Source organism: Bradyrhizobium sp. MI1.7 (assembly GCF_055811795.1).
Window position 1 is genome coordinate 1 of the sequence record NZ_JBVVPO010000048.1, and the last position, 55,897, is coordinate 55,897.

At 64.8% G+C, this 55,897-nt stretch carries 51 protein-coding genes and 1 pseudogene (1 of these 52 cut by a window edge); 19 read left to right on the top strand and 33 right to left on the bottom strand.

Annotated features, from left to right (window positions below; genetic code table 11):
* Positions 1 to 144: 144 nt before the first annotated feature.
* Both AC0L3X_RS32670 and fliP read left to right on the top strand, forming a co-directional pair.
* Positions 145 to 534: pseudogene (locus tag AC0L3X_RS32670) on the top strand (flagellar biosynthetic protein FliO); the annotation flags it as partial.
* Positions 531 to 1,286, top strand: coding sequence for a flagellar type III secretion system pore protein FliP (gene fliP, locus AC0L3X_RS32675; protein WP_063982286.1), 756 nt, complete (start codon positions 531 to 533; stop codon positions 1,284 to 1,286). The pseudogene AC0L3X_RS32670 and the gene fliP, both read left to right, overlap by 4 nt.
* A gap of 162 nt (positions 1,287 to 1,448) precedes the next feature.
* Here the strand turns inward: fliP and AC0L3X_RS32680 are convergent, their stop codons facing one another.
* The 5 genes from AC0L3X_RS32680 to AC0L3X_RS32700 form a co-directional block, all read right to left on the bottom strand.
* Complete coding sequence (locus AC0L3X_RS32680; protein ID WP_063982285.1) at positions 1,449 to 1,685, bottom strand: hypothetical protein; 237 nt, start codon at positions 1,683 to 1,685, stop codon at positions 1,449 to 1,451.
* 81 nt (positions 1,686 to 1,766) lie between these two features.
* The gene (locus tag AC0L3X_RS32685) at positions 1,767 to 5,528 is read right to left on the bottom strand and encodes a tetratricopeptide repeat protein (RefSeq protein WP_354131394.1); all 3,762 of its coding nucleotides are present in this window, start codon (positions 5,526 to 5,528) and stop codon (positions 1,767 to 1,769) included.
* Between the two features lie 232 nt (positions 5,529 to 5,760).
* Positions 5,761 to 5,955, bottom strand: coding sequence for a hypothetical protein (locus AC0L3X_RS32690; protein WP_135214595.1), 195 nt, complete (start codon positions 5,953 to 5,955; stop codon positions 5,761 to 5,763).
* Between the two features lie 36 nt (positions 5,956 to 5,991).
* The gene (locus AC0L3X_RS32695; RefSeq protein WP_245328614.1) at positions 5,992 to 6,765 is read right to left on the bottom strand and encodes a tetratricopeptide repeat protein; all 774 of its coding nucleotides are present in this window, start codon (positions 6,763 to 6,765) and stop codon (positions 5,992 to 5,994) included.
* A gap of 144 nt (positions 6,766 to 6,909) precedes the next feature.
* Complete coding sequence (locus AC0L3X_RS32700) at positions 6,910 to 7,602, bottom strand: FecR family protein (RefSeq protein ID WP_084795356.1); 693 nt, start codon at positions 7,600 to 7,602, stop codon at positions 6,910 to 6,912.
* Positions 7,603 to 7,973: 371 nt separating this feature from the next.
* Between AC0L3X_RS32700 and AC0L3X_RS32705 the strand changes: the two genes are divergently transcribed.
* Positions 7,974 to 11,378 carry a VCBS domain-containing protein gene (locus AC0L3X_RS32705; RefSeq protein WP_473317125.1) on the top strand — a complete coding sequence of 1,135 codons (3,405 nt, stop codon included), beginning with the start codon at positions 7,974 to 7,976 and terminating at the stop codon, positions 11,376 to 11,378.
* A gap of 22 nt (positions 11,379 to 11,400) precedes the next feature.
* On the opposite strand, the gene AC0L3X_RS32710 is transcribed toward AC0L3X_RS32705, so the two are convergent.
* The 5 genes from AC0L3X_RS32710 to fliL form a co-directional block, all read right to left on the bottom strand.
* Positions 11,401 to 11,598 carry a hypothetical protein gene (locus AC0L3X_RS32710; RefSeq protein WP_187388008.1) on the bottom strand — a complete coding sequence of 66 codons (198 nt, stop codon included), beginning with the start codon at positions 11,596 to 11,598 and terminating at the stop codon, positions 11,401 to 11,403.
* A gap of 660 nt (positions 11,599 to 12,258) precedes the next feature.
* Complete coding sequence (locus tag AC0L3X_RS32715; protein ID WP_014494009.1) at positions 12,259 to 13,020, bottom strand: MotE family protein; 762 nt, start codon at positions 13,018 to 13,020, stop codon at positions 12,259 to 12,261.
* A 9-nt stretch (positions 13,021 to 13,029) separates the two neighbouring features.
* The gene (locus AC0L3X_RS32720) at positions 13,030 to 13,476 is read right to left on the bottom strand and encodes a DUF6468 domain-containing protein (protein ID WP_063982280.1); all 447 of its coding nucleotides are present in this window, start codon (positions 13,474 to 13,476) and stop codon (positions 13,030 to 13,032) included.
* Complete coding sequence (fliM, locus tag AC0L3X_RS32725) at positions 13,473 to 14,675, bottom strand: flagellar motor switch protein FliM (protein ID WP_063982279.1); 1,203 nt, start codon at positions 14,673 to 14,675, stop codon at positions 13,473 to 13,475. Before fliM ends, AC0L3X_RS32720 begins: the two co-directional genes overlap by 4 nt.
* A gap of 19 nt (positions 14,676 to 14,694) precedes the next feature.
* A complete protein-coding gene (fliL, locus tag AC0L3X_RS32730) occupies positions 14,695 to 15,195 on the bottom strand; it encodes a flagellar basal body-associated protein FliL (protein ID WP_063982278.1) in 501 nt (166 codons plus the stop codon).
* A gap of 381 nt (positions 15,196 to 15,576) precedes the next feature.
* Between fliL and flgF the strand changes: the two genes are divergently transcribed.
* From flgF to flgH, 4 genes are read left to right on the top strand one after another with little or no spacing between them, the layout of a single operon-like run.
* On the top strand, positions 15,577 to 16,338 hold the full coding sequence (gene flgF / locus AC0L3X_RS32735; protein WP_063982277.1) for a flagellar basal-body rod protein FlgF: 762 nt from the start codon (positions 15,577 to 15,579) through the stop codon (positions 16,336 to 16,338).
* A gap of 16 nt (positions 16,339 to 16,354) precedes the next feature.
* A complete protein-coding gene (flgG, locus tag AC0L3X_RS32740) occupies positions 16,355 to 17,143 on the top strand; it encodes a flagellar basal-body rod protein FlgG (RefSeq protein WP_014494004.1) in 789 nt (262 codons plus the stop codon).
* A gap of 10 nt (positions 17,144 to 17,153) precedes the next feature.
* The gene (gene flgA / locus AC0L3X_RS32745) at positions 17,154 to 18,296 is read left to right on the top strand and encodes a flagellar basal body P-ring formation chaperone FlgA (RefSeq protein ID WP_354130458.1); all 1,143 of its coding nucleotides are present in this window, start codon (positions 17,154 to 17,156) and stop codon (positions 18,294 to 18,296) included.
* A gap of 3 nt (positions 18,297 to 18,299) precedes the next feature.
* Entirely contained in the window at positions 18,300 to 19,064 is a 765-nt protein-coding gene (gene flgH / locus AC0L3X_RS32750) for a flagellar basal body L-ring protein FlgH (RefSeq protein WP_063982276.1), read from the top strand.
* A gap of 146 nt (positions 19,065 to 19,210) precedes the next feature.
* On the opposite strand, the gene AC0L3X_RS32755 is transcribed toward flgH, so the two are convergent.
* Together AC0L3X_RS32755 and AC0L3X_RS32760 are read right to left on the bottom strand one after the other, a co-directional pair.
* Positions 19,211 to 19,990, bottom strand: coding sequence for a 2-keto-4-pentenoate hydratase (locus tag AC0L3X_RS32755; RefSeq protein ID WP_063982275.1), 780 nt, complete (start codon positions 19,988 to 19,990; stop codon positions 19,211 to 19,213).
* Between the two features lie 102 nt (positions 19,991 to 20,092).
* Complete coding sequence (locus AC0L3X_RS32760; protein WP_473317126.1) at positions 20,093 to 21,118, bottom strand: SDR family oxidoreductase; 1,026 nt, start codon at positions 21,116 to 21,118, stop codon at positions 20,093 to 20,095.
* A 94-nt stretch (positions 21,119 to 21,212) separates the two neighbouring features.
* Between AC0L3X_RS32760 and AC0L3X_RS32765 the strand changes: the two genes are divergently transcribed.
* Positions 21,213 to 21,611: a winged helix-turn-helix transcriptional regulator gene (locus AC0L3X_RS32765; protein ID WP_473317128.1), complete on the top strand. Its 399-nt coding sequence runs from the start codon at positions 21,213 to 21,215 to the stop codon at positions 21,609 to 21,611.
* A 299-nt stretch (positions 21,612 to 21,910) separates the two neighbouring features.
* Here the strand turns inward: AC0L3X_RS32765 and dksA are convergent, their stop codons facing one another.
* Together dksA and AC0L3X_RS32775 are read right to left on the bottom strand one after the other, a co-directional pair.
* Complete coding sequence (gene dksA / locus AC0L3X_RS32770; RefSeq protein WP_008554760.1) at positions 21,911 to 22,276, bottom strand: RNA polymerase-binding protein DksA; 366 nt, start codon at positions 22,274 to 22,276, stop codon at positions 21,911 to 21,913.
* 213 nt (positions 22,277 to 22,489) lie between these two features.
* Positions 22,490 to 23,101, bottom strand: coding sequence for an NAD(P)-dependent oxidoreductase (locus tag AC0L3X_RS32775; protein WP_063982273.1), 612 nt, complete (start codon positions 23,099 to 23,101; stop codon positions 22,490 to 22,492).
* Positions 23,102 to 23,265: 164 nt separating this feature from the next.
* On the opposite strand from AC0L3X_RS32775, the gene AC0L3X_RS32780 reads away from it, so the two are divergent.
* Positions 23,266 to 23,637 carry a winged helix-turn-helix transcriptional regulator gene (locus AC0L3X_RS32780; protein WP_063982272.1) on the top strand — a complete coding sequence of 124 codons (372 nt, stop codon included), beginning with the start codon at positions 23,266 to 23,268 and terminating at the stop codon, positions 23,635 to 23,637.
* Here the strand turns inward: AC0L3X_RS32780 and AC0L3X_RS32785 are convergent.
* Complete coding sequence (locus AC0L3X_RS32785; protein ID WP_354131391.1) at positions 23,634 to 24,047, bottom strand: flagellar assembly protein FliX; 414 nt, start codon at positions 24,045 to 24,047, stop codon at positions 23,634 to 23,636. The two genes, AC0L3X_RS32780 and AC0L3X_RS32785, sit on opposite strands and share 4 nt — an antisense overlap.
* Positions 24,048 to 24,317: 270 nt before the next feature.
* Here AC0L3X_RS32785 and AC0L3X_RS32790 point away from each other — a divergent pair, with 270 nt between their 5' ends.
* From AC0L3X_RS32790 to AC0L3X_RS32805, 4 genes are all read left to right on the top strand, one after another.
* On the top strand, positions 24,318 to 25,442 hold the full coding sequence (locus tag AC0L3X_RS32790; protein WP_028148517.1) for a flagellar basal body P-ring protein FlgI: 1,125 nt from the start codon (positions 24,318 to 24,320) through the stop codon (positions 25,440 to 25,442).
* Complete coding sequence (gene flgJ, locus AC0L3X_RS32795) at positions 25,442 to 25,810, top strand: flagellar assembly peptidoglycan hydrolase FlgJ (protein ID WP_028148518.1); 369 nt, start codon at positions 25,442 to 25,444, stop codon at positions 25,808 to 25,810. Before AC0L3X_RS32790 ends, flgJ begins: the two co-directional genes overlap by 1 nt.
* Before the next feature lie 11 nt (positions 25,811 to 25,821).
* On the top strand, positions 25,822 to 26,319 hold the full coding sequence (locus AC0L3X_RS32800; RefSeq protein ID WP_063982269.1) for a hypothetical protein: 498 nt from the start codon (positions 25,822 to 25,824) through the stop codon (positions 26,317 to 26,319).
* Positions 26,320 to 26,478: 159 nt separating this feature from the next.
* A complete protein-coding gene (locus AC0L3X_RS32805) occupies positions 26,479 to 26,841 on the top strand; it encodes a hypothetical protein (protein ID WP_063982268.1) in 363 nt (120 codons plus the stop codon).
* Between the two features lie 52 nt (positions 26,842 to 26,893).
* Here the strand turns inward: AC0L3X_RS32805 and flaF are convergent, their stop codons facing one another.
* The 3 genes from flaF to AC0L3X_RS32820 form a co-directional block, all read right to left on the bottom strand.
* Complete coding sequence (flaF, locus tag AC0L3X_RS32810) at positions 26,894 to 27,262, bottom strand: flagellar biosynthesis regulator FlaF (RefSeq protein ID WP_014493991.1); 369 nt, start codon at positions 27,260 to 27,262, stop codon at positions 26,894 to 26,896.
* Between the two features lie 290 nt (positions 27,263 to 27,552).
* A complete protein-coding gene (locus AC0L3X_RS32815; protein WP_028148522.1) occupies positions 27,553 to 29,160 on the bottom strand; it encodes a flagellin N-terminal helical domain-containing protein in 1,608 nt (535 codons plus the stop codon).
* Between the two features lie 245 nt (positions 29,161 to 29,405).
* Positions 29,406 to 31,010 (bottom strand): flagellin N-terminal helical domain-containing protein, encoded by a 1,605-nt coding sequence (locus AC0L3X_RS32820; RefSeq protein ID WP_063982267.1) that lies wholly within the window; start codon positions 31,008 to 31,010, stop codon positions 29,406 to 29,408.
* Positions 31,011 to 31,332: 322 nt separating this feature from the next.
* On the opposite strand from AC0L3X_RS32820, the gene flbT reads away from it, so the two are divergent.
* Entirely contained in the window at positions 31,333 to 31,758 is a 426-nt protein-coding gene (gene flbT / locus AC0L3X_RS32825; protein ID WP_063982266.1) for a flagellar biosynthesis repressor FlbT, read from the top strand.
* Between the two features lie 79 nt (positions 31,759 to 31,837).
* On the opposite strand, the gene AC0L3X_RS32830 is transcribed toward flbT, so the two are convergent.
* The 9 genes from AC0L3X_RS32830 to AC0L3X_RS32870 all read right to left on the bottom strand — a co-directional run bounded on the left by AC0L3X_RS32830 (position 31,838) and on the right by AC0L3X_RS32870 (position 45,523).
* Entirely contained in the window at positions 31,838 to 33,337 is a 1,500-nt protein-coding gene (locus tag AC0L3X_RS32830; RefSeq protein WP_473317129.1) for a pyridoxal phosphate-dependent decarboxylase family protein, read from the bottom strand.
* On the bottom strand, positions 33,334 to 34,587 hold the full coding sequence (locus AC0L3X_RS32835; RefSeq protein WP_354131390.1) for an ATP-grasp domain-containing protein: 1,254 nt from the start codon (positions 34,585 to 34,587) through the stop codon (positions 33,334 to 33,336). The genes AC0L3X_RS32830 and AC0L3X_RS32835 overlap by 4 nt, the downstream gene beginning before the upstream one ends.
* A 1-nt stretch (position 34,588) precedes the next feature.
* Positions 34,589 to 36,238 carry a hypothetical protein gene (locus AC0L3X_RS32840; protein ID WP_354131389.1) on the bottom strand — a complete coding sequence of 550 codons (1,650 nt, stop codon included), beginning with the start codon at positions 36,236 to 36,238 and terminating at the stop codon, positions 34,589 to 34,591.
* On the bottom strand, positions 36,228 to 37,010 hold the full coding sequence (locus AC0L3X_RS32845; RefSeq protein WP_354076076.1) for a methylenetetrahydrofolate reductase: 783 nt from the start codon (positions 37,008 to 37,010) through the stop codon (positions 36,228 to 36,230). Before AC0L3X_RS32845 ends, AC0L3X_RS32840 begins: the two co-directional genes overlap by 11 nt.
* Before the next feature lie 72 nt (positions 37,011 to 37,082).
* A complete protein-coding gene (locus AC0L3X_RS32850; protein ID WP_354131388.1) occupies positions 37,083 to 38,957 on the bottom strand; it encodes a flagellar protein in 1,875 nt (624 codons plus the stop codon).
* 20 nt (positions 38,958 to 38,977) lie between these two features.
* Positions 38,978 to 40,861 (bottom strand): flagellar hook-associated protein FlgK, encoded by a 1,884-nt coding sequence (gene flgK / locus AC0L3X_RS32855; RefSeq protein ID WP_354131387.1) that lies wholly within the window; start codon positions 40,859 to 40,861, stop codon positions 38,978 to 38,980.
* Between the two features lie 34 nt (positions 40,862 to 40,895).
* Positions 40,896 to 43,175 carry a flagellar hook-basal body complex protein gene (locus tag AC0L3X_RS32860; RefSeq protein ID WP_354076071.1) on the bottom strand — a complete coding sequence of 760 codons (2,280 nt, stop codon included), beginning with the start codon at positions 43,173 to 43,175 and terminating at the stop codon, positions 40,896 to 40,898.
* 291 nt (positions 43,176 to 43,466) lie between these two features.
* Positions 43,467 to 43,979 (bottom strand): peptide-methionine (R)-S-oxide reductase MsrB, encoded by a 513-nt coding sequence (gene msrB / locus AC0L3X_RS32865; RefSeq protein WP_283017050.1) that lies wholly within the window; start codon positions 43,977 to 43,979, stop codon positions 43,467 to 43,469.
* An 86-nt stretch (positions 43,980 to 44,065) separates the two neighbouring features.
* Positions 44,066 to 45,523 (bottom strand): NAD(P)/FAD-dependent oxidoreductase, encoded by a 1,458-nt coding sequence (locus AC0L3X_RS32870; RefSeq protein WP_354099785.1) that lies wholly within the window; start codon positions 45,521 to 45,523, stop codon positions 44,066 to 44,068.
* A gap of 93 nt (positions 45,524 to 45,616) precedes the next feature.
* Here AC0L3X_RS32870 and AC0L3X_RS32875 point away from each other — a divergent pair, with 93 nt between their 5' ends.
* Complete coding sequence (locus AC0L3X_RS32875; protein ID WP_038956013.1) at positions 45,617 to 46,153, top strand: SixA phosphatase family protein; 537 nt, start codon at positions 45,617 to 45,619, stop codon at positions 46,151 to 46,153.
* Between the two features lie 60 nt (positions 46,154 to 46,213).
* Positions 46,214 to 46,639, top strand: a complete 426-nt coding sequence (locus AC0L3X_RS32880) for a universal stress protein (RefSeq protein ID WP_071917342.1) — start codon at positions 46,214 to 46,216, stop codon at positions 46,637 to 46,639.
* A 150-nt stretch (positions 46,640 to 46,789) separates the two neighbouring features.
* Here AC0L3X_RS32880 and AC0L3X_RS32885 read toward each other — a convergent pair whose 3' ends face one another.
* Complete coding sequence (locus AC0L3X_RS32885) at positions 46,790 to 47,026, bottom strand: DUF1127 domain-containing protein (protein ID WP_071912174.1); 237 nt, start codon at positions 47,024 to 47,026, stop codon at positions 46,790 to 46,792.
* A 185-nt stretch (positions 47,027 to 47,211) separates the two neighbouring features.
* Between AC0L3X_RS32885 and AC0L3X_RS32890 the strand changes: the two genes are divergently transcribed.
* Complete coding sequence (locus AC0L3X_RS32890; RefSeq protein ID WP_014493975.1) at positions 47,212 to 48,555, top strand: aminotransferase-like domain-containing protein; 1,344 nt, start codon at positions 47,212 to 47,214, stop codon at positions 48,553 to 48,555.
* Positions 48,556 to 48,625: 70 nt separating this feature from the next.
* On the opposite strand, the gene AC0L3X_RS32895 is transcribed toward AC0L3X_RS32890, so the two are convergent.
* Complete coding sequence (locus tag AC0L3X_RS32895) at positions 48,626 to 49,225, bottom strand: YdcF family protein (RefSeq protein ID WP_354076062.1); 600 nt, start codon at positions 49,223 to 49,225, stop codon at positions 48,626 to 48,628.
* Positions 49,226 to 49,287: 62 nt separating this feature from the next.
* Positions 49,288 to 49,875, bottom strand: coding sequence for a hypothetical protein (locus AC0L3X_RS32900; RefSeq protein WP_063982254.1), 588 nt, complete (start codon positions 49,873 to 49,875; stop codon positions 49,288 to 49,290).
* 79 nt (positions 49,876 to 49,954) lie between these two features.
* Here AC0L3X_RS32900 and AC0L3X_RS32905 point away from each other — a divergent pair, with 79 nt between their 5' ends.
* A complete protein-coding gene (locus AC0L3X_RS32905) occupies positions 49,955 to 50,389 on the top strand; it encodes a hypothetical protein (RefSeq protein WP_063982253.1) in 435 nt (144 codons plus the stop codon).
* 3 nt (positions 50,390 to 50,392) lie between these two features.
* Here AC0L3X_RS32905 and AC0L3X_RS32910 read toward each other — a convergent pair whose 3' ends face one another.
* The 3 genes from AC0L3X_RS32910 to AC0L3X_RS32920 all read right to left on the bottom strand — a co-directional run bounded on the left by AC0L3X_RS32910 (position 50,393) and on the right by AC0L3X_RS32920 (position 54,980).
* Positions 50,393 to 52,792 carry a bifunctional diguanylate cyclase/phosphodiesterase gene (locus AC0L3X_RS32910; protein WP_063982252.1) on the bottom strand — a complete coding sequence of 800 codons (2,400 nt, stop codon included), beginning with the start codon at positions 52,790 to 52,792 and terminating at the stop codon, positions 50,393 to 50,395.
* Between the two features lie 104 nt (positions 52,793 to 52,896).
* The gene (locus tag AC0L3X_RS32915; RefSeq protein ID WP_354131386.1) at positions 52,897 to 54,330 is read right to left on the bottom strand and encodes an MFS transporter; all 1,434 of its coding nucleotides are present in this window, start codon (positions 54,328 to 54,330) and stop codon (positions 52,897 to 52,899) included.
* Between the two features lie 143 nt (positions 54,331 to 54,473).
* Positions 54,474 to 54,980: a YciE/YciF ferroxidase family protein gene (locus AC0L3X_RS32920; RefSeq protein WP_028148543.1), complete on the bottom strand. Its 507-nt coding sequence runs from the start codon at positions 54,978 to 54,980 to the stop codon at positions 54,474 to 54,476.
* A gap of 444 nt (positions 54,981 to 55,424) precedes the next feature.
* On the opposite strand from AC0L3X_RS32920, the gene AC0L3X_RS32925 reads away from it, so the two are divergent.
* A protein-coding gene (locus AC0L3X_RS32925; RefSeq protein WP_063982249.1) for a lysylphosphatidylglycerol synthase transmembrane domain-containing protein crosses the window boundary here: on the top strand, positions 55,425 to 55,897 show its 5' end (the start). Its footprint extends 610 nt past the window's final position; only the first 473 of its 1,083 coding nucleotides appear in the window; it begins with the start codon at positions 55,425 to 55,427; its stop codon lies beyond the right edge, outside the window.

A 55,897-nucleotide genomic window follows, 5' to 3' on the forward strand; every position in this document is an offset into this window, starting at 1 on the left:
GCAATCCAGAGTCTTTCCACGGAGGCAGTCTGGATTTGTTAGTAGCGAAAAATCAAAAAATGTTTTGAAATTTTTGACCACCACCAACCAAAAAACGGGGGTTGCGCGCACGCCCCCCCAAAAAACCCCCGCACCGCCCCCCGCCGGAGCCCCCGGCCCCCGGGGCACACCGAGCGGGTCAACGGGCCCCCGGTGCGCGCCGCGCGCGCGGCCGCGCCACCGCCTCCCCCGCCCGTGCCGCAGGCTCCGCCCGTTCCGCCGCCGGCCCCCGCTCCTGCCGCGCCCTCGAACGCCGAGCAGAATCTCGCCGAGATGGCGCAGCGTCTCGAAGCCGCACTGCGCCGCCCCGCCGGCGAGACGGTCGCGCCTCCGGTTGCGCCCGAGCCGCCCGCGCCGCCGCCGCCCCGCGCCGCGCGCAGCGAGCCGCCGGCACCCCCGGCTCCGCCCGCAAAGCCGGCCGCGGAGAAGACCAGCTTTGAAAATCTCGAAGACGAGATGGCCTCGCTGCTCGGCCGTCCGAAGCCGTCTTCGTGAGGCTGCCGGCCCTCCCGCGTAGAGTTGTTTTTCTTTCTGTCCTGATCGCCGCGGCTTCGCTCGCGATGCCTGCGCATGCGCAGGACATCAGCATCAATCTCGGCGGTCAGGGGGGCGGCGTCACCGAGCGCGCGATCCAGCTCATCGCGCTGCTCACGGTGCTGTCGATCGCGCCGTCGATCCTGATCATGATGACGTCATTCACGCGCATCGTGGTCGTCTTGTCGCTGCTGCGCACCGCGATGGGCACGGCGACCGCGCCGCCGAACTCGGTGATCATCGCGCTCGCGATGTTCCTCACCTTCTTCGTGATGGGACCTGTCCTGCAGAAGTCCTACGACGAGGGCATCCGCCCGCTCGTCGCCAACCAGCTTGGCGTCGAGGACGCACTCCAGCGCGCTTCCGTCCCCTTGCGCGGCTTCATGCAGAAGAACGTGCGCGAGAAGGACCTCAAGCTGTTCCTGGATCTCTCCGGCGAGCCGCCGCCGGCCACGCCGGACGACCTCGCCCTGCGCATCCTCGTCCCCGCCTTCATGATCTCCGAGTTGAAGCGCGCCTTCGAGATCGGCTTCCTGCTGTTTCTCCCCTTCCTGATCATCGACCTCGTCGTCGCCTCCGTGCTGATGTCGATGGGCATGATGATGCTGCCGCCCGCAACGATCTCGCTGCCGTTCAAGCTGATCTTCTTCGTGCTGGTCGATGGCTGGTCGCTGGTGGCGGGAAGCCTGGTGCAGAGTTACGGGGGCGGATAGCTGCGGCTCCATCCGCCGTCATGCCCCGGCTTGACCGGGGCATCCAGTACGCCGCGGCCTTTCGATTTCATCACTGCGGTCTCTGGAATACTAGATCGCCCGATCAAGTCGGGCGATGACACCGAGAACGTGGCGTACAGTGAGACGGCGTCGACAGCGCCCCTACCCCTTCACGTCATACTGCTTGCTGAGGTGATCGCCGATCTGCACCAGCATGGCGACGCTTTCGGGGAAGCCCGGCTTATCCGTCGCGGCCTGGTCGGCATCGGCGCGGAATTCCCAGCTATCGCCGTCGCGGACGATCAAGATGACGAGGTCATCCGGACCATCGGCATGGACCTTCAATTCGGCCCGCGCCATGGCGATGAGTTCGGCTTCGGTCTTGGCAGGCTTGCTCATATCGACGCTCTCCCGGCATGAAGACGCGCAGGTTGCCGCTTCAACGGGCACCTGTCGAGAGGCCTCGTAGTAGCAGGGTTCCTACCGCGTCATCTTGATCTGCCGCACGACGGGGATCGTGGGCAGCGAGCCGGTGTGGTCGGCCTCGTCCTTGGCTTGCGGCGAGGCCGGCGCGCGGGCGGTTGCGTCGGGGAAGCGCTGCTTCATCTCGCGCAGGAAGCCGTCGAGCGTGTCGACGCTGGCAGCGAGCTTGGCGATCTCGGCGAATTCGGCGCTGGAGGACGCTGCCGGCTTGCTCGCGATGTCGAAGGCGACCCGGTCCGCACTCTCGCTCATCAGCGGCGCATATTTCTCGCGGAAGCGCGACAGGCCGATCGAATCGTCGGCGAGCGCATAGCCGACGGCGGCGCGGATGATGTCGCTCTTCTCCACCGCGTTGAGTGGCTTGAAGTCGCGGAAGCGGTCGCCGTAATAGAGCTCGATCTGCTCGGCGGATTCGCGCCAGCGCCGCGCCGCCCAGAAGATGTCGGAGCGCAGGCGGAGCACCTCGCGTCCGGAAACGTTGGAGACGATGTCGAGCGCGAGATCGTGGCGGCCGACGTCGCTCTGCGCGCGCGCCTCCAGCAGCAGCCGCTGCTGCCGCAGCTCACCGGAGAGATCGCTGATGCGGCTCGCGCGCAGCGCCGAGATCGCCATGTCGGGCTTGCGGTTGGCGAGGTAGATCATGGACAGGCGCGCGGCGACCTGGGCGCGGGCTGCGCCTTCGAGGCGATGGTCGACCTGGTACTGCAACAGTTCGGCGGCCTGGTCGAGCAGGTCAATCGAGGCGAGACGGTCGGCGAGGCGGCGGATCAGTTCGTCGCCGCGGCGGCCGATCGGCGTCAGTTCGCGGAACTCGTAGAACATCCCGAGCGCCTCGACCGGCGGCAGCTCGTCGCCCTTGGGCCCCAGGAAGATCTGCGTGAACAGGTCGGAGGCGAGGTCCTGCGCCTGACGCGAGGCCTCGGCGTTCGGCTGGAGCCTTGTCGCGGTGCGCGCCGCCCTGAGCGCGTCCCGGTAGCGCCCGTTCTCGGCATATATCTGCGACAGCATCTGGAGCGTCTTGACCTCGATCGAGTCGCCCCGCCAGGTCATCGACAGCGTCTCGAGCTCACGCAGCGCGTCTTCCTTGCTGATCTCGTCGCGCTTCTGCCGCAGCGCCACTTCGAGCTGCTTGGCCTCGGCCGCCGCCTGACGATCGTTCGAGGCGACCGCGAATTTGTAGTCGTCGAGCGCATCCCTGTCGTGCCCGAGCGCCTCGGCGAGCCGGCCGCGCAGCACGGCGAAGCCGGGCGCCGCCTCTGGCGATATGCCGACCACCTCGATCTCGCTGCGGCGCTTGGAGGCGCCGGCATAATCCTTCACCTCGAGCGAGGCGCGCATCGCCTCCATCGTCACGATGCGCTGGATGTCGATCGGCAGCGAGGCGATGGCGAATTCGACGTTCTTGAACTTCTCGCGCGCATCCGCCCACTTGCCCTGGCGCGCATAGGCGAGCGCCTTCCAGAGTTGGGAATCGTGGCTGTTGCCGATCACGGGATTGGCGAGGTCCTTCAAGCCCTGCGCCGGCCGGCCGATCAAGATGTTCGCGATCGCATGCATGATCAGCGCGCCGCTCTCCTCCTTGTTGAGGGGATCGGCCAGCATCAGGTCGGTCACCGACTTGGCTTCGTGGTACATGGCGCGCGACATGTAGAACTGCGCGAGATCGAGCCGCGGCAGCGAGCGCTGCGCCGGTTCGACGGCCGCGATCGCCGTGATCAGACTGCCCTGGCGCGTCCAGAAATCCTCCGACTGGCCCTTGCGCCAGCCTTCCGGACTGAAGACCGGCCGCACCGCGGTCGGCGCGCGCTCGGCGGAGATATCGACCGGCGACAGCGTCAGTCCGCCCTTCTTGCCGAGAATGACCTTGTCGGATCCGACCTCGACGCCGACCTCGTCGGAGTTCGGCCGGATCGCGATGCCGTGCGCGGATTCCAGCAGCGAGAGATCGACGAGATCCTGCCGCTTGATGAAGCCGCGCACCGGCCGCTGCCCGGTGACGACATAGAGCGTGTCGCCGGCGTCGGGATCGGTCAGCTTGTGCAACAGGCCCGGATTGGCGAAGGGGATCGCGATATTGGCGAGTGCGGGGTCGGTGATGTTGCGCGACATCATCAGCGGCAGCGGCGTCGCCTGGATCTTGTCGGCGAGCGTCAGGAGCCAATTGGTCTCCTTGCCGACCTCCTCGCTCGTCAGCGAGTAGACCAGCGGCCGGGTGAGACGGATGCGGACCGCCTGCCCCTTGTCGAGCGGCATGCGGCTGACCTCGCCGATCATCGCACCGCCCCGACTGCGGATCGCCTCGACGTCGATCGGCTTCGGCGTATCGAACACCAGCCACACCGTATCACCGCGGCGGAACGCCGCCGCAGGCGTTGCCACCTGAAGCGGGAAGATCACGCGCAAGCCATCGCTGTCGCGGCGCACATCGACGCTGGCCACGGTGGGCTGCGGCGCAGCCGGCGCCTCGGCAGGTGCGACCTTGACGCTGTCCTTGACCGGCTCTTTCGCAGCCTCCTTCACGACCTCCTTGGGCGCTTCGGACACCGCGGGCTTGACGGGCGCGACCACAGCTTCCGTTGCCGACGCCGCAGGCTTCGACACGTCCTTGTGCGGTTCCGCGGCATGCGGTGCTTCGGCCGCTGGAGCCGGCGCAGGCTTCGGTGCTTCGGCCGGCGGCATCGCCGCCGGAGCTTCCGGCTTCACCTCGGGCTTGGCTTCGATCTTGGCTTCGATCCTGGCTTCGCGCGCGATCGTCTCGGACGTCGGCGGCGCGATCTCGCGATGGACCTCCTTCGGCTTCTCCGCCGCCGGCTTTTCCGCCGCCGGCTTTTCCGGAGCCGGTCCATGGCCTTGGGCCATAGGCTTCGCCTGCGCGATCACCGCCTCAGCCGTCGCGGCGGTCTTGCCCTTGTCGGGTTGGAAGGAGATGTCGACGACGTAATTCTTCTCGTCGCGGAAGGAGTGCACGTCCGAATCGCCGATCAGCGCGATCTCGACACTGGTCTGGTCGATGTCGGACTTCTGCTTGATCGAGGCGACGTTCGGGGGCGCGGCGACGACCGCGTCCGCCAGATCGAAATTGAGGCCGGCATTGAACGCGAGCGTCAGCTTCTGCTCGTTGAGCACGGAGGACACGCCGACGCCGTCGGGCATCTCGAACACGAAGCGCACGAAAGTCGGCTGCACCGAGGCGCGCACGCGGATCTGCGGACGCTTCTTGGTCTCGGCTGCGGCGCGCTGGGCGCGCAAGGCACGTTCGGCGACACGCGCACGCTCGGCCAGTTCCCTGACCACGTCCATGGGCAGGCTTGGCGGCGGCCCCTTCCAGCCCTCCGGCAAGAGATCGATGAAGGTGCGCTCGCCGGCATTCATGGTGTTGACGGTGACGCGCCGCGCCAGCGACAGGCGGATGGCGCTGCCGTCGGGATCGCGGCGGGCAGAATTGACGTAGTCGGGCGCACCTTCCGGAACGCGATCGACGGGAACGTCGACCGCCCGGTCGAAGCGAATGATGAGAATGGAGCCGGCCGTCGTCACCTCGGAGGGAACGTCCTCGCCGAGCTTGATCACCAGACGGGCAAAGCCGCCACCGGCCGAGAAAGTCGCCTCGCCCCGGACCAAATCGGCGGCGCGGGCGGGCGCACCAAGGCCGATAAGCAGGCAGGCCGCCAGCACGGGCGCCTTGCGGACATGGCGCGACAACCCCCGCGCCAAAGCGCGGGCTCGCGACATAAATCCAGCGGCAGCCTTCTGCGCCATTGGCGGCGTTTCTTCCAATTCGGCGGTCCATGCCGGCACTGGCGCCGGCCCGTGCCGTCGACTGTAGGTTTTGCCAATTAAGGACTTGTTAATGCTGTAATGACGAATTCACCCGGCACAGTGCGTCGCGACGCCTGCTTGCGGGCTCGGGCGTTCGTGCTTCGAAATCTGGGGAGCAAGTGGTTAAGGAGGTGTTAACACCCCCTTCGTCCGCACCCGTCAGGAATGCCAATCAAACCCCGCGATTGGCCGGCAAGGCATTCAACTTGCCTCGCGCTTCGCGAATTGACTGCAAGGTCAATCGCTTTTCCGAGATTCGGCTCTCGATGTACTCACGCTCGAGATCGGTCAACTGTGTGTTCAACAACCGCTGATAGCGGCGAATGCTATCGTCGTGAGCTTGAATGAGCGCGAACCTTGCATCCATATTCACCTCCGATTCGTTCCGCCTCACCGAGCCAACTCAGTCGTAATCGACGCCATAACGCGCGAACTCGTCGCCGATGTTCTTCTGAATTGTCCTTGCAGTCGAAATGTCAGATTTTCCGCCGATCGCATCGCCTTGCTTCAGCTTGGCAAGCCCGCGACCAAAAAGCGCGCTCGCCAATTCGGGGGCGACTCGCAAGGCAGCATTGTAGTCATCGATCGCCGCACCGAACTCACCCATCTTCAGGTGGATCAGCCCACGCGAGTCGTACACGGCAGCGCTGGTCGATCCCGATTGAAGCGCTCTGTCGCAATCCTCCAGCGCTTCTCGCGAGGCGCTGAGAACCGCGCGGGTCCAACATCGTCCGCTCCATGCCGCCCGCGAGGCGGGCTGGAGACGGATTGCCTCGTCGTAATCATGCGCCGCGCGCTGGTGGTCGTTTTTCTTCAGATAGGCTCCGGCGCGGTTGACGAAGGCAGCGCCATAGCCGGGATCGAGCTTGATCGCATCATCAAAGGCTTCGATCGCGAGCTCATATTCACGTCTCCTCAAGTGAGCCACGCCGCGGTTGTTGAAGGCCTTTGCGTATGTCGGATTGAGTGCGATCGACTGATCGAAGTCGCTGATGGCGCTGTCGTAGTCGCCCTTTGCCGTGTAGGCGTTGCCGCGATTGTTATACGCGATTGCCAGAGCTGCCGACGAATCTGGACGCGCCTGTATGAAAGTCGTGCAGGCGCCGATCCGGGCATCGAGCGAGGTGGTACCCGTCCCGTTGCACAGTTCGATATTGCTGAGATAGCTGTCCTTCACCCCGGAGTTCTGGGCCGCGACCGGCAAGCCGACCCACATCAGGACGACAAGCGCCAGTCCGCCTTCGGCAACGGAGGATCCTGGTTTCATGTCAGGCTCCCGATCTTCTGAGATCTGGCGATTGCACCGGCTCGGACCAATTCTCTAGCAGCCGCGACAGATGTTCAGATTGAGCCTTTGCTCGGCCCTTTGCTCGGGTTGGCGTGGCCCCGCTGCGCCGGGCTTCTTCGTATATTTGGTCTTGCCCTCTTCGATCAGAGTGGAAAACCTGGTGGTTCCGTCGTCCGAGATTTCGACGTGAGGTGTAGTGCCTCGAATGCCCATCGTCGCGACCGGCGTTTCGATCTTCATGTCACCGGTCTTCGCAACCTGGCCGGCAACAAAAACGAACGTACCCTTGGTCAGGTTGAAGGCTGTCGAATTGGACTTTCCACCCGGCTCGTAGACGTATTCGTCCAATGTCATGCGGGCGTTGCTCGACAAGTTGAACGAAGTTCCATCGACGAAATTGATGCCGACCCGACTGTCGGCACCGGTTCGAACCACATCGCCCAAATAGACGGGATCACCGACTTTCGTCTGGATGGATTCGGCCCCGACGTTTGCCTGGACAATGGCGGCGCCCGCATGCTCGATGATGACCGAGCCATCGGCTGTCACAACTTTCCCGATTGGCTTTGACGACGAGTCCAGCACGGCGCGCCGCGGAGAATCGTCCTGCGCCTGAACCGGGCGGGGTGACGAAGCGGCCAGCGCAAGCACGAGACCTGCCACGAGAACAATCGCTGCACGAGCGCCCATGGCTTCCTCCTTTTCGAAGATATGATCCTCGAGCATCCGAACGGCTCCGACAGCGCTGGCGAAAGCCATCGGGGATAATGGCAGACCAGCAACAGCAAACCACGACAGCCAAAATGGTTATTCCGGGGTAATCCGAATGGCTGATCGCCGTGTCCAAAAGAGTCACTATCCGCGCCAGGCAATTTCAAACAGCTTTTAGCGCTGAAAGCGGTACCGTCGGGCGAAACGTCAGCAATTCTGCCGTGATCAGCCTGGGCGGAATTCTCAGAAACGACAACTTTTTAGCGGGCATAGCTGAGGTTGCCGGCACAAAATTGTTCCCGATCGCGTGACGCGGCAAGCCGGCCAAGACGCGGCGGCATAGGGCGACGCCTGAGGCCGACCGCTAGGGCAATCGAGGTTGAAAAATGGCCGTCACGTCCACTGCAGAGCACGGGGGCGAGCGCGAAGCCGCTGCGGGCCTGCATCGCCGCGTGAAGACGGCGAAGAGCAATCCTCCTGATGTACCCGCTATTCAATCTCATGAGCGAGCCTCTGCCGGCCGTTTCGGGATGCTGTCGCTCACGGCATTGCTCTTCTCGATGATCAAAGAGGTCAGGGCCGCAGACCCGAACGCAACGTTCCTGGACGACGATACGATTACATACAAGGACTTTGCACACGGCACGTTCGAGCTCACGACCAAGGAATCAATCCCGCGGCACATCATCGTCGAGGACCCCGGACAAACGGTCGTGCTGAGCAAGGTCGGCTCCGGGCTTACCGTGAATCAGCTCGACAACAGCGCGACCCGCATGGAGGAGCTGCGGGTGGCCCAGCAGGAGGCGCTCGAAAATTTCTCGAAGGGATTTGGCAAGAACGGGTCCGGCACGCCTCCGTTCGTCGAATCTCTGCCGCTGGAGCCGATCAATTTCATAGCGCCCGCGGCGCCAAGCGCACTGCTGCCGTTGCAGCCGATCATCGTCACGGTGCCCGACATCATCACGCCCGTGCGGACGCCGCCGATCTTGAATGTGCAGGCGGGCCCGCTTGAACTCGACACGGTCGCGTTCGACGTCTTCGCCGCAACGAGGGGAACCTTCAGCGCCAGCAGCTCCAGCGCCGCGCTGACTTTCGGCATCAGCGGAGGCGCTACGGGCGCTACCGCGCTGCAGGGAGCGATCTACGACGTATCGAAGACCAGCTCTTATGGCACGCTTTATCTGAACAGCTCGACTGGCGCCTATGCCTTCGTTCCCAACAGTGGCGCGATCAACGCGCTGAAGACGCCGACCACCGATAGCTTTGTGATCACCGTGTCCGACGGGTCGCTTTCGGCTCAACAGGCCTTCACGATCAACATCAACGGGGCCGACGACGCGGCGATCATCTCCGGCACGACGACCGGCTCGTCAGTCGAATCCGGCGGCGTCGCCAATGCCGCATCCGGCCCACCTGGCCCACCTGTCACAACCGGCAAGCTTTCGGATATCGACGTCGACGACCCCGCCAACACTTTCACGGCCGTCAATTCCCCGACGAAGAGTGCACACGGCTACGGCACTTTCACCATGACCGCCGACGGCGTCTGGAGCTACACGCTCGATCAATCCAACAGCGCAGTGCAGGCTCTGAACGTCGGCAAGACGCTGACAGACACCTTCACGGTGACCAGCATCGGCGGCACCCCGCAGTTGATTACCATCACGATCAACGGCGCCAACGATGCTGCCATCATTTCCGGGACGACGACCGGCACCGTGACGGAAGCCGCATGTTGGAAGCCCGGGACTCCGATCGCGACCGGCAAGCTTGCAGATACGGATGTCGACAATACTCCCGAAAGCTTCACGCCGGTGACCTCGCCAAGGGCGAGCGACCATGGCTACGGCTGCTTCCGGATGACGGCTGACGGCGTCTGGACCTACACGCTCGATGACACCAATTGCGCCGTCCAGGCGCTGAACGCCTACGACACCCTGACCGACACCTTCACCGTGACCACCGTCGACGGCACCGCGCAGGTGGTGACGATCACCATCCACGGCACGAACGATCCGGCCATCATCCACGGCTGCATCACTGGCTCGGTGACCGAGCCCGATTGCAGGGAACACGGCAAGCCGACGGCGAGCGGCAGACTGACTGACACCGACGTCGACAACACGCCGAACACATTCACGCCGGTCACTTGTGCGACCCGGAGCGCGGGCGGCTACGGCGCTTTCACGATGACCGCCGCCGGTGTGTGGACCTACACGCTCGACACCACCAACTGTGCCGTGCAGGCGCTTCCTTCCTGCGAGACTTTGACCGACACCTTCACGGTCACGACCATCGATGGGACGGAACAGACCATAGCCATCACAATCCACGGCGCCGACGATCGCGACCATTTCGGCCACGCGGCAGCTCTCAATGCCGCCGATCCGCCCCACGCCACCGCGCCCCCCGAAAACAATGCGGCTGCGAGAGCCTTTGCCGCCGGTCCGACGGTGGCTGCGAGCACCCATGACGCGAACACGGATGGCATCGGCGCCTCCGGCGAAAGTCCCGATCATGGCAAGATCGGCACAAACGGCGGTCGCGACACCTCTCACGACGGGCACGAACAGACCCTTCTTGCCGGCGGCTCCAGAGACGATCATTTCGTCTTTGCCTCGACGTCGAATTCCAGTGCAGCGCGCCCTGATATCATCTCTGGTTTCAAGGCAGACTCTGAGCGGGGCGACCTGATAGCTCTCGGCGCGCTCACCCTCTCCGTTCTGGCACTCGACCCCTCCAGCACGACGGTGCCCGCACATACGATCGCCTGGCTCTACGACAGCTCGGCGAACCAGACCATCGTGTACGTCAATCCGACGGATCAAAGCCTGAGCATCGGCGATTCCAGTGTGGTGGAAATCCATCTCGATGGCTTCTCCACCGTCCAGACGTCGGATTTCATGCTCGCTCTGGAAACGTCGGGTCATGCGATGGCAGCCGCGCCGGCCAATCTGGAACCGGGCGCGGACAACGACGCGACCGGTAGCCCGACGACGGCGGCCAGCCTCTCATCGGGCGAAATCGTCCATGAGCGAGCCGCCCTGATCGACGGAGACGGGCCCGGGCAAGCTGCGAAGGCGAGCGGGTGCACATTCGATGCCGATTGCGAACGGGTTGTCCGGGTCGGGCACACCCAGTTCGTTCAGCCCGACGATACGAACACGCGATCGGACGCCCCCACCGGCGGGAACGCGGCCTCCGCGGTGAGCCACGTGCAGCCCGTCCACCAGCTGCATTCCACGGCAGTCGCGGAGAATAGGTTCGTATTCGACAAGCTGACACCGTTCGGCAACGGCAAGGAGATCGCGCCCGCTCCAGAGAGCGTGGCCACCAAGGACAGCGGCCCGGTCACACCGTCCACGGTCGACCCGAGCATCGAGTCCGGCCCAGACTCCATCGAGACGTCACACCACGAAAATCACTTGCGCGAGCATCATCATGGGGACCCGATAGCCGAGAACGGCCTTCCTCGAGTTGCTTCGGTTCACCTCGGGGACTCATTTCATTTCAAGCAGCACGGCTCTGACGGTTCGGGTGACATTGCGCCCGCGCCCTGGCACGCGGCGGTCGAACCCTACGCCATCAAGGATGGCGCTTTGCATGGCCACCATTCAGAGCTCAGCGCAGGATGGGACGATCCTTCGGACCCGTCCGGTCATCACGAACATGCTGGCGTCGTCCACGGATTCAGGGCGGCGTCGATGCCTGAGCCGTCCCCGCCGCATATTGATCCGGCTCACGGCGCAGGCTCAGCTCACGCCCACGTGCCCCACGATCTGATCGTGTGATGTCCGCAGGGCAACTGGATCTTCAGTGTTGTATTCCGGTGCCATCCGATGCGGCGGAGCTGTCCCGCTCGGGACAAACATCGTCAGTGTCGCCATCTTCTTCTTGCGGCGGCAATGCATGCTGATGGTCAAGCGCGGATGTCCAGGCCAACGTCATCGCCGCGATGAGCAGCCGATTGACGGCTTCGATTGCGCGTTCTGCTACGGACGAGTAATTCATGGCTTCCGCCCGCGCGGCTGATTGCCGATGGCGGGAGCCTAGGACGAACTCTCCAGCACCACTGTACTCCAGTTCACAGTTGCACGCGTCAACTCATCGCAGCCTCAGAAGATGCCGCTTGCTTCAGCTGCATCTGCAACGCGAGCCGACGAGCTTCGTGCGGCAAAGACATCTAGCTCGCAATCACCCCACTCCCCGGCGCGTTTGATCTGCGTACTTGGTTGCCGAGTAGGCTCGCACAACCTCAGAGGTGTTGCGGTCCATCAACGACTCTGAATCAAATGTGATCATTGCGATGCGAATGCGATTGGTCAACTTTTTTGGGGGAGCAATCAATGAGCGGAGAAGCCAACTGCATTGTATGTAGCCAGGCAAGAGCGGTCGTAGCCGTCTTTCCAATCGCGCGGGGCTATGCACTAAAGGTATACGAGTGTTCCTGCTGCCACAGCACCCTTCATCTCGTGACTCGCACGACGAAGGCTGCGCTGATCAGGCAGCACTGCGAGACCCTCCTTCCCGTCGAGAAGCCGCTGAGCGCGACGGGTCCCAGGGTTCAACAGCGGTTCGCGAACTAGACACGCAAGGCGTCTAGCCGCGTACAGGCCGAACGACCGCGCGATTGCGCGCAGGCTGCCGCAGCGCGCCGCGCCTTCGGAGCCTTCAATTCGGCTTTTGCGTCGGCTTGCCGTCGATCTTGGGGAGGTCGCCGGCCGCGGCCGATTGATCGCCGCCGCCATTGGCCCGGCGGGCCATCTCGACCGTCAGCCGCTCGGCGGCCTCCGGCGACATCACTCCCATGATGTCCGACATCTTTCGCGGCGCGATCTGCGAGGCGATCTCGATCAGCACGCCCATCTCGAGCCGGTCGAACACCCGCGCGGCATCCTTGGGCTTCATGCCCTCATACATGGTCACGAGGCCCTTCATGCGCTGGGCTTCAGCGGCCTTCTGCTCGGCCTGGGTCGCGGAGATGCGGGATTCCACCGCCTTCATCTCCTCGACCTTGTTTTCGATGCGCTTCTCGGCCGACTTCAGCAGGCTCTCGCGGATGTCGATCTCGCGCTGGCGGGACTCGATCTCCTGGCGGCGTGCCTGCAAGCGCTCCAGGATCGCGCGCTCGGAGGCCGAGACCTGCGGCTGGGCCTCGTCCATCTTGACCACGGTGCCCTCGGGTTTGGTCTCGGGCGCGGCGGGCTTTGGCGCCTCCTTCGGCGCGCCGTGGGTAGATCCCGTGATATCGGGGTCTTCCCGCCCCGTCGGAAAGTTCAGATTCTCCTGCGCCCAGGATTTCTTGATCTGGCTCGGCTGGTAGTCGAAGACATAGCCGCCATTGATCACGAGGCCCACGACCTTGAGCGTGGCGAGCCCTGCGACGGCGACCAGGACGACTGGAATGACGCGGATGTTACGAAAGGATTTCATACCCTGACTTTATGCCGCAAGGCCGTTGGATCGTCGGCGCTCGGAGAAGGCTTCGGCCGCAGCCGCCACCGCCTTCGCCGATGAGGGCTTGGCCGCGGGCACCGCGGCCGCTTCCGGGCTCGCCGCAGGGCGCGCGGCGATCGCGATCTTGGACAGGCGCCGCACCACGTTGTCGGCTTCGCCGAGCTGCTTGTAGAGCTGGTCCGACATCTGCGTCGCCGCCGCCAGCTGGCTGCCGAGGTTCTCGTTGACGTCGCGTACCGCGAGCTTCAGCCCGCCGATCGCGCGCTCGGCGATCTCGGTGGCAGTGATCAGCTCGCCGATGACCGCCTTCAGCGAATGCTCGTCCGCCTTCAGCCGCGTCAGCCGCTTGTTGAGCATGACACAGTAGACGATGGTCAGCATCAGCAGGATAGCCACCAGCGTCTCGATCGCCATTCCCAGGGAGTGGTTCATGGGGCCTCCATCATCTTGTTCTGCTCGTCCACCTTCTCGAACATCGCAAGTGTCGTACTTGGCTTGCGCAGGGGTTTCGTCACCCGTATCGCGACGCGGTCGCCGACCCGGCCCATCCGCCCCTCGGTCAGAGTGACGTCGCCGCAACGCACGGTCACGTTGGCATCCGCGCGCATGTCGAGCGGCAGGGTGTCGCCGACCTTGAGCCGCATCAGCTGCTTGAGCGGGATTTCGGCCTCGTAGAGCACGGCATCGACCGCGATCTCGGCCTGGTTGATCTCGGTGGCGAAATGGCCCTCCCAGATCGTGTCGCGGCCGAATTTTTCGCCCATGAACATCTGGAGCAGGACGCCCCGGATCGGCTCGATGGTCGCGTAAGGCAGCAGCAGCTCGATGTTGCCGCCGCGATCTTCCATGTCGATGCGCAGGCGCACCAGGATCGCGGCGTTGGCGGGACGGCTGATCGCGGCGAAACGCGGATTGGTCTCGAGCCGGTCGATCGTGAAGGTGACCGGCGACAGCGGCCGGAACGCCTGCTCGGCGTCGACCAGTACCACCTCGACCAGCCGCTTGACCAGCTCGGTCTCGATCGTGGTGTAGGGCCGGCCCTCGATGCGGAGCTGGCTGGCGCCGCGGCGACCGCCGAGCAGCACGTCGATCATCGAATAGATCAGGCTGGAATCGACCACCGCCATGCCGAAGTTTTCCCACTCCTCGGCCTTGAACACCGAGAGAACGGCCGGCAGCGGGATCGAGTTCATGTAGTCGCCGAAGCGCACCGAGGTGATGCGGTCGAGCGAGACCTCGACGTTGTCGGAGGTGAAATTGCGCAAGGAGGTCGTCAGCAACCGCACCAGGCGGTCGAAGACGATTTCGAGCATCGGCAGACGCTCGTAGGAGACCATCGCTGAATCGATGATCGCGCGAATGCCGGAATGGTCGTCGAGCGTGACGTCGCCGACCGCGAAGCCGAGAAGATTGTCGATCTCCTCCTGCGACAGCACCCGCTCGCCGGAATTCTTGCCGGCGCCGAGATCGCGGCTGCCGTCCTCGACCATGGCCGCCCATTGCAGGGCCATGGTCTCGGATAGTTCGTTTGCGGCAGCAGCCTTCGCGGCCTCCGCGGGATCCTCGGAATCAAGCGAGGCCTCCCATTGGGCGGCAATTGCATCCTGGTCTGGTTGGTCGGTGCCTGCCATGATCCCTAGCCCGTCATGCTCACTGGATCACGACTTCCTTGAACAGCACCGCGCTGACCTGGATCGGGGAAACCGCCGCATTGACGCGCTTGGTCAGCTCTTCCTTGAGGCGGAAGACGCCGGCGGAGCCGTTGAGGTCGGAGGAGCGCAGCTCGCGCACATAGGTCTGGAAGATGTCGGTGATGCGCGGCATCGTCGGCTTGATCGCCTCGATCTGCTTCTCTTCCTTGAGCTCCAGCACGATCTTGAGCTTGAGATATTGCACGCGCTCACCGGGCGCGCCGGCGAGGTTGACCATGATGTCGGGCACGTCGACGAAGGCCGGCGGCTTCGGCGGCGGCGCCGCCTCGGCGTGATGCTCGTCGTCGCCATGACGGAAGAAGAAGAACCAGGTCGCGGCACCGCCACCGAGGACGGCGAGCAGACCGACGGCCATGATGATGAGCTTGAGCTTGTTCTTCGGCGGAGCGGCTTCCGCGCCTTCGACGGCTGCGCCGCCTTCCGCTTCATTGTCTGCCATGGTCGATAGGCTCGCTCATCTCATAAGGGATCGAAAGAGCGAAGCCTCCTGGCAGACAGTGACGCGATACAAATGCCCCAGCGCAGTGCGCTCCTCTTACACGCAAACGCTACGGTAATAATGGTTAACGGAATCTTTCGATTGGGCCTCCACTAGGAAAAATCTGCCGGGCAAACATGGCTAACAGAACCTTTCTGCCGCCTCCCCGCGCCCCTCAAAAATCGACAAGACATTGAAATTACGACATTTTTCGAGTTGGCACGGCTTTCGCTGAGAGAGGACCGAGGCCGGAGGGTTTGGGAGAACCTGGCGGTCTCGTTCACGGGTCGGCCAAGGCGCTTGGGAGAGCGAGGTGGCAGGCTCACTCAGGGGAGATTTCCGATGCAGAACGCGCTTCTGATCGGCTTGTCACGGCAGATGACGTTGGAACGGCAGATGGATGTCATCGCCAACAACGTCGCCAATGCCAACACCAACGGCTTCAAGGCCGACCATTCGCTGTTCGAGGAGTTTCTCAACTCGAACGCGCGTGAGGACAATTTCATCGCGTCCGACCGCCGGGTCTCCTATGTGCAGGACCGCGGCACCTTCCGCGACGTCGGCCAGGGGCCGATGGAGCCGACCAACAACCCGCTCGACATGGCGATCGACGGCAACGCGTTCTTCGCGGTGCAGGCCAATGGTGGCGAACGCTACACCCGCGACGGCAAATTCTCGCTCAACAGCACCGGCCAGCTCGTCACCTCCGATGGCAACCTCGTGCTCGGCACCGGCGGCCCGATCACCTTCCAGCCCACCGACCACGACATCAATGTCGCGCCCGACGGCACCGTCACGGTGCTCGAGGGCACCGCCAAGACCGACTCGATCCGCGGCAAGATCCGCATGGCTGCGTTCGACGATGCGGCGAAGCTGACCAAGCTCGGCGCCAACCTCTACGACGTCGGCTCCGCGACCCCGCAGGCCATCACCAAGTCGACCGTGCGCCAGGGCTACATCGAGAAGTCCAACGTGAACTCGGTCGGCGAGATGAGCCGCATGGTCGAGGTCATGCGCAGCTACACCGCCATCGCCAACCTGCTCCAGCAGCAGAGCGACCTCCACAAATCGGCGATCGAGAAGCTCGCCGACGTTCCGGCCTGATTAGGGGATCATTGACATGCAAGCGCTCCACACCGCTGCGACCGGAATGGCGGCCCAGGAACTCAACGTCCAGGTCATCTCCAACAACATCGCCAACCTGCGCACCACCGGCTTCAAGAAGCAGACGGCGGCGTTCCAGGACCTGATCTACGAGCACGTCCGCCGCGTCGGCGCGCAGGCCTCGGACCAGGGCACCATCGTGCCTGTCGGCGTCGACATCGGCGGCGGCGTCAAGACCGTCGGCACGCCGCGCAGCATGACGCAGGGCACGCTGTCGCAGACCGGCAACGACCTCGACCTCGCGATCTCGGGCGAAGGCTTCTTCAAGATCCTGATGCCCGACGGCACCTTCCAGTACACCCGCGACGGCACCTTCCAGATGGACAACCAGGGCCGCGTCGTCACCGCGCAGGGCAACCCGGTGCAGCCGACCATCACCATCCCGAACAACGCCTCCGGCCTCGCCGTCAACGAGCAGGGCCAGGTCTCGGTGACGCTGCCAGGTTCGTCGACGTCGGCCGTTCAGGGCCAGATCGGCGTGACCCGCTTCATCAACAAGGCGGGCCTCCAGCCCGTCGGCAACAATCAGTTCGTCGAGACGCCCTCTTCCGGCCCGCCGCAGGACGGCACCGCGAACTCCGAAGGCTACGGCAAGGTCACGCAGGGCAGCCTGGAGCAGGCCAATGTCGACGTCGTCTCGGAGATGAGCGACCTGATCGCCGCGCAGCGCGCCTACGAGATGAACGCCAAGGTCATCAGCGCCGCCGACCAGATGATGCAATCGACCACGGCGCTGTTCCGCTGAGGTAATGACGATGATCCGCACCACCCTCGCCACGATCTCCGCTTTCCTGCTGCTGGCGCTGCCGGCGCAGGCCGCCGACGATTTCATCGCAGCGCCGACGCTGCGCGCGAGCGTCACCGTGACCTCGGACGTGGTGCGGGTCGGCGATCTCATCGACAATGCCGGCTCGGCCGCGCTGATCCCGGTCTACCGCTCGCCCGATCTCGGCACCACCGGCGCCCTGCCGGTCGCGCATGTGCTGTCGGTGCTGCGCGCAAAGCAGGTGATCGGCGTGATGACCGGCGACATCAAGGAAGTCCAGGTCACCCGCCTCGCCCGCACACTCGCCAACAAGGACCTCGAAACCGCGGTGGCCTCGGCGCTCGAGCGCCGCTTCGGCCTTGGCGATGCCGCCAACATCGCCGTCACGTTCGACCGCGGCGTCGCCGACATGCGGCTCGACGCCTCCAACACCGGTGTGCTCCAGCCGGTCGCAACCCGCTATGACGCCCGCAACGGCCGTTTCGACATCGCCTTCGAGATCAACAACGACAACAATCCGACGCCGACCAAGCTGCGCTTCACCGGCATCGCGATCGAGACGGTGGAAGTGGCCGTGCTGACGCGCGACATCGACCGCGCCGATCTCCTGAAGTCCTCCGACATCGCGCTCGAGCGCCGGCCGAAGGCAGAGGTCACCGGTGAGGCCGCCTCGCGCGAGCGCACGCTCGGCATGCAGCTGCGCCGGCCGATGCGGGCGGGTACGCCGATCCGCGTCGCCGACATCGTCAAGCCGGACTTCGTGTCGCGCGACCAGAGCGTCACCGTCATCTACCAGGTCCCCGGGATCTACCTCACCACGCGCGGCAAGGCGCTCGAGAGCGGCGCCGAGGGCGACACCGTGAGCGTGCTCAATCTCCAGACCAAGCGCACGCTGGCAGGCATTGTCACCGGTCGCGGCCAGGTGACGATCCAGGGCGCGAGCCAGTCCGCGCCGATGGCGCCTGCGGTCGAGCAGACCTCCTCGCTCAAGCGCGACGAAGCGCCCACCCCGGCGGCCGCTGCTGCAGCGCTCGCACAAAGCCTGGTCCAGCCCCCCGCGTCTCCGGCCCAGATCGCCCAAGCCCAGATTCCGCAAGTTCGCGTCCCGCAAGCTCCAGCCAAGTCAGAGTAAGTCATGTCCAGGTTCAGTTCGGCTTCCCGCCTTCGTCGCGTCGCGATCTCTGGTCTGCTGCTGGCAGTTTGCGCGCTGGCGAGCGGCTGCTCCTCGATCGACCGCCTGTCGCAGATTGGCGAGCAACCGAAATTGTCGGCGATCGACAATCCGACGACGCAGCCCGGCTACAAGCCGGTGCAGATGCCGATGCCGAAGCCGGAAGTCGCCTCCTACAATCCGAACTCATTGTGGCGCAACGGCAGCCGCGCCTTCTTCAAGGACCAGCGCGCGACCCATGTCGGCGACCTCCTGACCGTGACCGTGAACATCACCGACAAGGCCAACATCGCCAACGAGACCCAGCGCAGCCGAACCGCCAAGGAGGATTCGGGGATTACGGATTTCATCGGCAGCAAGACGGTCACGCAGCCGCTCAAGATCCTGCCCGGCCGCCTTCTCACCACCGACTCGACATCCTCCGCCGACGGCAAGGGCTCGGTCAATCGCACGGAGGCCTTGCAGACCAACGTCGCCGCGGTCGTGACCCAGGTGCTGCCGAACGGCAACCTCGTCGTCGAAGGCAAGCAGGAGATCCGCGTCAACTACGAGATCCGCGAGCTCATCGTCGCCGGCATCGTCCGCCCCGAAGACATCCAGAGCGACAACACCATCGATTCCAGCAAGATCGCACAGGCCCGCATCGCCTATGGCGGCCGCGGCCAGATCACGGACGTGCAGCAGCCGCGCTACGGTCAGCAGGTCATGGACGTGCTGTTGCCCTTCTAAGCCTCTCCCGAGCTCCCACATCGTGTTCGCGAACCTAGGCGCGAACGACGATGTACTACGCGGCCTCCGGTAGCTCCCCTGCCGGAGGCCGCATGTATTTTGTAAAGACGATTGGGACGACTGACGGCGGGAATGCCGTAGCAGCCTCACGTAAACTCCGCCTCCACCACGCCCAGCCCGTCCAGCTCCATCCGCACCTTGTCGCCGGCCTTCAGCCACAGCGTCTTCACCAGGCTCCCCGTCAGGACGAGTTGTCCAGCGTGCAGACCCTTGCCCTCGGCGGCGAGGTGGTTGGCGAGCCAGGCGAGTGCATTGTGGGGATGGCCGAGCACGTCGGCCCCGGTGCCGTGGCTGACCTCTTCGCCATTGACGATGGCGCGGCCCTTGACCGCCTTCAGATCCGGCACCGACGAGCGCGGCACCGCCTCACCCAGCACGCAGCCGGCGGCGAAGAAATCGTCGGCGATCAACGTCGGCGCGCCCATCGATTCCCACTTCACATAGCGGTCGTCGACGATCTCGATCGCGGGATGATAGGCCTCGACGGCCTCGCCGACCCATTCGGCCGTGAACGGCGCCTCGCCGGCGGCGAGATCGCGCTGCAATCGCACCGCGATCTCGCACTCGACGCCGACACGGACATAGTCGGCAGCCGCGAGCTTCGCCCCGCTCTCGTGCACGCCCTTCTGGAACACGCCGCCGCCGCAGGGATGCGGGATGCCGATATAGTCCTGCATCACCTGGCTGGTGCAGCCGATCTTGTAGCCGACCAGCGGCCCGACATGCGGCAACAGCAGATCGTGCAGCGCGCGCTGGACCTGATAGCCCTCGGCTTCGTCGGCCGGCGGATGGTCCAGGGCTGCGAGCGGCGCGTGGTTGCGGCGCGCGAGCGCAATCGCCTTTGCGGCTTTGAGAATTTTGTCCATCGGCGCCGGCTCCCACGCTACGCAATTGAGGTCGGCACTTCAGCATCCCCGCCGGGGCGTGACAAGCGCGGGCCAAAGGCAAAGGACGGCCCAAGGGCGCCCTCAGCGCTTCACGAGGCCGAGCCGGATCAGGCTTTCGGCCGTCGCGAGGATCGCCTCGTCGTTGGAACGGGCCTGCCAGCCGAGCAGCGACCTCGCCTTGGCGCTGGTGGAATGCCGAACCCTTCCAAGCATCGGCACGACCGCGCGCAGCAGCGGAATCCGGTTGGCGGCCAGCCGCACCAGCCAGTCCGGGGCCTGGAGCCGCGGAACCCGGCGCGCCCTGGGCCCGAGTTCCCGCCGCAGCACCCTGGCGATATCGAGGATCGACATCGTCTCGCCGGAGACCGCGATGAAGCGCTCGCCTTTTGCTTCGGGCGCCGTCATCGCGCGCAGGTGCAAATCGGCCACGTCGCGCACGTCGACCACGCCGAAATAGACCCGCGGCACCGCCGGCATGGCGCCGTCGAGCAGCGATTTGACGATCTCGATCGAGCCGGAGAAGTCCGGCCCCAGCACGGGGCCAAAAATGCCGGCGGGATTGACGACGGACAATTCGAGCCCACCGCCCTCGCGCGCGACGAAATCCCAGGCCGCCCGCTCGGCCAGGGTCTTGGATTTGATGTAGGGCTGCACGTCGGCGCCGTCGAGATTGGTCCAGTCGGCCTCGTCGAACGGCCTGTCGCGCGCCGGATGGCCATAGCCGATCGCGCCCAGCGAGGTGACGACGACCCGCCTGACGCCGGCCTCGCGTGCGGCACGCAGCACCCGCAGCGTGCCGTCGCGGGCCGGGATGATCATCTCGTTCTCGTCCTTGGGAACACTGGTCGACAATGGCGAGGCGACATGGAGCACGTAATCACAGCCGGCGATGGCTTCGCGCCAGCCGTCGTCCGCAGTGAGATCGGCGGTGAAAAAGGACAGGCTTTCAGGCGACGCAGCCCCACCCTCGCGCAACATCGCCAGCACGTCGGCCTGCCGGTCCGGGCGGCGCACCGTGGTCCGCACCTGATGGCCGGCGGCCAGAAGCTGCAGGACGACATGGACGCCGACGAAGCCGGACCCGCCGGTGACCAGAACAATGCTCATTGCCGAGTTCCCCTCATTGCGCAGGCTGGGCGAATTGGTTCCGCCACCCTGCTCAAGGCCGCATCTGGTCACTATCTGCCGGGGAACAAGTAGAATGGATTTCGAGACCGGTATGGAAAACCTGACCAGCGTTTGCGACGGCGACTGCGATTGCAGCCCCGACCCTGCCCTGCTCGCCGACTTCAAGCGCGCCATCCATGCGCTCGGCGGCAAGTGGAAGCTGGAGATCCTGTTCGCGCTGATGAACGGCGCCGTTCGCTTCGGTGCGTTGCGGCGAGCGATCGGCGGCATGACCCAGCACATGCTGACCACGCAGCTGCGCGAGCTTGAGCAGGACGGCCTAGTGTCGCGAACCGTCTTCGCGGAGAAACCTTTGAGGGTCGAGTACGAGTTGACGGATGCGGCCTACGGCCTGTTGCCGTCGTTTAAGGAAATATTGAGCTGGTCCAGGCTTTATGGCGATGCGCGCCTTGTGGCGTCGCAGCAAGCCTGATTGCAGCCAAGCCTGATTGCAGCGATGTGTGAAGCTGCCGGATCGTTGCCTCAGCATTCGAGTCGATCTCTCGTTGATGCGACTCGCAAAACCTCCCGCACCTGAAGTGAAGGCTGTTTCTCATCGGAACTTACGTGAGCTCGGAGGAAGTGACTCCAGCCCATTGATCGTGATTCACTTTTCACGATCGCGCCTGCGCTGATGCGCGTCACGGCAAGCGGCAGACAAAATGCTGATCACGGCGCTCAAGCGGCACCGTGCGTCCAAAAACAAAGAGCCGCATCGCTGCGGCTCGGACTCTATTCGTCGCGGTAGACCTTCTCGCGTTTCTCGTGGCGCTCCTGCGCTTCCACCGAGAGCGTCGCGATGGGCCGGGCTTCGAGCCGCTTCAGAGAGATCGGCTCGCCGGTGTCCTCGCAATAGCCGTAGGTGTTGTCCTCGATACGCTGGAGCGCGGCGTCGATCTTGGCGATCAACTTGCGCTGGCGGTCGCGGGCGCGGAGTTCGATGGCGCGGTCGGTTTCGGACGATGCCCGATCGGCGAGATCGGGGTGGTTCACGTTCTCCTCCTGCAGAGCCTGCAGCGTGAGCTTGGACTCTTTGAGGATCTCATCCTTCCAGGCGAGGAGCTTCAAACGGAAGTACTCCTTCTGCCGGTCGTTCATGAAAGGCTCTTTTTCGGTCGGTCGGTAGTTTTTCAACTTTTCCAAGGGCGGCCTATCTGTCTAAGCAACGACTCGCAACGGAACGGGGTCCGTTAAGCCGGGCTTATATAGCGGCCTCCTGTGACAGACAATATTTCCCTGATCGTTCGGTTAGCGCCCCCAAGCCCTTGCACAGGAAGGTTTATCCTGGAGAACCCGGGGGCGGCCGAAGGCCTAGTAACCGACCGTGAAACGCTGCCTCGGATGGGCCGGCCGCTCGATCTCGTCGGCGAGCGCAATGGCGTAGTCAGCGAAGCTGATCCAGCTTTTCCCGTTCGCATCTGCGAGAAGCTGATCGGTCCCGAGCCGGAACTTGCCGGTTCGCTCGCCCTCGATGAAGAGGGCCGACGGCGAGATGAAGGTCCAGTTCAGGTCCTTTTCCTGTCGCAGCAGGTCAAGGAAAGCCCCGCCCGCTTCCGCTTCGGCCTTGTATTGGGCGGGAAAACCCGGGGTTGTAACCAGTTTGACGCCGGGAGCGACTTCCAGGCTGCCGGCACCGCCGACAACGAGGTAGCGACCAACGCCGGACGCCTTCGCCGCGCCGATCAGCTTGAGCGGGTCGCTGGCCAGGAAGTGCACGGAACTCACGGCGACGTTATGCCCGGCCCACAGCTTGGCAAGGCCGGCCTGGTCGAGCACGTCGCCCTTGGTGGACGTGACGTTCGGCAGGGTCGCGATCTTCTCGGGGTTCCGAGCGATTGCCGTGACGGCATGGCCGCGGCGCGACAGTTCCTTGGTGATCTCCGACCCGGCCCGGCCCGAGGCGCCGGCGACTGCGATTTTCATGGAAGGCTCCTTTGCTTCTTTTGGTAACTATCGGTTACTAGATATCGCAAAGGATGCTGGTGTTAAGAGAGCACTTTGTGCTTACCTGATTACGCAAGAGTAACCGGGACCCGTCACCGGCGCGCGAGCCGGCAAGGGGCCAAACGGATCGTGAGGAGTTGACGATGAAGCCAGACGTCTATGCTGCGAACTGCCCCACGCGCCAGATCCTCGACCGCGTCGGCGACAAATGGGCGGTGCTGATCCTGCTGCTGCTGCGCGAGGAGCCGATGCGCTTCAATCAGTTGCGCCGAACGATTGAAGGCATTTCGCAGAAGATGTTGAGCCAGGTTCTCAAGTCGCTCGAGCGCGACGGCCTGATCAAGCGTCACGCCATCGCAACCGTACCGGTGACGGTGGAGTATTCGATCACGCAGCTCGGTGTGACGCTCGCGGCCGCCGTCGATCCCCTGCGCGATTGGGCCGAGCAGAATCTGAAGGACGTGCTCGCCGCCCAGAGCCGCTACGACACGCAGCAGAAGGACGAAGCGGCCTAAGCCTGCCCAGCCTTGGCCAGCTCGACCTCGACGCGCAGCTCGATCTCGGACAGCAGGGAATCCAAACCAGGATCGCCCGAGGATGATTTCAGGTTCGCCGCGGCATCGCGCAGCCGCATCACGGTCGAGGCGTCGAGATTGCCGGACAGTAGTCCCATCTTGAGATCGTCGAGCACGTCGAGCGCGGTCCTGCCGCGGGCGACCGAGCGCTTGCGGCGCTCGACCGGATCTTCCCCGATGCCCTGCAGCGCGAGCAGCCCGTCGATGTTCGCGGCGGCCTTCGGTGCGGCAGCGCCCCGCGTCTCCTGCGCCGACGAGGTGTCGGGCAGCACGAAGGTGCCGGAGCTCGTCCGCCTGGCCTGGCTGGCCGGCGTACCAAGCGTGGTGCCATTCGGTCCGTAGATGCGCATCGCAGGAATCCGGGTGATCGATGCCGTCACCTTCGCCGTCTTGTGGTTAACGGCGCGTAAACGGCCCGGCAAAATCTGCCGACAGGCGGCAGTTTCGCTCCTCAGGGAGAACGCTCCCTGACACCGGTGGAAACAGGTTTATTCAACCTATTCAATCGCGTAACCCCGCTGCCCCGCGTTGGCACAGCACTCGCAAGGAAAGCGTCGGACCAGCTCGTCATGGGAGTGTCGAGGATGGTCCGAGATGTGAGGAGCCTCGGGGAGCAGAGGATGCCAGGCGTTCGTTGGGTGAGGATTGTTGGGGTGGCCTGCGCCGCGCTGTCAGCGCTGGCGCTCTCGGTCACGTCTGCAAGCGCGACATCGCGCATCAAGGACCTCGCCAATATCGAGGGTGTGCGGCAGAACCAGCTCATCGGCTACGGCCTCGTCGTCGGCCTCAACGGCACCGGCGATACGCTCAACAACATCCCCTTCACCAAGCAGTCGCTGCAAGCGATGCTCGAGCGCATGGGCGTCAACATCCGCGGCGCCACCATCCGCACCGGCAACGTCGCCGCCGTGATGGTCACGGGCAATCTGCCGGCCTTCGCCACCCAGGGCACGCGCATGGACGTCACAGTCTCCGCGCTGGGCGACGCCAAGGATCTGCGCGGCGGCACCCTGCTGGTCACGCCCCTGCTCGGCGCCGACGGCAATGTCTACGCGGTCGGACAGGGCTCGCTCGCGATCTCCGGTTTCCAGGCCGAGGGCGAAGCCGCGAAAATCGTGCGCGGCGTTCCGACCGTCGGCCGCATCGCCAACGGCGCCATCATCGAGCGCGAGATCGAGTTCGCGCTCAATCGGCTGCCGAACGTGCGGCTCGCGCTGCGCAACGCCGACTTCACCACAGCCAAGCGGATCGCGGCTGCGATCAACGACTATCTCGGCGTCAAGACCGCCGAACCGATCGATCCCTCGACGGTGCAGCTTTCGATCCCGCCGGAGTTCAAGGGCAACGTCGTCGCCTTCCTCACCGAGATCGAGCAGCTCCAGGTCGATCCTGATCTCGCCGCCAAGATCGTCATCGACGAACGCAGCGGCATCATCGTGATGGGCCGCGACGTTCGCGTCGCCACCGTCGCGGTGGCGCAAGGCAACCTCACCGTCACCATCTCCGAGAGCCCGCAGGTCAGCCAGCCCAACCCGCTGTCACGCGGGCGCACGGTGGTCACGCCGCGCACCGGCGTCAGCGTCGTCGAGGACGGCAAGAAGTTCGCCGTCGTCAAGGACGGCGTCTCGCTTCAGCAGCTCGTCGATGGCCTCAACGGCCTCGGCATCGGCCCGCGCGACCTCATCAGCATCCTCCAGGCGATCAAGGCCGCCGGCGCGATCGAAGCCGACATCGAGGTGATGTAATGCAGACCAGCATGATCAACACCCCGCACGTCGTCACCTCCTCGGCCTTCTCGGTGGAGAGCCGCAACGGCCGGCCCGACTTCGAGCTCGCCGCCGCGTTGCAGAAGGTCTCGCCACAGCAGCAGTCCAAGGCGCAGAAGACCGCCACCGATTTCGAGGCGATGTTCCTCAACAGCATGTTCTCGCAGATGACCTCGGGCCTGAAGGGCGAAGGTCCGTTCGGCGACACTCCGGGCACCGGCGTGTGGCGCTCGATGCTGACCGAGCAATATTCCAAGAACTTCGCCAAGGCCGGCGGCGTTGGTGTCGCCACCGAAGTCTACCGCACCCTCATCATGCAGCAGGCGAAAACGATCCGCACGGCATAAGGTCAACCGAGATGAACCATTTCAACGCCTCACGTCAGCCGGTGCAAGCGCAGCGCCCCAACACCGCACCCGGCAACGCCGAGGCTCGCAAGGTCGCCGAGCAGCTGATGGATGCGATGAACGCCCTGCTCGGACTGGTCGAGCGCGAGACCGAGCTCGTTCGCGCCGGCCAGGTCCGCGAAGCGATGACGCTCGAGGGCAAGAAGCAGGAGCTGTCGCGCAACTATGTCAGCGCCGTCAGCGAATTGAAGACGAACCAGGCCCAGCTCGCGAAATCCGCGCCCGAGCTGCTCTCGACGCTGCATCGGCACCACGATGCGTTCCGCGCGATGCTCCAGGTCAATCTCACCGTGCTCGCGACCGCACACGCGGTCTCCGAGAGCGTGGTGCGCGGCGTCAACGCCGAGATCCAGAAGCGCAACGTGCCGAACACCTACACGGCGGCGGGACGCCGCGCGGCTCCGGGCCCACGCCATATCACCCCACTCGCAGTCAGCCGCTCGCTCTGAGCGCGCGCGAAAACTCCCTGCAATTTTACGAAAAACCGCGCGGCGATATCGTCGCGCGGTTAGGCACGTTTGCTTACCCGGTCTTCAATCCTGGTGTTCCATGGTTGCGTATTGAGAGGGGTTGGGATTTGACTCAGACGAGGCAACCAGGAGGCTGCCATGAGTACAGATTTCAGCATCAGGCCGGTGGGGATACCGGCCCCCGTGCAGATCATAACGACGTCCAATGCGGCGGCGAACGAGGCCGTGCAAACTGATTTGCCGGTGAGCCAGACGGTCGCCGCGAGCAATACGAGCGCGGCTGCGCGCAATGATTTGCAGAGCACCAACGATAGCGTTTCACGCCAGGTCGTTTTCAACCAGCCCGCCGCGTCCTTCGTGTTCCAGGTTGTGAACGAAAGGACCGATGCGGTTGTCGATCAGTTTCCGGACGAAGCGATGCTGCGGCGGCGGGCCTATTTCCACGCACTGGATATGAAGTCCGAGCCCCCGCGTCCACTCAGCACCGATCGCAGCGCCTGACGTTCACGCAGCGGGTCGCGACGGCCGTATCGACGTCGCGAACCGGTCGCGTTTACGACCGTCCCGAAAGACCGGCGGCGATATTGCGATTGATCTCGATCAGCGGGCGGAAGTGATCGAGCTGCGGGCTCATCAGCAGCGCTGCAGTCTGGCTCAGCACGAACACGCTGATGTTGGCGATCCTCTGCCGAACGTCGAGCGGCTGCGGATTGGTGTCGCGCATCGCCTCGCTCAGGAAGATGGTCCAGAGCTTGCGGTTGAACATCAACGCCTGCGTCGTCTGCTCGTTGAAGGGATCGGCGCTGTTGATGGCGTCCTGCAGCTTGTTGGCGGCCTTCAGGAGCGTCTGCGCCTCGATATCGCGAGGAGACGCAGTGGTCGTGGCTACACGCGCGTAGGCCGAAGCAGCAGAACTCGACATCGATCACCCTGGAGGTTTCCTCGCCCGTTGTACAGGCTTAAGGATTTCTTTCCCAACCCTAGGCAGCACCGCTTAAGATTTGCTTACGTGAGAGTGCGGACGATCTCCGGACAATTACGGGTCGCGGCATCCACCTTCACCTCAATGCTAAATCCGAGTGCGCGCACTGTAAACGATTGCATCCATCATGCGCTGATCTGAGCTAATCGACAGTTAGCGATCTCGCTCAAAACAACGGCGAAGCCTAGGCTTCGCCGTTGAATGATTCATCGTGTACGTCAGCGTCGCGGTTAGCGGAGGAGCTGAAGCACGCTCTGCTGCGACTGGTTGGCGAGCGACAGCGCGGAGACTGCGATCGACTGACGCGTCGAGAGCGCCTGGCTGTTGGCCGCTTCCTCGTTGGTGTCCGCAAGCGTCAGGCTCGACGAGCCGGTCTGCAGCACGTTGATCAGGTTCTTGCTGAAATCCTGACGGATCTGCACGATCGAGAGGTTCGAACCGAGCGTCGACGCCTCGGCACGCAGCGTGGTGCTGGCCGAGTTGAGCGAAGTCAGAATAGCGTTCGCCGATTTCGAGTCCAGGAAATCAACGCCCGAGGTCAAGGGAGCAAGGTTGAGGCCGGCGTCGTTGAAGGTGACGCCCTGAATGTTCAGCGTCGAACGCCCGGTTTCGTTGAACACGAGCTTGAGCGTATCGCCGTTCAGCAGATTCACGCCGTTGTAGGAAGAGTCCTGCGCCGTGGTGTTGATTTGCGCGAGCACGTTGTTGTACTGCCCGACCAGATTGGCGCGCGTGGCTTGCGAATCCGGGTCGACGGTGGGCGCCTGCGCGATCAGGCCATAGAAGGGCTGGCCGCTCGCCGCGGCCGTGCCGCCGATTGCGCCGATCGTCGAGGACGCCGAGTCGTTGGAGGTCACGATGTTGAGATGACCGGTCGTGTCGATCGTTGCCTGCAGGTTGTTCGCCGCCAGCGCCGCGTTGAGTTGATTGAGCGTGGAAACCTGCCCGACGCCGGCGCCGAAGGTGATGCTGGTGGCGGTGCCGCCGCCGGTCGCGCCGATCGTCAACGTCTTGCCGCTGAGCGGGGGCGGAACGCGGGCGGTGGTGCCGGCAGTGAGGCCGAGCGCCGTGAGCACGTTGCCCGAGCCGGAGATCGCCAGATCCTGGCTCGTGCCGGTGCTGAGCACGAGCTTGCCGCCGGAAACGGTCGAGGCCGTGCCCGTACCCGTGATGCCGTCGATCGCGCTCAGTACCGACTGCACCGTGAGTGTGCTGCCGGCACCGATGCCGATCGTGACGTTGCCGAACGAGTCGGTGGTCGAGGTGGTTTGCGCGGTCGAGAAGGTGATCGTCTTGCCGTCGACAGTCAGGACCGAACCGTTGGTAATCGTCGTACCGAGATCGTCGGAACCCGCACCGGCGGTACCGACCAGCTTGGTCGCGCCCGTGATCGGCGCCGCGCCGCTCGTATCGTCATTGTTGACGACGGTGCCGGTGACCGTGTTGTTGGTGTATGCCGTGCCCAGCAGGTTGTTGGCGGTCGCACCGGGGACCGCGGCCGCCGTCACGTTGGATTTGGGCGAATAGCCTGTCGGGCTCTGCAGCACCTGGCTGGCGATCGATTTGGCGCTGTCGACCAGCTTTTGCAGCGAGGTGATGCCGGTGTTCGCGGCCTGCAGCACCTGCACGCCGTTGCTGATGCCATCCAGGAGATTGCTGATGTCGCTGGCGCGATTGTCGAGCCCCTGTGCGGTGAAGAAGTTGGTCGGATTGTCCAGCGCCGTGTTGACCTTCTTGCCGGTTGCAAGACGTTCCTGCGTGGTAGCGAGCAGGTCGGCTGTCGACTGCAGCGACAACAGGTTCTGGCGGACTGATGCCGAGAGAACGATGTTGGACATTGGCAGATCTTCCTCTTGGAGCGCGACGCGTACGAATCGGAGCCCGCCGGTCTGGCAAATGGGCTTTTGTCTAGTTCTAGGCCCACTCCTTTAAATTAAGGTTAATGGCGGCTTAAGCCACAAGGTTAACAAGGTATTAACCGGTCAGGGTTCCCTGAAACCCGGTTCACGCCGCATCACGCGCAAAAAAAACGGCGAGGCAAAAGCCCCGCCGTAATGCCTTGTTTGACGATTTTCGCCGCGTATCAGCGCAGGAGCTGCAACACGCTCTGCTGCGACTGGTTGGCCAGCGACAGCGCCGAGACCGCGATCGACTGGCGGGTCGACAGCGCCTGGCTGTTGGCCGCTTCCTCGTTGGTGTCGGCCAGCGTCAGGTTGGACGAACCGGTCTGCAGGACGTTGATCAGGTTCTTGTTGAAGTCCTGACGGATCTGCACGACCGACAGGTTCGAACCCAGCGTCGATGCTTCCGAACGCAGCGTGCTGCTGGCGGCATTGAGCGAGGTCAGGACCTTGTTGGCCGAAGCGTTGTCCAGGAAGTCGGTGCCCGACGCGAGGGTCGAGATGTTGAGACCCGCGGTGTTGAAGGTCACACCGGTGATGCTCAGCGTCGACTTGCCGGTTTCGTTGAACGTCAGCTTCAGCGTGTCGCCGTTGAGCAGGTTGACGCCGTTGAAGGAGGCATCCTGCGCGGTCGTGTTGATCTGCGCGAGCACGTTGTTGTACTGCGCAACCAAGCCTGCACGCTGCGTCTGCGAGGTCGGATCGGCAACCGGAGCCGCGATGGCAGCGCTGTGGAACGGACCGGTGGCGGTAAAGGCCGAGCCGCCGAGCGTGCCGATCGTCGAGGAGGCCGCGTCGTTCGTGGTCGTGATGGAGATCACGCCGGTCGAGTCGATCGAGGCCTGCAGGTTGTTGGCCGCCAGCGCCGAATTGAGCCCGTTCAGCGTCGAGACCTGGCCGGTGCCGGTGCCGAAGGTGATGCTGGTGGGCGTGCCACCGCCGGTGGCTGCGATCGTCAGCGTCTGGCCCGAGATGGCGGGCGGGACGCGGGCGGTGGTGCCGGCCGTGAGACCGAGCGCGGCGAGCACGTTGCCCGAACCCGCGATCGTGAGATCCGAGGTCGTGCCGGTGCTCAGCGTGAGCTTACCAGCCGCGACGGTCGAGGCGGTGCCGGTGCCGGTGATGCCGTCGATCGCGCTCAGCACGCTCTGCACCGTCAAGGTGCTGCCCGTGCCGATGCCGATGGTGACGTTGCCGGCGGTGTCGGTGGTCGAAGTGGTCTGCGCGGTCGAGAACGTGATGTTCTTGCCGTTGACCGTCAGGACCGAGCCGTTGGTGATGGCCGTAGCAAGGTCGTCGGACGTCGCGCCCGCGGTGCCAACCAGCTGGGTGGAAGCGGTGATGTTGACCGCAGTGCCGGTGTTGTCGTTCAGCACGGCGGTGCCGGCGACGGTGCTGTTGGTATAAGCGGTACCCAGCAGGTTGCTGGCGGTCGCGCCGGTGATGGCGGTCGAGGTCACGGTCGACTTGGTGGAGTAGCCCGTCGGGCTCTGCAGCACCTGGTTGGCGATCGACTTGGCGCTGTCCACCAGCTTCTGCAGCGAGGTGATGCCGGTGTTGGCTGCCTGGAGAACCTGAACGCCGTTGCCGATGCCATCGAGCAGATTGCCGATGTCGCTGGCGCGGTTATCAAGGCCCTGGGCGGTGAAGAAGTTGGTGGGATTATCCAGAGCCGAGTTCACCTTGCGGCCAGTCGACAGACGGGACTGGGTGGTGGCGAGGAGGTCGGCGGTGGACTGGAGGGAGAGCAGGTTCTGGCGAACCGATGCGGAGAGAACGACGGACATACTGTTACCTTTCTGGTAGCTACGCGTCCTATCTGACCAATTGATCAGACGACCGCCGGACCGTGCGTCCAAGCCTCTAACAATCCGTGAAATGAAAACCGCAGTTTTTCCCGCCGCGACGCCGGAAGCCCCCTTCGAGGCCGCGGCAGACGGCTGGACATGCCGCTATCGGCCTTGAAATTGTTGCATTTTCCGTCCCCGGCGCCGTCGTTTACGGCCTGTTAACCATGTTGCGCAAGGATCGGCTCCAAATCACGAACGATCGCCCTCATCGCACGAACGCCGCGACGGATCGTTGTAAAAGGGTTGATGGAGAACAGGCATGGCTCTCAAGGTTGAGCTCAAACCGCACGAACGCATCATCGTCGGCAATTCGGTGATCACCAACACCGACCAGCGCGCCCGCCTCCTGATCGACGGCGAGAACGTGCCGATCCTGCGCGAGCGCGACATCCTCACGCCGGAGACCGCCGACACGCCGGCCAAGCTCGTCTATCTCGCGGTCCAGCTCATGTACATCTCGCCGGATCCGCAGAGCCAGCACGGCACCTACTTCAACCTGGTGCGCGACATCGTCACTGCGGTGCCGAGCGCCTGGCCGATCATCGAAAGCATCAACAACAACATCATGAGCGGCGATCTCTACCGGGCGCTGAAGGATGCCCGCAAGCTGATCGCCTATGAAGAGAAGCTGCGGGACCAGTACCAAGCGACGCATCCCAAGGGCGACGTCAGCTCGGCCGCCTGATCGGCACGTATCAGCCTGCCCAAACGACAACGGCCCCGGATCATCTCCGGGGCCGTTGTCGTTTCACCTGCGTTCCTGGTCACTGCGCCGCCAGCGGCGGCGCCTCGACCTCGATCAGACCATCGCCGGTCCGCCGCGCGCCGAACTCCAGCACCGCAGCAACAAGCGCGTCGATGTCCGTCTCGTCGGTACGGTGATTGACGATGGCAGCGCGGATCGCGAACCTGCCGTCCAGCGTCGTGCTCGAGGGCGCCGCAACGCCGGACTCCTGGACATCGGCGACGATCTCGCGATTGACCGCATCGTCGGCGCGGTAGCGGAAGCAGACGATATTGAGGTTCACCGGTGCCAGCAATTCCAGCCGCGGCTCGGCCAGCACGCGCGTCTCCAGATATTTCGCCAGCGCGCAGCTTCGCGCGATCACCGCGCCCAGCCGGTCGGTGCCGAACGTCTTGAGCGTGAACCAGGTCTTCAGCGCGCGGAAGCCGCGCGACAGGTCGGGGCCGAGATCGCAGGGCCAGACCGCGCCCGCCGCAAGCCCCCTCGCCTCGCGGCGCAGATAGGCCGCCGGCTGCGCAAAAGCCTGCCGGTGCTGCTCGCCGTCGCGCACCAGCAGGAAGCCGGCGTCGTAGGGCACCTGCCCCCATTTGTGGAAGTCGAGCGCAATGGAATCAGCGAACTCGATGCCGCCGAGCATGGGCGCGAGCTCGGGCGAGAAGATCGCGAGCGCCCCGAAGGCGCCGTCGACGTGAAACCAGATTCCCTCCTCGCGGCACAGTTCAGCGATCGCCTTGAGGTCGTCGATCGCGCCGATATCGACCGTGCCGGCGTAAGCGACGACGAGAAACGGCCTGAAGCCGACCTCGCGATCGATCGCGATCTGCGCGCGCAACGCGGCGACGTCGATGCGATGATCGGCATCGACATCGATCTTGCGCAGCGCATCGGTACCGAGTCCGGCAATGTCCATCGCCCTGGAGACACAGCCATGCGCGGCCTGCGACGTGTAGGCGGTGAGCAGCGCGCCGTCGTTGCCGATGCCGTGCTGCCGCGCCAGCGTGCCGAGCGCGCTCGTGCGCGCCACCAGCACCGCCATCAAATTGGCCATCGACGTGCCCGTGACGAAGATGCCGCTCGCACTCTCCGGGAAATCAAACAGGCGGCGCATCCACGCGACGATCTGGCGCTCGACTTCGATCGGCATGTGATCGCGTCCGCCGAGATTGGCATTGAGGCCAGCTGCGAGCATCTCCGCGAGCATGCCGACCGCGGTGCCGCCGCCATGCACCCAGCCCATGAACCCGGGATGGACGTTGCCGGTCGCATAGGGCGCTACATGCTCGGCGAATTCGCGATAGACATCGGCAAGGTCGCTCGCCTCGCGCGGCACGTCGGCCTTCAATGCCGTGCGGATGCCGTCGGGAATCGGCTGCCACACCGGCCGCGCGCGGACATTGGCGATGCCGTCGATCGCCTCGTCCAGCATACGATGGGCGAGCGTACGAAATTCGCTCCAGTCCTGCGGATCGAGCGAAGCCTGCGCGACGGAGCTTTGCGCGTTGCGGATGATCTCGTTCATGCTGCGCTCGCCTTGCCTTCTCTTGCGTGCCGCGACAGCATCGCCGTGAACGCGGCAAAGATCTTGCGCACCTGCGGCGGCTTGTACGGAAACACGACCGGCGAATCCATGTTGTGCACGACGGCGGTGTTGTCGGCTTCGAAGACCAGCAGCTCGCGGTTCTGGTTCTCGGCGCAATCGACGATGAAATAATCGAGGCCGACGCGCCGGCTCATCTCGTCGAGCGCGGTCTTGTGGCGCGCGGCGAAGGCGTGGTCAAAGTCCAGCATGAAGACGGCCTCTTCAGCCCGCTTCTCCTCGCTGAACGCCATGTAGGCGTTGAGATACCAGATGTCCCAGCGATCGGCGATCGCCATGTGGCAGGCGTAGGGCTTGCCGTCGACCATGGCGAGACGATATTTGCGGTAGAGCCCGTCGGGGCTCGCATAATCGACGAAGCGTGCGACGAAGAAATCCTGCTCCTCGCGCTCGGCGAGATAGGCCGCGAGCGCCGGCGCATCGTCGAGCTTCGCGAGCCCGACACCGGCATGCGTGCCGCGCGGCCGCGCGATCATCGGAAAGCGTAATTCGCCGGCGATGTCCTCGCAAGCGATCCGGCCCTGCGCGAGATCCGTCAATTGCGCGCGCGTCGCGTGGATGGTCGATGGAATCTCGAGACCAGGGATGCCCGCCAGCAGCCGATACAGCTTGTCGCGATCGAGGTTGCCGATGAGATCGGGGCGATTGAGCAGCGGCCGCGGCCAGCGCGGCGCAGCCTTTTCGATCAGGGCGAGCGTTTCCCGGCATTCCTCGGAATCGGATGCAACCACGATGGCAACGTCGTGATCGGGCAACGTTTCAGGCAAGCCGACATCCTTGGTCACATAGAGTGTCAGCAGCTCGAAATCGGAGCCTTCGAGCAGGAATTCGATCGGCGTGTTGCCGCCCATGTCGATGTCGGCCGCAAGGGCGAGCACGCGCAAGCCGGGCTTCGGAGCCGCAGCGGGCGTGCGAAACAATTGATGGAAGGTCAGCACCTCCGACTGGATCGCCAGCCCCGCCGCCTTGTCGCCGAGTAGCTGGACGATCAGCGATAGGTCAAGGCCTTCGCCCGCGTGCGCTGCTCCTTCCGTGATCCGCGTGACGAGCTGATCGCGCAGTGGCTGCAGATCGACACCTTCGAACGCCTGGCGCGTCAGCTGCGCAAAGCCGATGCGGTCGGCATAGTTCGGCACGGTCACGCCGATCGGCGCGGAAACTGGATGCTGCATCTCATACCTCGAAGGCGGATTTTTCCGGCGCGGTTGCGGCTGCGCCGCGGTCAAGCAGCAGCTCGATCTTCACCAGGACATGGGCGATGCGATCGAGCAGGTGCTGCACATTGCGTTGCGCCTGCGCCATATCCGGCGACCAGGCCTCGGTCACGAGCCGGGCGCCGACGCAGAGGCGCAGCACGGCTTGCGGCGCATCGTCCTGCCGCTCCAGCCGGACCGGCTGGCCGATCAGGCTGCGCTGGACGGCGATCTGCCGGTCCGCCGCGCTGCCGCTAATTTCGTTGTTCATGTCACGCCGCAGCGCCCGATGGACGGCGCCGGTCTCGGCCATCGAGACCGGCTTGCCGTCGCGCAGCAGCATGAACGGAAAGATCGTGGCGTCCGCGAACTCCTCGTCGTCCCCGGCAGTCTTCTCGGTCGCCGTTGGAATGGGTTGAAGCGACGGCGACAGCGCGATCATGCTGTCGATGCCGGCGGCAAGCTCGGCCAGCGCCCTGACGCGGAAAGCTCCGGGCACGGCGTAGTAGCTGCCGATCTCCGCAAGCGCCGCCTCCCAGCGCAGCCATTGTCCGAAATTCGGCCGGCGCTCGAAGCGTGAGCGCAGCGCCGTCCAGGCCATCGGCCAATCGCAGCGGCCGGCATAGTCGAAGAAGCCCGGCGCAATCCCCTCAATCCGGTCGAGCGACCGCGAAAACCCCTTCGGCACCAGCAGCGCGCCGCTGAAGGCAGGGCCACCGAAGAATTTCGAGCCGGTGATCAGCACCATATAGCCGCGGTCGAGATAGGAGCGCAGCCGGCGGCGGCCGAGCCGCGCCTGGCAGGCGTCGACGACGACCTGAACCTTGCGCGGCCAGCGCCGCGCGATCTCGTCAAGACACGCCACGCTCGGCGCGCGCCAGCCGAGCTTCGAGGAATCCATGATCTGAAGCAGCACGGGCGCACCTTGCGCGATCGTCGCCTCGATCGCCCCCAGCACCGCGGCATCGGTGTCGGCGCGCATCGCGATCCCGGGCCCGGCGCGAAGCAGCGGCAACGTCACGCTGGCGCCGGCGAGTCCGGCAACCGCGCCGTCCTTGCGCACGGCAAGGCCGCTCGTCGTCATGGAGCTGAAATGGTGACCGCGCGCGGTCTGGGCCGTGCCGCTACCGGTCTGGTCGGCGCCGACCACGATCGTCACTGGCGGGGCGCCGAGCACCGCACGCGCCAGGAACAGGGCGTGGAGCTGAGAATCCGTCCCGGACGGCGAGAACACGACGTCGACGCGCGGCGAGAGCTGGAGATGGCCGCGCAACTCCTCGCGCATGTCCTCGCAGCGCGCATCGAAGGCGATCTCGACCTCGTCGAACAGGCACCTGTGCATCAGCTCTTCGCGCGCCAGCGCGGCGCGGTCATAGGCGGATTGCGAGATCGTCGATGCCGTCGAGGAAGCGAAATTCCAGATCTCCGGTTCCGGCGAGGCCGCACAGCCATAAGCGTTGACGCGATCCCCAGCGTCGAGCGCCAGCCGCGGATCTCCGCCGGAGACGAGCAGCGTGTCCAATGGTGTGAAGAGATCGCGCAGGCGGTAGCGCGAGCCGCCGTCGAATGTGCGCTCGGGGACTGACAGACCGGATGCGCCGGCGCTCATCCCGGAAGGCTCACGCCGCATCGGCAGCTGCCGCGGGCGCGGCTGCGAATTGCGAGGCGATGTCGCCGTGGAACACCGACGGCCCGACGTGATCCAGCGAGCTCTCGATGTCGGCCCAGATCTCGCCGCCGATGTCGGTCCAGCGCTTGCAGAAGGCGAAGTCCTCGGAAAGATAAGTCCCCGTCGCCGGATCGATCATGCATTCGAACAGCGCGAAGCGGTTCTGGCTCATCGCCAGCGTGTCGTGCGAGTGCTCGCGGAAGAATTGCAGGCCGGCATAGTTGGGGTGGCGGCACATCGCCTCCAGCACGTGGCGGCGGATCATCAGGAAGCCGGTGCCGGCGTAGCGCACGCGGGTAAAACCGTTGACCACCACGATGCGGTCGGGATCCTCGATCTCGAGCACATAATCGAGCGCGGCCGCCGGCACATCCGCGCGGCCGGACTCGATCGCCCGCCTCGCCTTGTCCCAGTTGACCCGCTTGATCGGATAACAGCCGGCGACGACATCCGCGCCGCATTCGATCAGCCTGAACACCTGCTCGGGCTTGAAGCCGATGTCGGCATCGATGAACAGGAAATGGGTCGCCTTTGGATCGTCGAGGAACATCGCGGCCAGATTGGCCCGCGCGCGCGTGATCAGCGCATCGCCGTCGCGCAAGAGCACCTTGAGCTCGAGATTGGACATGCCGTGCACGGCGCGCTGGAGCGCGAAGATCGAGCTCGCATAGATGCTCGAGACCTGCCCGCCGAAGCACGGCGTGGCCACCACCAGCTGCATCTTGTCCGACATCGACGGCCCCCGCCCCGCTCAACTCCTCACCAAAAGGTAAAGAGGCATGGTTAACGGCGTCTTAATGCGCCGTTACAGGAACTTGACGAGCGACAGCTGGGCGAGTTTCGAGGTAACCTGGTAGGACGCTTGAAGCGCATTCTGGAGCGACAGGAGCTCGCTCGCCACCTGATCCGGCGAGGCCGATTCCGCCTGGTCGATGATGGACTGGAGCTGCGCCTTGGCCTGGGTCTGGCGCGTGCCTGCGTCCTTCATCGTGTTCTGGGCCATCGCGAGGTCCGTCTGGATGTCCTCGATGTGCTGCTGGCCGGGCTGCTTCGTCAGCGACTGCGTCACCCGCAGGCTCAGCGCGGAGACCTGCCCGCCCGCATACTGGCTGGTCGGCGAGGTCGAGAACGTCCCGAACACGGCGATCGCCTGCAATTGCTGGCGGATCGCGTCCTCGTTGGCCTGCGCGCCATATTGCACCGTGACTGAATCATCGACCCGCGCCATCGCCGTGGAGCGCGGCGAGCCGGGCCCGTCATTGCCGGTGTACCATTTCACGGTATTGGCCGAGCCGTTGACCAGCGTCGTCGCCGAACTCGCCGGTGAAGAACCGACGCGCAATGGCGGCTGCGTCGCGGTGACCGGCGTCGAGCCGAAACCGAGCGCGTTGAGTGCGCCCGAGTTCGAGGTCGTGATGTTGAGGCTCGCCGCGTCGTCCGTGTTGATCGTGATCGAGCCGCCATGCACGGTTGAAGGCTTCGACGTGCCCGTGATCTGGTCGATCTTGCTCATCAGCGTCTGGATGCTGTCGCCGACATTGAGCTGGTTGCCGGTCGCGCCCGAATTGACGAAGGTGAGCGTGGTGCCGTTCACGGTGATGGTGTCGCCGGCGGCGAAGCCCGGCGAGATCGAATTCGAGGGGCTCGCGCCGGACAGCGCCGTTGCTCCGCTGACCGGCGCCGGCGGCGCCGCCTGGTTGTTGGCGGGCGCACCGATCGCGGAGCTTGCGGTGTTGAAGAAATTGTCGCCGGCCGTGATCGCGGATGCCGCGACAAGCGAGGTGTTGGCGAGCTTCGTGATCGCGGTGTTCAATGCCGTGTTAAGATTCGTGGCGGTGTTGCCGGGAGTCGTCGCGTCAATCGCGAAGCTGCCGATCGGCGTCGGCGTGGCCGAGGACGCGGTCAGGTCGACCTGCCCGGTGGTGCCGTCCGGCAGCGTGAACTGGACGCTCAGCTTGTCGCCGTCGTTCGGGTTGAGGCCGTTGAGATCGACCGAGAACGACACCGGCGAGCCGCTCGGGCCGGTGACCGTCGCACCCGTCAGCGTCGAGGACACCGCCGCGATCTTCATTCCGAACGGCGATCCGGCGACGTCCTCGGATACCCGCACCGAGCTCGGCGTCGGCTGCGTCTGCACCAGCCGTCCCATGCCGTTGGCACCGAGGTCGGCGGCCTGGCGTTCCGCCATGACGGTCTTGAAGCCCGCCTGCGTGGTCGTGCCGTTGATGATGTCGCCGGCATTGGCAACCGACTGCGTGTTGAACGCCGTCCCGGAGAACAGATAGCGGTTGCCCGACTGCGTGTTGAGAACACCGACCATCGAGCCGAACTGCGAAGCGGCCGTGTTCTGCGCGACGGTCTGTCCGTTGACGTTGAGATCCTGCGCGGTGCTTGCGGAGCCGGTCTGCACCGTGTTGCGGATCGTCGTGAGCGACTGGAGCGCGGTATTGGCGAGGTTGATGTTCACGTTCACGTTCGTGATCGTGTCGGTATAGGCGGCGATGTTGGAGAGCTGCGAACGCCCGGCGATCGCAAAGCCCTCGTTGGTGCCCATCCCGGAATAGTTCTGCGACAGCTTGCCGGTTGCGAGCTGCGTCGACAGGTCGGTAAGCTGCTGATTGATGTTGCGGATCTGCGCGCCGAGGACCGACGAAGAGTAGTTGATGCTGCTGATCGACATCTTTCAGAACCCTGTACTGGTTACACTTGAGCCTGGATCAACGTGTTCATCATGCTCTGCACCACCGACATGACGTGGGCGTTGGCGGCATAGGCATTCTGAAGCTGGATCAGGTTCGACATCTCCGAGTCCAGATTGACGCTGGAGGTCGAGTCGAACTTGGCCTGGAGCGTCGAGACCACGACGCTCTGGCCCTGCTGGAGCTGGGTGGCCTGGGTCGAGGCGTTGGCCTGGACGCTCAGGAACTGCTGGAGGTAGTTCGAGACGCTGCCGGTGAAGGGCTGGTTCGCCGAGCCGAGGCCGGTCGTCGGCGAATAGGAAAACACCGCATTGGTGAGCTGCGAATAGAGATAGTCCGAGCGCGTGGTATCGCCGGCGGGCGTCACCGGCGAGGTGTTGTAGACGGACAGCCTCGTGGGATCGCTGACCAGCTGCGTGTTCACGGCGATGCGCCCGGCAAGGCCGGTCATCTGCGAGCCCGACGCGGTGATCGCACCGGTGTAGAGCGCCTGCCCGCCGTCGGTGAACACCGCCAGCTGCGGGCTGCCCGAGGTCAGCGACGAGATCGTCTTGGTGGTCGAGGCGGAATTGACGTTGGCAAGGCCGGTATTGTCATCGGTCACCCGCAGCGTCGTGGCCGTCGCCGGCGACGGAGCGGCGGAGAACGTCAGGTGCGAGCCTGAGAGCGCGGTGTTGAGCGCAGCGGCGATCGCATTCATGCCGCCGGAGAAATTGACGCCCACCCGCATCGGGTTGGCATTGGTGGCGTTCTGGAGCGACAGCGCCGCCGGGTCGGTCACGTTGACGAGCGTGATCTGGCGCTGGGTGTTGGTCGCCGTGTCTTTGTAGGTGATGTTGACCGTATTGCCCGGCTGCGCACCGGCAAGGTCGAGATCAAATCCGGCCGGCGGGCCTGAGACCGTGCTGCCGGCCGTGGTCTTGTCCGACAGCGCGCTCGACATCGTCGCGGCGAGCTGGTCGATCTGGTCCTGCGCCTGCACCAGCGTCTGGTCGCGCAGCTTGAGATCAGCCGCGATCTGGCCGGAGGAGACCACGTTGTTGGCGACGACGTCGAGCTGCGAGCCGTTCGGCAGCTTGATGTTGAGCGCACCGACGCCCGACTTGGCCGGGTCGGCGTTGTAGAGCGAGGTCGCCGACAGCGCGCCGGCGGAGGCAAAGGTGAATTGCGAGGCGAGCCCGGCGCCGACGAGCTGGATGCCTGTCGTGGTGTAGATATTGGCCTGGTTCGAACCGTCGGTGGTGACGCGAACGTCGACATATTTCGACAGCGTGTTGATGGCCTGGTCGCGCTGGTCCATCAGCGTCGCGGCGGACGGGTCGTTTGCCGACAAGCCCTGAAGCTTGGTGTTGATGTCGGCGACCTGCTGCATCGCCGCGTTGGCCTGCTGTGCCGAGGTGCCGAGATCCTGCTCGACGTTGGAGCGCAGCGACTGGATGCCGTTGGTGGTGACGTTGAGCTGCTTCGCCAACGCCTGCGCCGCGCCGAGGGCAACCGTCTGCGCCGACGACGAGCCGGCGCTGGTCGACAGCGCCTGCAACGCCGTGGTGAATTTGTTCAGCGCGGTTTCGAGCGTGCCGCTGTTGCCGGGCGTGCCGTAGACACTCTGAAGCTGCTTCAGGATGTTGGCCATCTGGTCGGCGTAACCGCTGCCGCCGGTCTCGGTGCGCAGCTGGTTCTGCACAAAGGTGTCGAGCTCCCGGCTGACGCCGGTCGTCATCGCCGTCGAGCCGAAATCGCCGGTGGTGACCTCGATCTGGTTCGGCCTCTGGACGACGTAACCCGGCGTCTGCGAGTTGGCGACGTTCGAGGAGACGATCGAGAGCGCGGCCTGGTTGGCACGCAGACCGCTCATCGCACTGGCGAGGGCTGAACTCAAACCCATATCACTAGCCGCCTTTGGTTACGTCACGCGCCGATCAGCGCAACACGTTCAAGAGATCCTGCACCATCGAATTCGCTGTCGTGATCACCTTGGTGTTGGCCGAATAGGCCTGCTGGGTCACGATCAGCTTGGTGAATTCGTCGGCGATGTCGGTGTTCGAGCCTTCCAGCGACGAGCCGCTGATGCTGCCCGACGCGCCGTCGATCGCTGTGCCCGACTGTTCGGTCGCGGCGTAGGCGCCGCCGTCGAGGGCCTTGAGGTAATTGGTGCCGTTGAAGTGCGACAGCGTCACCTGGGCGAGGTTGAGGTTCTGGCCGTTGGAGAAGGTGCCGACCACGAGGCCGCTGTTGTTGACGGCGACCGAGCGGAGCTGACCGGCGGCGTAGCCGTTCTGCGTGATGGTGTTGATCGTCACCGCGCCGCTGGTGCTGGCATATTGCGTCAGCCCGCCCGAGGACATGTTGAAGGCGACCGAGCCGAGCGACTGGCCGCCGACGCTGACGTTGTTGATGGTGATGCCCGATCCGCTCGGCGAGGTCAGCGAGCCGTCGCTGGCAAAGGTGAAGGCCTGCCCGGTGTTGACCCAGCCGACCGTCGTGCCGGTCGCATTCGGATCGGTCTGGTAGAACAGGTTCCAGGTGTCGGAATGGCCGGTGCCCAGCGAGGCGCTGTCGGTCTTGGCCCAACGCAGCTGCAGGTTCACCGGCGTGCCCGCGGCGTTGTAGGCGGTGACCGCACCGCCGCTGATCGATTCCTTGGTGAACGTGGCGATGTCGTTGCCGATCACGCCGCCGGTGCCGGCAGTGCCGCCACCGCCGCGGTTCTTGGAGATGGACGACGTGAAGCCGAGCGCGGCGAAGGCGCTGCTGTTGTTGGGGCTCGTCACCGTCAAGGTGGGATTGGCGATACCGGTATTCAGGGTGATCACGCCGTTGCTGATCGAAGAGCCGCTCGCACCGCTGAGCGTGTCGATCTGGCTGAGCAGAGTCGCTATGGAGTCGGTGATGTTGATCTGGTTCGGAGGGGTAGCGCCGGAGGCCACGAAGGTGATCGTATTGGCAGCTCCCGTGCCGTTGACCTGGATCGTGTTGCCGACCACGAAGGGCGTCGAGAGGACTTCCGCCCCGCCGGGCGTCGCGGTGCCGCCGAGCTGTGTACCACTCGTAATCGCGGGAGTGGACAGCACGTTACCGCCGCGCGTCACGCTGCTGACGCCGAGCAATCCTGCCGCAGTGCCGCCGATCGTCACGTCGGCCGTGGTGCTGGTCGTGATCTGGATGTTGCCGCTGGCATTCATAGTCACGCTGGAGGCGGGAACGCCGGCTCCAGACGCGATCGCGCTGAGGACATCCGACATCAGTGCGCTGGTGGGCGACTTCAGACCAATCGTAGTGACCGCCGGGGGGCCCGCAACCGTCGAAACGCCCGAGACGGTGTTATCGAAGTTGATTGTTTGGCCGTTGACCGTCAACGACTTGCCGGCCAGGTTGGTGAGAAGGCTGGTGTTGAGATGCGTGGCCAAGCCCGCATCGAGAGACGTGCTGCCAGTTGCCACCGCCGAAGCGCTGTCCAGCAGTGCCACCGAGCCAGTCGCGGTCGTCGCCGTATAGGCCGAGCGCAGATTGCCGGTAGCCGCCGCGCCGGAGACCGTCGCATTCGAATAGGGCGGCGGCGGCGTGCCGACGATCAGCGGGTTGGCGGCGAAATCGGACGGGTTCAGGCCGCCGGCCGCCAGCAGCGTGCCGCTCGCCGCGGTCGAGCTCGCCCCCGTGTTCGGCACGCTCGGCAGGTTCGCGGCGTACTGGATCGCGGTTGTCGCCTGTGCCGGGATGAAGTTGTTCTGGAATTTCAGGACGGACGCCACATTGCCGGTCGGGTTGCCGGTCTTGGGGTCGACCGTGACGCCCATCAGGTAGTAGCCGGCGCCATTGACGAGATTGCCGTTGGAATTGAGCTGGAAGTCGCCGCGGCGGGTGTAGTAGGTGACGCCGCTGAACTGCGGCAAGTTGTCGACGACGTTAGTCGCCTTCTGGATCGAGAAGAAGCCGTCGCCGGTGATCGCCATGTTGGTCGCGACGGAGGAGGACGAGATCGTACCTTGGGTGGTGATGGTCGCCTTGGCGTTGGCCGTCACGCCGCCTGCGACCTGCTTGCTCGGCACCGAGGCGTCGGGAATGAGATCGACGAAGCTGGTGCCGATGCCCTTGTAACCGGTGGTGGATGAGTTCGCGATGTTGCCTGAAATGTTCTGCAGCGCGTAGGACTGCGCCTGCAGGCCACCCACCGAGGTGTTCATTGCATCGAAGATACCCATAACTTTGTCTCCAGATCCGATCTCGGCGGCCGGTCGACCATGGCCGCAGTCGGAAGAGACAGTCGCAAGGGCTATGCCAATGCGGGTATTCTCAGGAAATCAATGACTTGAATGGGAAGGCCCCGGTCCGATGACCGGGGCACAATTGCCGGGCCGGCAACAATTGCCGGGGCATCGGGTCATTCCGGGGCGGCCCGCAGCACCGAACTCAGGTGCGCAATTGCGCACCTGAGAAGCTCGAGATTCCGGATTCGATGCTCACGCATCGCTCCGGAATGTCTCCAGCGAGACCTACGTTGCCGACGCGGCGGCCGGGTGGAAGACCAGCCCGAAACCGTCGATGCAATAGCGCAATCCGGTCGGCTTCGGACCGTCGTCGAAGACGTGGCCGAGATGGCCGCCGCAGCGCCGGCAATGCACTTCGGTGCGCACCATGCCGAAGGTACGGTCCTCCGTCTTGCCGACATTGCCTTCGATCGGCTGGTAGAAGCTCGGCCAACCCGTGCCGCTCTCGAACTTGGTGTCGGATGCGAACAGCGGCAGGTCGCAGCCGGCGCAGGCGAAGATGCCCTTGCGGTGTTCCTTGAGCAGCGGGCTGGAGCCTGGCCTCTCGGTGCCCTCCTTACGGAGGATTTCATATTGCTGCGGCGTGAGCTGGGCGCGCCACTCGGCGTCCGTCTTCTCGATCTCGAATTTTTGCGTGGCCTTCTCTCCAGCCTCGGCTGGCGTTCCTCTCAGCCAGCGGAAGGCCGAAAGGCCGAACAGGCCGGCAACAGTCGTCAGCAGGATGCGGCGATCAAACATCTCATTCTCCGTGCGCGGGGAGTCCACGCCCTGAGATACGGGCTCTAACGGCCGACGTTACACGTCCGGCCGGGGTTTTTCTCAACTTATTGCGAGACGACGTCGCCCTGCGGAACCGGTTCCACGCCCTCAGCCGCAGGTTTCGGCGGAGGGGCCGGCCGCGGCCGGACGCCCGGCGGCGGACGGCGCGGACCGGTGCCGGCGGCCCGGTTGGCCTCGGCGAGGCGCGCCTCGCGTTCCCGGTCCTTGACGCGGGCCCGCTCGCGGTAGCGGGCGAGCGAGCCTGCGGCGGCGGAACTCGCCCTGCCCCAGACTCCCACCAATTGGCCCGCGACCCTTCCGGTCGTGCCGCCCGCCCAGACCAGCTCGAACGGCGAGAACAGCTTCCAGCGCTCGTCGCCCCACAAAATGCTGCGCGCGATCAGCTGCCCGGCCATGGCCGAGGTGTTCATGCCCTGGCGGCCGAACCCGCTCGCCACCCACAGGCCTTTGCGCAACTGGCCGATCTGCGGCATGCCGTGCACGGTCTGGCCGGTGGCGCCGCCGAACATGTCGGTGATCTCGACATCGCCGAACTGGGGGAAAATCGATCTGATCCGCCGCCTGACCGCGCCCGCAAAGCGCTGCGGACGCGCGGCCCAGGTGGTCTCGGGGCTTTCCCACATCAGGCGGTCACCGTCGACGACACGGAAATGGTCGACCCCGTCGGAATCCATCACCGATCCCTTGAACGCCACGATCTCGTGCACGCGTTCGCCGAGCGGCGCGGTAATCCCGGCATAGCGCCAGACCGGCAGCAGCGTCTCCGACAGGCGCCTCAAGGGCGCGCCGAGGTGGATGTTGCCGGCCAGCACGATGTGGGTGGCGCGCAGCCGCGCCGAGGGCGTGACGATGCGCTTGCGGATGCCGGAATGATCGATGCTGACGACCGGCGTATCCTCGAAGATGCGCGCTCCCGCCCGCCGCGCCAGCGCTGCGAGGCCGTGCACATATTTGCGGCCGTCGAGCTGGAATGCCCGGGGATAATAGACGCCGTGGAAGTAACGGTCGGTCTTGAGCGCCTCGCGGACGCGATCCACCTGCCAGCCCTCGACCTCCGTGTCGAAATCCTCGTGGAGCATCTGCAACCGGCTGATCAGCCGGTCGCCGGCATCGACGTTGGAGACCTCCAACACGCCATCGCTCGGGCCAATGCCGGGCATGTTCTCTTCGGTGGCGTTGGCCCGGACGAACTCGGCGCCCTCCTTCGCCAGCGTCCACAATTCGCGCGCGTCCTCGAAGCCGATGCGCTCGATCAAATCGGCGAGCGGCAGCGCAAAGCCCGGCATCACGGTGCCAAGCTGGTTTCCGGAGGCGTTCCAGCCGATATGGCGGCCCTCGAGCACCGCGACGCTGGCTCCGAGCCGGGCTGCCTCCAGCGCGATGGAGAGCCCGGCAAGCCCGGCCCCGATCACGCAGATGTCGGCGTCGAGATCAAACGACAGTCGCGTGCGTTCACGAAAGCCGGCTTCTTCCTGGGACACGCTTGTGAAAGTCTCGCTCATGTCGTTTCCTTAAAGGACCGATCGGGCCCTTGTCACCTTGTCCTCAACCGGCGCCTGTAGATTATTCTGGACGCGTAACGATTCGAGAATGCCATGCGCCGTTTGATGTTGCTGCGTCACGCCAAGACCGAGACTGACGCGCCGAGCGGCCGTGACCAGGATCGTCGCCTCGACGACCGCGGCCACAAGGATGCCGCACAGATCGGGGATTGGCTCGCCACCCATCCCCCCTTCCCCAAGGCCGTGCTGGTGTCGCACGCCGTCCGGGCCCGGCAGACCTGGGACATTGCCTGGGAGACGATGAAGGACCGCGTCGCAGCGCCGCAGGTGGAGGTCCTGCCCGAACTCTACGGCGCCGATCCCGCCCAGATCCTGGAATCCATTCGCACTGCAACCGTTCCGGCCAACCCGAAGCAGTTGCTGCTGGTGGGCCACAATCCCGGCATGCACGAGGCCGCGCTGATGCTGATGGGCGGCGGCGATCCGGCCGGCGCCAAGGCGCTCGCTCACAATCTGCCCACGTCGGGGCTTGCGATCTTCGACTTTGACGTCAAGGATTGGGGTGACGTGGCCTACCGCCGCGGCAAACTGGTGCTGTTCGTCAGCCCCAAGCTGCTTCGATCGGGTTGAGACGCGCGGGGCGCGCCGTCTCGACCGGTTGATCCCAGCTTGGTCAATTGGGAGGCGCAGATGTTCAAGTCCATCCTCGTGCCCATCGACCTCGCCGACACCGATCTGGCCAAGCCGGCGCTCGCGACCGCGATAACGCTGTCGCAGACCTGGAGCGGATCGATACGACTGCTCAACGTGCTGCCGATGACGCCGGTGATGCTCGCCGAATACGTCCCGGCCGACTTCGACGAGCAGCAGCGCCAGACCTCCGAGGAAGCGCTCGCCATCGTCGCGCGGGAGTCAGGCATCGAGACGGGGCGCATTTCCAGCGTGGTGCGACAGGGCGGCATCTATCATGAGATCCTGGAGGAGGCCATGCACATGAAGGCCGACCTGATCGTGATGACCTCGCACCGGCCGGCGATGCGCACCTATTTCCTCGGCTCCAACGCCGGGCACGTCGTGCGCTACGCCAAGTGCTCGGTGCTGGTGGTCAGGCACTGAGCGCCACAACAAACGCTGTCATTGCGAGCGCAGCGAAGCAATCCAGAGTCTTTCCGCGGTGGCAGTCTGGATTGCTTCGCTCCGCTCGCAATGACGACGCGGAGGCATTGTCACCACGCCCGGACTTGCGGGCGTGGCGGCCGAACAAACTCACAGATACCGCGTCAGCTCGGCCTTGAACTGCCCGTAGACGGCGTCCTCGATCTGGCTGCGCGTGATCCCGATGTCGCGCAAGGCGTGGTCGTCGAGCTCGTTCAGCGTCTTGACGGCAGAGCGGCGCTCCAGGCGGTCGAACAGCGCATGGGCGACGTTGGCGAGCGTGCTGAAAAATCCGCCCGACGAGGATGGGCGTAAACTCCGCCCGGCAGTTTGCGAGATCGTGGTCATTTTTCTTCTCCGGCCTATTGTCCGCGCAGCGAAGCAGGTGCCGTTGGCGCGGACGCTGTGAGCGCCTGCACCTCATTTGCCATCGGATTGCTCTCGCTCTCCTCGGCTCAATCGCGGAACTTGATGGAACTTAAATGCTCCAGTACACTACTCGGAGCAAGTAAAACATTGCTCTCGGTGCAATAATGTCCAAGTTCGAATACGTGAAGCTTGCCGATGCCATTGCGGCCGATATCACTAAAGGCACGTTAAGGCCCGGCGACCGGCTGCCGCCACAGCGCAACTTTGCCTATGACCGCGGCATCGCGGTCTCGACCGCGAGCCGGGTTTATACGGAGTTGCTTCGCCGCGGGCTCGTCGTCGGCGAGGTCGGCCGCGGCACGTTCATCTCCGGCGACATCAAGCGCGAGGTCGAGGCGTTGAGCGAGCCGCGCGACGCGCGGATCGATTTCGAGGTCAATTATCCGTTATTGCCGCAGCAATGGGCGATGATCGCCAAGAGCCTTGCCGGGCTCGAGCGCGTCGACGCGCTCGAATCCGCCCTGCGCGTCTCGACCAGCACCGGCACCAAGAGCGCGCGCAATGCGGCCGTCGCCTATCTCGCGCGCAAGGATTTCACGCCGCAGGCCGAGCAGATCGTCTTCACCGCCAACGGCAAGCAGTCGCTCGCCGCCGCGCTCGCCGCCCTCGTTCCCACCGGCGGCCGCTGCGGCGTCGAGGCGCTGACCTACCCTTACGTCAAGAGCATCGCGGCGCGGCTCGGCGTGACGCTGGTCCCGATTCCGATGGACGAATACGGTGCACGGCCCGATGCGATCCAGAAAGCGCATCGCGAAGCGCATCTGTCGGCGCTGTATCTCCAGCCCATCATCCAGAACCCGCTCGGCGTCACCATGAACGCGACGCGGCGCGCCGACATCATGCGCGTTGCCGAGAAGCTCGATCTCACCATCATCGAGGACGCCGTCTACGGCTTCCTCGCCGACGACACGCCGCTGGCAGCGCTCGGGCCGGACCGTTGCATCGTGATCGACAGCCTGTCCAAGAAGGTCGCACCGGGCCTCGCGCTCGGCATCCTCGTGACCCCGCCGCATCTGCGCGAGAGCGTGATGAGCGCGGTCCGGACCGGCGGCTGGATCGCCTCGGGCCATGCGCTGGCGTCCGGGCAGCGGCTGATGGCCGACGGCACCGTCGCCGAGCTGACACGGCTGAAACGGATCGACGCTGCGCGCCGGCAGCAGACCGCGGCAAGGCTGCTTGCCGGCTACCAGATCGCGGCCGACGCGCGCTCCTATCATCTCTGGCTGACACTGCCGCCGCACTGGCGCTCGCAGACCTTCGTCGCCGCAGCAGCCCGGCGCGGCATCGCACTGACGCCATCCTCGACGTTTGCAATTGCGCACGGACATGCACCGAACGCGGTGCGGCTCGCGCTCGCCCCGCCCTCGCTCGAGCAGCTCGATTCCGGCCTGCGCACGCTCGTGTCGCTGCTCGGCACCAAGGAAGAGGATTTCGACTCGACGGAGTAAGCCAGAGCGTTGCGAGCGAAGTGATACCGGTTCGAAAACGCGTCGCGACAAAGATCCGGCCCTTCGCCGCTCAGGCCGCCGGCCATTCCGCGATAAAGCCCTTCGCCTTGTACGGCTCGATCTTGTCCCATTCGTGCAGGACACGCCGGCGAAACTCGACATCGGTGTGCCAGAGCGCGCGCGGTGTCGCAAAGCTGTCGACGGTGAGCAGCATCTTCTCGACTTCAGGCCAGTGCCGATGCAGCGTCATCGGGTAGCGGCGCGCCGTCCAGGTGTTGCCGAGGCAGATCACGCTCCGGATGTCTTGCAGCCCCAGCGCCGCATCAATGATCGGCAGCGAGAAAGTCACGTTCTCGCCGGTGTTCATCGCGCGATGTTCCTCGAGGATGAGGTCCGCAGGAATGCCGGCCTCGACCATCGCTGCCTTGATGATGGTGCACTCAGATTGCTCCGAGCCCGGCGTCACACCACCGCTGACAATCGACCTGCGGAAAAGGCCCTCGCGCCACAGCCTCGCGGCGGTGTCGGCGCGCAAGCCAACGTCCTCGCGGGTGCCGAACATGAACAACAGATCGGCCGGCCGCAGCGGCGTATCGATCAGATGCGTACGGTTGATTTCGACGATCTCATCCGCTGTAGGCTGGCGCCTGTTGCGATCCATGGTTGGCATGACGGCACGATGCGACACCGGCGCAGGAGCACGAAGTCACGTTTGATTGCGGCCGATTGCACCTAAGGCAGCAACGCCTTCGGCACACGATCGAAACTGTAGCTGTGCGGCTGGTTGCGCCGCACGAAGCCGCCGACCTGCCAGGCGAACAGCGCGGCAAAGCCGATGATGAACAGGGCGCCGGCGAACTCCCCGATCATGAGCGCGCGGATCAGAAGCCCCGTCATCGCCACCGTCAGCACCGCCAGGAAGGCCAGCACCGCCGCATAGGTCTTGCGGCCGAGGCCTGCGGTCAATTCGGCGCGGCTGCCGGCTTGCGCCATACGTGCGTGCAGTTCGATGATGAAATCGCGAAAACCGTTGTCCTGCGGCGCCATCAGCGCCGCGGTCTGCCAGCTCGTCGACAGGATCCTGACGCGGCCGCCGCCGGTGTGGCTGACATCGGCGCGAAAGCGGTGCTGCTGCATCGACACCGGGCGAAACGACAGCCGGATCGCCGAGATCTCGTCATAGCGCCACAGGCCGGAGCGCCCGGCGATGTGCCAGGACAGGCCCTCGTCCGTCAGCTCGAAACGATGCGCCGAGCCGATCAGCGACGCCTTGTAGGCGTAGCTCGTGACCGACGGGCCTTGCGCTCCCGAAACCTGCATCCCCACAATCAATCCCGTCCGCGCAATCCTGCCTGCGATCGGCTTGCGCGATCGCCCTCGCCCATCCTACAAGCGGGGCATGGCTGAGACGACCTTTTTTCCGCGCCGCCTGATTCTCGGTGCCGCCGTGATCTCCGGCGTGCTGCTCGCGCTCGCGGTGCACATGCTGGGTGCGCGCTACGGGCTCGACCTCGGCGGGCTCTGGCATTCCGACTCGCATGAATTCATACCCGCGGGCGCAGCGATCGCCTGGTGGCTGATTGCCACGGTGGGTTTCTCCGGCGGCTATTTCACGGCGACATTGATGCAGAGCGCCGTCTCCGGGCAGATCCCGCAGCGGATGCGGCAATTCCTGATCGCGGTCGGCGTGCTGCTGCTTGCCGGTGCGGGCCAGGTGGCCGCGGCGCCGAGCCCGATCCCGTCCGTCTCGGGCGTGCTCGCCGGGCTGGCCGCGCTATGTCTTGGCGCCGTGATGGCGTTTTGCGGCGCGCATTTCGCGCTGCGCCGCGGCTAGACATCAGGCCGAGGCGAGCAGCCGCGGCCGGTTCAGCATCAACGCGACATCGGATGCGGGCCGCGGCTTGCTGAAAAGATAGCCCTGCGCCTGGGTGCAGCCCTCGCGCCGCAGCAGCTCGAGCTGCGCGTCGTTCTCGACGCCTTCCGCCGTGGTGACGATGCCGAGGCTGCGCCCGAGGCCGGTCACGGCGCGGATGATCGCCATGGAATCCTCGCGCGTCGCAAGCTCCGACACGAAGGAGCGGTCGATCTTGATCTTGTCGAATGGGAAGCTGCGCAGGTAGCTCAGCGACGAATAGCCGGTACCGAAATCGTCGAGCGAGATCCGCACGCCCATGGCGCGCAGCTCGTGCAGGGTGGTCAGCGTCGCCTCGCTGTTCTGGAGCAGCACCGATTCGGTGATCTCGAGCTCGAGCCGCCGCGCCGCGAGCCCTGAGGCTGCAAGCGCATCGGTCACGGATGCGATCAGGTTCGGGCTCTTGAACTGCACCGGCGACAGGTTGACGGCGACATCGACATCGTCCGGCCAGGTGGCGGCGTCACTGCAGGCGCTGCGCAGCACGAACTCGCCGAGCTGGACGATGAGGCCGGTCTCCTCGGCCACCGGGATGAAGTTGATGGGGGCGATCAGGCCACGCTGCGGATGGTTCCAGCGCAGCAGCGCCTCGAAGGCGACGACGCGGCCGCTGGCGACGTCGCGGATCGGCTGGTAGTACGCCTCGAACTCGTCGCGCAGCAACGCTGCCCGCAAGTCCATCTCCAGCAGCCGCCGCGCCTGCGCGCGCGCATCCATGCCGGTCTCGAAGAAACGATAGGTACCGCGGCCGTCCGCCTTGGCGCGGTACAGCGCGAGGTCGGCGTTCTTCAACAGCTCGTCCGGATTGTCGCTGTCCTGCGGCGACAGCGAGATGCCGATCGAGACGCCGATCACGATCTGATGGTCGTCGATCTCGTAAGGCGCGGAGATCACCTCGACGAGGCGGCCGGCAAGGGCTCGCGCCGCGGCTTCCTCGGAGCGCCCGATCTGGACCACGGCGAACTCGTCGCCACCGAGCCGCGCGACGGTGTCGCTCGCGCCGACAGTGGCCTTCAGCCTGCGACCGACTTCCTTGAGCAGCGCATCGCCGATGGGATGGCCGAGCGAGTCGTTGATGTCCTTGAAGTGATCGAGATCGAGGCACAGCACCGCGAGCTGGTCGCCCGACTTCGCCCGGCCCAGTCCCTGCTCGAGCTGCTCGTGGAACAGCACGCGGTTCGGCAGATTGGTCAGCGCGTCATGGCGCGCCATGTGCGAGATCTTGGCCTGCGCCTCCAGCCATTCGGTGATGTCCTCGAAAGTCGCGACCCAGCCGCCGCCCTGCATCGGCTGGTTGACGACGCGGATGGAGCGACCGAACCGGGCGACGACCTGGCTGGTCGTGCGGCCCTCGCGCGCGTCGGCCACGAGGCGTGCGAAGAATTCGCCCGCATCGCCCTGCCACTGGCCCTTGGCCTGCTCTTCCCGCAACACGTCGACGAGCAGGCGGCCGGCGAGCGGAATGTCGGTGCGGCCGAGCAACGCTGCGTAGCGCTCGTTGAAGAGCTGGATCTTGCCGTCCGCATCGAACATGCACAGTCCCTGCGACATGTTCTCGAGCGCGGTATCCAGCACGACTTGCTGGCGTCCCAGTTCGCCCTTGGCGCGGCGGTCGAGCAGAGCCGCCGCGAGCGCAATCGCGATGATCGCAGCGGCGGCGCTGGCGGTGAGGATCGACAATGAGGCCGGCGGGATCGACAGGCCGCTGATCACGACCGCAGGATCCGGCGTCAGCTCCACGGCGCCCATGGCGGTGAAATGATGCGAGACGATGGCAAGCGTCAGCAGCACCGTCGCGCCGAGCGCGCCGGCAAGGCTGTCGCGCCGCCCTGCAACGACCATGGCAAGCGACCCGAGAACGATGCCGAGGATGATCGAGACCGTCACTGTGCCGGTCGTCCAGCCGATGTGCGCGGGAATCTCGAGCGCCATCATGCCGGTGTAATGCATGGCGGCAACGCCGCCACCAACGACGGCGCCACCGAGCGCAACCAGGCCCGCCCGCGTCACCGACACCGAGATGCTCAGCCCGATGAAGGTGACCGCGATCGCGAAGATCAGCGACAGGACCGTCAACGGAATGTTGTAAGCGCCGCCCGCACCAGGACCGTAAGCCTGCATCGCGATGAAATGGGTTGCCCAGATGCCGCCGCCGGCGACGACGGCATCAAGCGCGACCCACGATACGCGAGCTCCCCCGCGCGCCGCACGCGCGCGGTGGAACAGGCTGATCGCCGCCGCGCTGGCGAGCAGACACACCGCTCCGCCAAGTGCGACCAGACGCCAATCATGCTGATCCGTCAGGCAGTAAAGTACTTGATACATTGCCGGCCCCTATTCCAATCGCACTAGAGCCGGCAGAGATGGACAGTCGGTAACCGGCTATGCGCCGGTTTCGGGAATGGTGAACAGAGAATGTGTGGGATCGCTCACATTGAGCGGCCTTGCGCCTTTGCGTCAGGTGCAATTGCGCCGAGGCCGATCACGGCGGCGGCGAGCAGCAGGACGGCCGCCGATATGATTAGCGACTGGTGAAGGCCCGTCATGAATGCACTGTCCGAGGCCACCAGCGAGCCGAATAGCGCGACGCCGAGCACGCTGCCGGTCTGCCGCGTCGCGTTCAGGACGCCGGCGGCGATGCCGGAGCGCGCCTTGTCGATGCTGCCGAGCAAGCTGGAGGTCAGCGGCGGCACCAGCAGGCCAAGTCCGCCGCTGATCGCGATCATCTGCGCAAAGATCGCCCAGTAGCTGGTCCCGGCTTCGGTCCAGAGCAGCCCGAGACAGCCGAGTGCCGAGATACAGGCGCCGACCACGATGGTCGGGCATGAGCCGATGCGCTCGGCCAGACGCGGCGCCAGCAGGTTGACGGGCAGCACCGCCCCCATCATCGGCACGAAGGCGAGCCCGGTCCACCAGGCCGACAGCCCGTTGATCCTCTGGAAATACAGGCTCAGCACGAAGATCAGGCCGTAGATCGCGATGTTGACGAAGAGGCCGACGATCGTGGTCAGGGTAAACAGCCGGTGACGGAACAGCGACAGCGGCAGCATCGGCTGCACGGTGCGGCTCTCGCGCCAGACGAAGAGCACCGCGAATGCGGCTGAGGCAACGAATGCTGCGATCACGGCTGGATGGCTCCAGCCGAGCGCGCCGGCTTCGATGATCGCGCCGGCAAGCGTGCCCAACGCAGCGATCGCGGCGAGCTGGCCGGGCAGATCGATCTCGCGCGAGCGCGACCGCGTGGTCTCGCTGGCGTAGCGCCAGCTCAGCCACAAGCCGGTAAGACCGATCGGCAGGTTGACCAGGAAGATCGCGCGCCAGCCGACCAGCGTGATCAGCGCGCCGCCGACGAAGGGACCGGCAGTGAGCGCCAGGCTGGCGCCGGCGGCCCAGACCGCCACGGCGCGGCCACGCGCGCGGTCGTCCGCATAGGCATGATTGAGCAGCGCCAGGGAATTCGGCACCAGGATCGCCGCCGCCAGCCCCTGGACCAGCCGCGCAGCAATCAGCGCGGCCGCATTGGGCGACATCGCGCAGGCGAGCGAGGCCGCGGTGAAGATGGCGAACCCCGACATGAAGATGCGCTTGGCGCCGATGCGATCGCCGAGCGCACCGGCGGTCAGAATGAAGGCGGCAAAGGCGATGGTGTAGGCGCTGACCACCCATTGCAGCTCGGCGATGCCGCCGCCGAGCGATTTGCCCATCGCGTCCAGCGCAGTGTTGACGATGGTGACGTCGAGCTGGACGACGCCATAGCCGAGGCTCATCGCGGCAAGCGTGAGGGAGGTTGCAAGGCGCGAGCCGGCACGCTGCGCAGCGGCTCCGCCGTCGAGGGGTTCATATTTGATGATGCTGGCTCGCATGCTGCCGCCTCGGTTGCAGCCCCATGCGAAACATACGCTACCAGCCCGCCGCCATGCTTCGACAATGACCGAATGATGAATGCGTCATACGCCAGCGCCGCGCGGATGACCGCGCGACGCCTTTTTCGCAGCTACGCCCGGTCCTAGCTCGCCGCGCGCAGGTTGACCTTGCTCTCGGCGAGCGTGGTCAGCTTCCTGTCGGTCGCCTTCTCTTCTTCCAGCGTCTTGGCGAGCACGGTGGCGCAGTCATTGCGGCCGAGCTGCTTGGCCCAGGCGATCAGGCTGCCGTAGCGGACGATCTCGTAATGCTCCGCGGCCTGGGCCGCATTGATCAGGGCGGCGTCCAGCACCGCCTTGTCGGCGACTTCACCGGCGGTCTCGTCGGCTTCCTCGATGATGCCGTCGATCGCCGGGCAGTCGACCGCCTTCACCTGCGCGCCGTGCATCTTGAACACTTCCTCGAGCCGCTTGACGTGCTGCTTGGTTTCTTCGAGGTGCGTCAAAAAGCCCTGCTTCAGCTGCGGATCGGTGGCCTTATCTGCCATTTTCGGCAGCGCCTTGGTGAGCTGCTGCTCGGCATAATAGATGTCCTGTAGCTGGTGCACGAACAGGTCGTTCATGGTCTTGATGTCTTTTGTGAACAGTCCCATCGTTCCGATCCTCGCGGTTTCGGGAACACGGAGGCGTCGGCTCGCACGAAAAGCCGATGATTCCGCCATGTTCGATTGCTGATGGAGCGCTAACCAGCGCACAGTACCGACGTTCCAAAAAAGCTCGCATCGCTTGCGCTGGAACAATGCCGACTACGGGCGGACACGAAATCATGTCAAGATGCGGACGCGCGTTCCAGGCAAGTGCCTCGACTCATATGCTTAACGCGCGCCCGATATGAACCACATATGACAAAAGCGGCGGTCCACCGCAGAACCTATCGGTCGAACGCAGAACCTATTGTTGTCAAGGGCTGCACAAGTCGCTGTTTTTGCCTTAAATGAGCTACATCATACCTAGCGGTCGAAGCCCATTTCGGGCAGTGATCGCACCCGACCGGCCAATGTCTGGCCGATCGGTCTTGCCCCCCGCCGGGAGGATGAATGCACGGACTGCTGCCCGCGCTGAAGCGCGGCTTCAAGAGATGGATCGGCTGGCGACGGCTCGGTGTTGCTGCGAGCGTCTTCATCATCGCCTTCGCGATCACCACGCTTGCGCGCACCCTCAAGGACATCGATACCGGCGTCATCCTGACCGCGTTGACCGAGATTCCCCGCGGGAATATCGGTCTGGCGGCGATCTGCGTCGTCTTCGCGTTCTGTACGCTGACCTTCTACGATTATTTTGCACTGCGAACGATCGGCAAGAAACATGTGCCCTATCGCATCGCAGCACTCTCCAGCTTCACGTCCTATTCGATCGGCCACAACATCGGCGCCACCGTTTTTACCGGCGGCGCGATCCGCTTCCGGATCTATTCGGACTACGGGCTGAACGCGATCGACGTCGCGAAGATCTGTTTCCTGTCAGGCCTGACCTTCTGGCTCGGTAACATCTTCGTGCTCTCGATCGGCAT

Coding starts and splice junctions, on each gene's coding strand:
- AC0L3X_RS32680 (WP_063982285.1), bottom strand. CDS start 1,685: ATGAGCAAGCCTGCCAAGACCGAAGCCGAACTCATCGCCATGGCGCGG.
- AC0L3X_RS32685 (WP_354131394.1), bottom strand. CDS start 5,528: ATGGCGCAGAAGGCTGCCGCTGGATTTATGTCGCGAGCCCGCGCTTTG.
- AC0L3X_RS32690 (WP_135214595.1), bottom strand. CDS start 5,955: ATGGATGCAAGGTTCGCGCTCATTCAAGCTCACGACGATAGCATTCGC.
- AC0L3X_RS32700 (WP_084795356.1), bottom strand. CDS start 7,602: ATGCTCGAGGATCATATCTTCGAAAAGGAGGAAGCCATGGGCGCTCGT.
- AC0L3X_RS32705 (WP_473317125.1), top strand. CDS start 7,974: ATGGCCGTCACGTCCACTGCAGAGCACGGGGGCGAGCGCGAAGCCGCT.
- AC0L3X_RS32710 (WP_187388008.1), bottom strand. CDS start 11,598: ATGAATTACTCGTCCGTAGCAGAACGCGCAATCGAAGCCGTCAATCGG.
- AC0L3X_RS32715 (WP_014494009.1), bottom strand. CDS start 13,020: ATGAAATCCTTTCGTAACATCCGCGTCATTCCAGTCGTCCTGGTCGCC.
- AC0L3X_RS32720 (WP_063982280.1), bottom strand. CDS start 13,476: ATGAACCACTCCCTGGGAATGGCGATCGAGACGCTGGTGGCTATCCTG.
- fliM (WP_063982279.1), bottom strand. CDS start 14,675: ATGGCAGGCACCGACCAACCAGACCAGGATGCAATTGCCGCCCAATGG.
- fliL (WP_063982278.1), bottom strand. CDS start 15,195: ATGGCAGACAATGAAGCGGAAGGCGGCGCAGCCGTCGAAGGCGCGGAA.
- flgF (WP_063982277.1), top strand. CDS start 15,577: ATGCAGAACGCGCTTCTGATCGGCTTGTCACGGCAGATGACGTTGGAA.
- flgG (WP_014494004.1), top strand. CDS start 16,355: ATGCAAGCGCTCCACACCGCTGCGACCGGAATGGCGGCCCAGGAACTC.
- flgA (WP_354130458.1), top strand. CDS start 17,154: ATGATCCGCACCACCCTCGCCACGATCTCCGCTTTCCTGCTGCTGGCG.
- flgH (WP_063982276.1), top strand. CDS start 18,300: ATGTCCAGGTTCAGTTCGGCTTCCCGCCTTCGTCGCGTCGCGATCTCT.
- AC0L3X_RS32755 (WP_063982275.1), bottom strand. CDS start 19,990: ATGGACAAAATTCTCAAAGCCGCAAAGGCGATTGCGCTCGCGCGCCGC.
- AC0L3X_RS32760 (WP_473317126.1), bottom strand. CDS start 21,118: ATGAGCATTGTTCTGGTCACCGGCGGGTCCGGCTTCGTCGGCGTCCAT.
- AC0L3X_RS32765 (WP_473317128.1), top strand. CDS start 21,213: ATGGATTTCGAGACCGGTATGGAAAACCTGACCAGCGTTTGCGACGGC.
- dksA (WP_008554760.1), bottom strand. CDS start 22,276: ATGAACGACCGGCAGAAGGAGTACTTCCGTTTGAAGCTCCTCGCCTGG.
- AC0L3X_RS32775 (WP_063982273.1), bottom strand. CDS start 23,101: ATGAAAATCGCAGTCGCCGGCGCCTCGGGCCGGGCCGGGTCGGAGATC.
- AC0L3X_RS32780 (WP_063982272.1), top strand. CDS start 23,266: ATGAAGCCAGACGTCTATGCTGCGAACTGCCCCACGCGCCAGATCCTC.
- AC0L3X_RS32785 (WP_354131391.1), bottom strand. CDS start 24,047: ATGCGCATCTACGGACCGAATGGCACCACGCTTGGTACGCCGGCCAGC.
- AC0L3X_RS32790 (WP_028148517.1), top strand. CDS start 24,318: ATGCCAGGCGTTCGTTGGGTGAGGATTGTTGGGGTGGCCTGCGCCGCG.
- flgJ (WP_028148518.1), top strand. CDS start 25,442: ATGCAGACCAGCATGATCAACACCCCGCACGTCGTCACCTCCTCGGCC.
- AC0L3X_RS32800 (WP_063982269.1), top strand. CDS start 25,822: ATGAACCATTTCAACGCCTCACGTCAGCCGGTGCAAGCGCAGCGCCCC.
- AC0L3X_RS32805 (WP_063982268.1), top strand. CDS start 26,479: ATGAGTACAGATTTCAGCATCAGGCCGGTGGGGATACCGGCCCCCGTG.
- flaF (WP_014493991.1), bottom strand. CDS start 27,262: ATGTCGAGTTCTGCTGCTTCGGCCTACGCGCGTGTAGCCACGACCACT.
- AC0L3X_RS32815 (WP_028148522.1), bottom strand. CDS start 29,160: ATGTCCAACATCGTTCTCTCGGCATCAGTCCGCCAGAACCTGTTGTCG.
- AC0L3X_RS32820 (WP_063982267.1), bottom strand. CDS start 31,010: ATGTCCGTCGTTCTCTCCGCATCGGTTCGCCAGAACCTGCTCTCCCTC.
- flbT (WP_063982266.1), top strand. CDS start 31,333: ATGGCTCTCAAGGTTGAGCTCAAACCGCACGAACGCATCATCGTCGGC.
- AC0L3X_RS32830 (WP_473317129.1), bottom strand. CDS start 33,337: ATGAACGAGATCATCCGCAACGCGCAAAGCTCCGTCGCGCAGGCTTCG.
- AC0L3X_RS32835 (WP_354131390.1), bottom strand. CDS start 34,587: ATGCAGCATCCAGTTTCCGCGCCGATCGGCGTGACCGTGCCGAACTAT.
- AC0L3X_RS32840 (WP_354131389.1), bottom strand. CDS start 36,238: ATGCGGCGTGAGCCTTCCGGGATGAGCGCCGGCGCATCCGGTCTGTCA.
- AC0L3X_RS32845 (WP_354076076.1), bottom strand. CDS start 37,010: ATGTCGGACAAGATGCAGCTGGTGGTGGCCACGCCGTGCTTCGGCGGG.
- AC0L3X_RS32850 (WP_354131388.1), bottom strand. CDS start 38,957: ATGTCGATCAGCAGCATCAACTACTCTTCGTCGGTCCTCGGCGCGCAG.
- flgK (WP_354131387.1), bottom strand. CDS start 40,861: ATGGGTTTGAGTTCAGCCCTCGCCAGTGCGATGAGCGGTCTGCGTGCC.
- AC0L3X_RS32860 (WP_354076071.1), bottom strand. CDS start 43,175: ATGGGTATCTTCGATGCAATGAACACCTCGGTGGGTGGCCTGCAGGCG.
- msrB (WP_283017050.1), bottom strand. CDS start 43,979: ATGTTTGATCGCCGCATCCTGCTGACGACTGTTGCCGGCCTGTTCGGC.
- AC0L3X_RS32870 (WP_354099785.1), bottom strand. CDS start 45,523: ATGAGCGAGACTTTCACAAGCGTGTCCCAGGAAGAAGCCGGCTTTCGT.
- AC0L3X_RS32875 (WP_038956013.1), top strand. CDS start 45,617: ATGCGCCGTTTGATGTTGCTGCGTCACGCCAAGACCGAGACTGACGCG.
- AC0L3X_RS32880 (WP_071917342.1), top strand. CDS start 46,214: ATGTTCAAGTCCATCCTCGTGCCCATCGACCTCGCCGACACCGATCTG.
- AC0L3X_RS32885 (WP_071912174.1), bottom strand. CDS start 47,026: ATGACCACGATCTCGCAAACTGCCGGGCGGAGTTTACGCCCATCCTCG.
- AC0L3X_RS32890 (WP_014493975.1), top strand. CDS start 47,212: ATGTCCAAGTTCGAATACGTGAAGCTTGCCGATGCCATTGCGGCCGAT.
- AC0L3X_RS32895 (WP_354076062.1), bottom strand. CDS start 49,225: ATGCCAACCATGGATCGCAACAGGCGCCAGCCTACAGCGGATGAGATC.
- AC0L3X_RS32900 (WP_063982254.1), bottom strand. CDS start 49,875: ATGCAGGTTTCGGGAGCGCAAGGCCCGTCGGTCACGAGCTACGCCTAC.
- AC0L3X_RS32905 (WP_063982253.1), top strand. CDS start 49,955: ATGGCTGAGACGACCTTTTTTCCGCGCCGCCTGATTCTCGGTGCCGCC.
- AC0L3X_RS32910 (WP_063982252.1), bottom strand. CDS start 52,792: ATGTATCAAGTACTTTACTGCCTGACGGATCAGCATGATTGGCGTCTG.
- AC0L3X_RS32915 (WP_354131386.1), bottom strand. CDS start 54,330: ATGCGAGCCAGCATCATCAAATATGAACCCCTCGACGGCGGAGCCGCT.
- AC0L3X_RS32920 (WP_028148543.1), bottom strand. CDS start 54,980: ATGGGACTGTTCACAAAAGACATCAAGACCATGAACGACCTGTTCGTG.